This is a genomic window from Marinovum sp., assembly GCF_048263515.1.
In the GTDB taxonomy this organism is placed as follows: Bacteria; Pseudomonadota; Alphaproteobacteria; order Rhodobacterales; family Rhodobacteraceae; genus Marinovum.
Map to the genome: position 1 here is coordinate 1 of NZ_JBLXEC010000021.1, position 56,853 is coordinate 56,853.

Sequence of the window (56,853 nt, forward strand, 5' to 3'; positions counted from 1 at the left end):
GCCACATCATCGGCCCGGCGGCGGGCGACCTGATCCACGAGATCTGCGTCGGCATGGAGTTCGGCGCCTCGGCCGAGGACATCGCCCTGACCTGCCACGCCCACCCGACCTTCTCCGAAGCGGTGCGCGAGGCCGCACTCGCCTGCGGCGACGGCGCGATCCACATGTGAGCCACTTGCAAGGCTGACCCGAAACGCCCTCGCAGAGATGCGGGGGCGTTTCCGTTTGCGCTCGCACAAGCCGCGCCCTCACCGGGCCGCGGCACGGCGATCCCGACGTCAGTTCTGCTCGATTTTGTCCCCATCACCGGCGCGCTGGAAATGATTGACGCGCAAACGTCACCCGATCGCCGGGCCATGCGGGCGGCCCGGCGAGGGCGCGGCGGCCTGCGGCCTTGTTCCGCGCCCGGGGGGGGGCTCGTTGTCAGCGAATCTGCGGCGGGGTGGGACGTCGCATTGGGTGTGATTGACGTGTTCATACGAATCTATTTTTGGACAAATGTGCGCGTTACCCATCGGTGGTTCCGGAAGTTTTGCGTCACGATGGTTGGGGAAGTGCAGCTATATCGCTGTTTTTCTTGGGGGAAGCCAATCTCGTCAGGCGCAAATGCGCCACAATGGAACATATGTATTGACAGAATTACGAATGTTCTGACATAACGATCCCAACGCCGGGAGGTGCCAATGCAATTCGACTACTCATCTATGGGCTTCTACACCTTCGACTGCCTGGGCTGGCCGTTCACGCAGGTGCCGCCGGGCGGCGGCACGGTGTTGCTCGACGAGATCGCCCTGGCGGTCTCGGGCGCGGCCGGGGTCGCGGCCATTGTCGGCGCCAAGGTCGGGCTCAAGACCCGCGCGGTCGGCGGCATCGGCACCGACATGATGGGCGACTGGGTGCTGCAGCGCATCGGCCAGTTCGACGTCGATGTCGCTGACCTGCGCCGCTATCCCGGGGTGCCGACCTCGAGCTCCATCGTTCTGACCCGCGGCGACGGCTCGCGGCCCGCGCTGCACGTCAAGGGCGCGACCGGGGCCTTCACCGTCGAGGAAGACCGCTTCGACGCGGTGACCGACGCAACCGTGTTCCACATGGGCGGCGTCGGCCTGATGGATGCGATGGACGGCGCGCGCAACGCGGCGCTGATGAAACACGCCAGGGCGCGCGGCTGCATCACCACCGTCGACGTCTTTGCCGGATCGCCCGCCGATCTGCCCGACGTTCAGGCAGTGCTGCCTTGGACCGACTACTTCCTGCCCTCGATCGAAGAGGCCGAGGCGCTCTCGGGTCTCAAGGACAAGGCCGAGATCGCCGAGTTCTTCCTCGGTCTCGGCGCCACTTGCTGCGTCTTCACGCTGGGCGCCGACGGGGCTTATTACCACCACCGCGACGGCACGCGTTTCACCGTGCCGGCCTTCCGCATCAAGGTGAAATGCACCTGCGGCTGCGGCGATGCCTTCAACGCAGGCTTTGCCACCGGTCTGGTCCGCGGCATGAGCCCGCGCGACACGGTGCGCTTTGCCCAGGCCTGCTCGGCGCTGAATGCCACCGGGCTGGGCAGCCAGGCCGGGGTGCAGGACTTCGATCAGGTGCTGGACTTCATGACTACGACGCCGGTGCTGGCACCGGCCGAGGAGATGGCCGCCGGCTGAGGAGGCCGGCGCCGGACAACAGGGCGGCGCAGCCGTCCGACATGGCTCTAGGAGGAGACCCCACATGAACTTCAAACTGAAACACGCGGTGGCCGCCACCGCGCTGGCCACGCTCATGCCGCTCGCGGCGGCGGCGCAGGACCAGGCCGACCTGATCACCCCGGTCGACGACAAGCTGACCTTTGTCTTCGTGCCCAAGGTGATCCACCCGTGGTACGACGTGGTGGCCGAAGGTGGCAAATACGCCGTCGAAGAGCTGAAGCAGCGCGGCATCCAGGTCGAGGTGATTTGGGACCAGCCGCCGCAGGCCGACGTGGTCGACCAGAACCAGCGGATCGAGACCAACATCGGCCGCCGCCCCGACGGTCTGGCCGTGGCCTGTCTCGACAAGGCGACCAACGTGCAGCTGATGAACGAAGCCCGCGACGCCGGCCTCAATGTCATCAGCTTCAACTCGCCCTGCGACGACAGCTTTCCCTTCATCGGCCCGAAAAGCTCCAAGATGGACGGCTTCGACCTGGGCGAGCGGCTGGCCGCGAAGCTGGACGGCAAGGGCAAGGTGGCGATCCTCGCCGGCAGCCTGACCGCCTCGGACCACGTCGAGCGGATCGAAGGCTTCAAGGAAGCCATGTCGGCGCATCCGGGCATCGAGATCGTCTTTGAGCAGCCCGATGACGACATCCTCGAGAAAGCCGTCGAGCTGACCGAGAACGTGCTCTCGGCGCATCCCGACCTCGACGGCATCTTTGCCTCCAACGCCTCGAACCCGATCGGCGCGGCCCGCGCGGTGCAGAACGCCGGCAAGACCGGAGAAGTGCTGATCGTCGGCATGGACGACCTGCCGGAAGCGGTGGATTTCGTCTGCTCGGGCGTGATCGACGCGCTCAAGGCGCAGCGCCAGTGGGACATGGGTTACTGGGCGGTGCACTACCTCGTCGCCATGAACGAGAACCACACCTTCCCGATGTTCCACGACACCGGGTCGCGCTTCCTGACCAAGGACGACTGCAAGTCGTCGTGACCGGACCGGCCGCGTCGGCGACCCCGCCGGCGCCGGCCTCCGCCCCCCGGGCCGACCGCTCCCTCCGGCTCGGGGCCCTTTTCAGAAAGGTCTCCTGCGATGTGCCCTGCCGCCCCTGTCTTCGAAGCCCGCAATATCTCCAAGTCCTTCGGGCCGGTGACCGCGCTCAGCGATGTCACGGTGACGCTCTACCCGGGCGAGGTGCATTCGATCATCGGCGAGAATGGCGCCGGCAAGTCGACCCTGATGAACATCATCTGCGGCCGCCTGGCGCCCACCGAGGGCACGCTGCTGGTCGACGGCAAGGAGGTGCAGTTTCACCGGCCCAAGGATGCGCAGGCGCATGGCATCGCCATCGCGCCGCAGGAGATCAACCTCGTGCCGCATCTGACCGTGGCCGAGAACATCATGCTGGGCGCGCATTGCGGCCGCGCCGCCGCCATCGACTGGAAGAAGACCCACGCCGAGGCGACGCGCCACCTGCATGAGGTCGACAATTCGATCAATCCGCGCGCCAAGGTGTCCAGCCTGTCCAAGGCGCAGCAGCAGCTGGTGCAGATCGCCCGCGCTGCCGCCACCGAGGCGCGGATCATCATCTTCGACGAACCCACCGCGACGCTCACCTACCGCGAGGAAGAGGTGCTGCTGTCCTACATCGAAAACCTTGCGAAAGAGGGCCGCTCGGCCTTCTACATCTCGCACCGGCTGGAAGAGGTGCGGCGGCTGTCGCACCGCATCACCGCGCTGCGCGACGGGGTTCACGTGGGCGAGCTCACCCCGGACGAGGCCAGCCGCGACCGGATGGTCACCCTGATGGCCGGCCGCCCGCCGAAAACCGGCGCGCAGGTGCAGCGCGAGATCCGCAGCTCCGAGACGGTGCTCGAGGTCACGGGCCTGACCCGGGCGCATGAATTCAGCGATGTCTCCTTCAGCCTGCGCAAGGGCGAGATCCTCGGGGTCTCGGGGCTTGTGGGTTCCGGCCGGACGGAAATGGCCAAGTGCATCTTCGGCGCCACCCGCGCGCAATTGGGCAGCATCACGCTCAATGGCAAACCGGTCACCTTTCGCGATCCGCAGGACGCCATTCAGGCCGGGCTGATCTACCTGCCCGAAGAGCGCAAGCAGGAGGGCATCTTCCCGCTGCTGTCGATTGCCGAGAACACCGCGCTGCCGACGCTGGACCGCTTTGCCGGGCTGCTGCACGTGCGCAACCGCGAGATGATGGAAGAGGTCGAGAAGCTGGCCCGCCAGATGAAGGCCAAGTTCAACTCGCTCAAGGATCCAATCACCAGCCTGTCGGGCGGCAACCAGCAGAAGTTCATCATTGCCCGCTGGCTGATGCGGGATGCGCAGGTACTGATCATGGACGAGCCCACCCGCGGCATCGACGTGAACGCGAAATTCGAAATCCAGTCGGTGTTGCGCCGGCTGACCGAGCAGAACGGTCTGTCGATCGTCGTCATCTCGTCAGAGATGGAAGAGCTGCTCGACGTGGCGGACCGCATCCTCGTCATGCACGAGGGCCGGGTCAAAGGCATCGTGGACCGCCGGGACGCAACGCAGGAAGGCCTGCTGAAGCTGGCGATGAGCTGACATGGAAAGAAAGAACGGATCAATGGAAATCGTGACCCCCTCTGCAACGCCGGCGCCGGTGGCGCGCCGGCAGGCAACCCTCGTTTCGCGGTTCTGGGCCTGGGAGGGCAGCGGCGTGCTGGTCGCCCTGATCGTCCTGACCGGGGCGCTGGCACTCGCCGCCGACAACTTCCTGTCGGGCTACAACATGTCCGTGGTGATGCGGCAGGCGGCCTTCGTCGGGCTGGTGGCGCTGGGCCAGACGCTGGTGCTGCTGGTCGGTGGCATCGACCTGTCGGTCGGCGCCGCGGCCGGGCTGTCGTCGATCGTTGGTGCCATCGCGCTCAGCCAATGGGGCATCCACCCCTGGCTGATCATCCCCTTCACCATGGCCTTCGGCTTCGCGCTGGGCGCGATCAACGGGGTCTTCGTGGCCGGCCTGCGGCTCAACCCCTTCATCGTGACGCTGGCGACGTGGGAGATCTTTGCCGGCCTGACGCTGGTGATCACCAAGGGTTATCCGATCCGGCCACTGGGCGAGGCGTTTCAGGTCTTCGGAAAGGGCGAAATCTGGGGCGTGCCGCTGCCGGTGGTTATCTTTCTGGTCACCGCGCTGGTGCTGATCTGGATGCTCACCCAGACCCGTCTGGGCCGCAACATCTTTGCCGTCGGCGGCAACCGCGACGCGGCGATCCTCGCCGGTATCCGCGCCCGCTGGGTCGAGTTCTTTGCCTTCGGCATGGCCGGGATGCTCTCGGCGCTGGCCGGTATCCTGTTTGCCAGCCGGATGGACGCGGCGCAGCCCTCGGTGGGCGAGGGCTGGCTGATGGGCGCGATCACCGCGGCGATCCTCGGCGGCACATCGCTGAGGGGCGGGCAGGGCTCAATCATCGGCACGGTGCTGGGCGCGATCCTTCTGGCGGTGCTGGCCAATGGCACGGTGCTGATGAACGTCTCGGGCTTCTGGCAGCGGGTCATCGTCGGCTGCGTGGTGCTTGTCGCGGTGCTGGTCGACCTGCTGCGCCGGCGAGGCTGATCCCCGGGGCCCCTGTCAGCCGGCAGGGGCCCGGCCGATCTTGTGGACACAACCCCGCAGTGACCTGACTGCACACCAGGAGTTAGAAACGTGAAAGCCGCCATCCTGCAAGCTCCCAACCAACTCGCGGTGCAGGCCACCGACCTTCCCAAGGCCGGGCCCGGTGATCTGGTGATCCGGATGCGGGCCGCGACGGTCTGCGGCACCGACATCCGCATCTTTCGCGGCCGCAAGACCATGGGCGTGCGCTATCCCTCGATCCTCGGCCATGAGTTCGCCGGCGAGATTGTCGACACCGGTGGCCGGGCCGGCCTGTCGGTGGGCGACCGGGTCGGGCTTTGCCCGACGATCCCCTGCGGCCATTGCGACCGCTGCAAGCGCGGGCTCGAGAACATGTGCGCCGAGGGTCTGAATTTCGGCTACGAGCTGGACGGCGGTTTTGCCGATCTGATCCGCATCCCGGCGCAGGCGGTGGACGGCGGCAACCTGCGCCAGCTTCCGCCCGGGATGAGCTATGGCGAGGCGGCGCTGGTCGAACCGTTGTCCTGCGTGCTCAACGGTCAGGAAAAGGCCGGCGTGGGGTTTGCGGATGTGGTGGTGGTGATCGGTGCCGGGCCGATCGGGTTGTTGCACGTCCTGCTGGCCGGGCTGCGCGGCGCGGCGCGGATCATCGTCTCCGATCCCAACGCCGGCCGCCGCGAGGCTGCCCTGCGCTTTGGCGCCGACGCGGTGATCGACCCGATGGGCGAGGATGTCACCGCCCGCGTCAGGGCCGAGACCGACGGGCGCGGCGCAGACGTGGTGATCTGCGCCATCGGCGTCCCGGCGCTGGCACGGCAGGCCACCGACCTCGTGGCCCACGGCGGTCGGGTCAGTCTCTTTGCCGGGTTTTCCAAGGGCGAGACGGGCGAAATGGACATCAACGCCATCCACTACAACGAGATCAAGGTCACCGGCGCCTTCGGGTTGTCGCGGCGCAATTTCGACGATGCCTTCAACATGGTGGCCTCTGGCCGGCTCAAGGTGGCGCCACTGATCACCGACAGCTTCCCGCTGGACGAGACGCCGCGCGCCTTCGAGGTGGCCGAGAGCGGGGTGGCGATCAAGGTGGCGATCGTCAATGACTGAGCCTCTCGACATCGACGTGCTGATCATCGGCGGCGGCATCAACGGTTGCGGCACCTTCCGCGATCTCTCGGCGCAGGGGATCGACTGCCTGCTGATCGAGCGCGAGGATTTCTGCGCCGGCGCCTCGGCGGCCTCGTCTCGGCTGATGCATGGCGGGCTGAAATACCTGGAGACCGGCGAATTCGGGCTGGTGCGGGAATCGCTGACCGAGCGCAACCGCCTGCTGCAGAACGCCCCGCATTTCGTGACGCCCTTGCCGACGATCCTGCCGCTCCGGTCACGCTTTGCCGGCATCCTGCCGTCGGTCAGGCGGTTCTTCGGGCTGAAGGCGAAGCTGACCAACCGCGGATCGCTGATCACCCGCGCCGGGCTGATGCTCTATGACCTCTACGGGCGCCGTCACCGCTCGATGCCCCGGCACCGCCTCCTCGGGCGCAAGGCGCTCGAGGACCGGGTGGCCGGGATGGACCCGAAGATCGTGGCGGCGGGGCTTTATTACGAGGGTCAGCTCAGCCATGCGGAACGGCTGGGCCTTGAACTGGTGCAGGATGCCGAGCGGCTGAACCCGCGCTCGCGGGCCGTCAACCACGCGCGGATCGTCGCGGTCGAGGGCGCTTGCGTGACCTATGAGGCGGGCGGGCGGCGTCAGACCGTCAGGCCCCGCATCGTGGTCAATGCCGGCGGCGCCTGGATCGACGCGGTGAACCGCGATCTCGGGATCGAGAGCCGGTTGATGGGCGGCTCCAAGGGCTCGCATGTGATCGTCGATCACCCCGGGCTCTACCGTGCCCTCAACGGCCACATGATCTATTTCGGCACCGCCGACGGCCGGGTCAACCTGTGTTACCCTTTCATGGACCGCGTGCTGATCGGCTCGACCGACATTCCGGTCGAGGACCCCGACACCGCATTCTGCGAAGACACCGAGGTTGCCTACATGCTGGCCGCCGTCGGTGAGGTCTTTCCCGACATCGCTCTGACCGAGGAGCACGTGCGCTACCGCTTCTGTGGGGTGCGTCCCCTGCCGCGGGCGGACGGCGAGATCGGCCTCGTGACCCGCGATCATTCCATCGCCGAGGTGACGCTCGGGGCGGGCACCCCCGTGCTCTGCCTGATCGGCGGGAAATGGACCACCTTCCGCGCCTTCTCGGCCGAGGCCGCGCGGCGGGTGCTGGACCATCTGGGCCAGCCGCATCGGGTGGACACCGGCGACATGGCCATCGGCGGCGGGGCAGGGTTCCCGCGGACCCCGGCGGCGCGGGATGGCTGGGTCGACCGCGTCGCGCAGGCCTCCGGCCTGTCGGCGGAGCGGGTGGCGGGACTGCTGGACCGATACGGAACCACAGGCGAAAGGATCGCCGAGGCCTGTGCAGGCGAGACCATGCTGGCGGCCGTGCCGGACTATTCCGACAGGGAGTTGGCCTTCCTCTGCCGCAATGAGCGGGTCGAGACGCTGGCGGACCTGCTGTTGCGGCGGACCCTCATCGCCATGTCGGGCCGGCTGACGCCTCAGGCGATCGAAGAATGCGCGCGAGTTGCCGGGACGGCGCTCGGCTGGTCCGAGGACCGACGTCAGCGCGAGGTCTCGGCGCTGTGTTGCGATGATCTGACGCTTGTTCGTCGCAACATGGCCGCGGCCCCCGCCGCCTGAGCGGAGGGGCCCGCCGGTCTCTATTCACCTATCGGTGCTGGGCTCAGAGCTCATCCCCGGCGCGGTGTTCGCCCCAGCGCAGGTGCAGGTTGGCGCCGATCTGCGCGATCGGGGCGGGCGGCAGCCGGGTCGGCCGGGGCGCCGCCAGTGCGCGGTCGAGGGCGGGGGAGCCGACCCCCAAGGCAAGTTCTGCCGCTAGCCCGCCGGCCAGGGTGCCCTTGGCGGTGCCCAGACCGTTCTGGCAGCAGGCGGAATACAGCCGCTCGTCCAGCTCGCCGATCACCTGCACGTTGTTGCGGCTGAGGCAGAGCCGGCCGCCCCAGCGACAGGCCATCTCCACCCCAGCAAGCATCGGAAACCGCGCGGCAAAGGCGCGGTCGTGGGTAAGGGCGACCTGACGCAGGCGCGCGGGTGGGACCTCAATCGAGGGGTCGAAGGTGAAGCGGTTGCGGATGATGATCCGGTCACCCCCGGTGCCGGCGATGCGCCGGACGGTGGTGCCCAGCGGATCGGCCGGCGTCAGCCCCCAGGTTGGCTGGCCCCCGAGGCGCGTAACCTCGTCAGGGTGCAGGGCGCGGGTCATCGAGGCGTAGGTGAAGACATGCATCAAGCGGCGCGGCAGGAAGCCGAAGCTGTTGAGATGGCCGTTGACCGCGAGGATCACCCGCGGCGCGGTGACCTGCCCGGCAGGGGTGCTGGCGATCCAGTCGCCGCGGCGTACCAGCGCGGTAACCGGGCTCATTTCGTGCAGCGTCACGCCCGCGGCGCGCAGCCCTTCGGCCACGCCGCGTACGAAAAGCGCGGGCTGGATCATCGCGGTGCCGGGGGTGAAGAGACCGCTCTGGTAATAGGTGGTGCCGGTGATCTCCTGCATTTGGCCGGCATCGTAATGCTCGTGCGGCTCGCCCATGGCGGTCAGATGCCGGGCGAAGCTCTGGTTGTGGGCGCAGCCCTTCGGCGTCGCGGCGGCGTTGATCTTGCCCGATGGCGCGAAGGCCTCTGCGCTCAGCCCGTACTCCTCGGCCATGGCGCGGGCCTGGGCGATGCCGCGGCGGTTGTCCTCGGTCTGGGCCAGGTCGGCGTCTAGCGCGCCGCCGTAGTCGTCGGAGGTAAGGTCATGCGGCAGGTCGATCATGAAGCCGGAGTTCCGGCCCGCGGGCCCGTCGCCCACCCGCACGGCGTCGAGCACCACGATGCGGTCGCCGGGGGCCAATTTTGAGAGCCGGTGCGCGGCCGCCAGCCCGGCAAAGCCCGCGCCGATCACCAGCCAGTCGGCGGTGGTCCTGCCCTCCAGCGGCGTCGCCGGCGGCGGGTCCGGCAGCAGCCGGTTCCAGCCGGCGGGGCCGGGGTCGCGGGGCAGGCGGGTGACCTGCATCCTAGTGATCCTGGTTCAGCGCATCGGCCGCCGGGATCTCGCGCTCGCGCCGCGCGATGTAGTCGAGCAGCGCCTCGTTCACGCCGGCGTCGAGCTTCGGCTCCTCGTATTCGTTCAGCATGGCGCGGGCGCGGATCAGCGCGCGCTCGGTGATCTCGATGCCACCCTCGGCCTGCCATTGCTCGATCGAGTTGTTGTCGAACATCTCGGGCATGAAGAACGCCCGCTGGAAATGCTCCAGCGTATGCGGATGGCCGAGGTAATGCCCGCCCGGTCCGACATCGGGAACGGCGGCGAGGGCCTCTTCGAAGTCCTGCCACTGGATGCCCTCGGCCATGCGGTAGCCCATGGCGCAGACCTCGGCATCGACGATGAACTTGGCGGTCGAGCAATGCATCCCGGCCTCGTTCCAGCCCGCCGAATGCCAGAGGTAATTGGCCCCGGCCATCAGCACCGCGTTCATCGTCATCGCGCTCTCGTAGCCCGCCTGCGCGTCAAAGGTCTTGGCCCCGCCCAGCGTGTTCGAGCTGCGCCAGGGCACGCGGTAGAACCGCGCCATCTGGCCGATCATGAAGTTCATCAGGCTGATCTCGGGCGTACCGGCCATCGGCGCGCCGGACTTCATGCTGACGGTCGAGAGGTAGTGGCCGTAGATCGCCGGGCAGCCCTTGCGAATGACCTGCGTATAGGCCAGCGCGCTCAGCGCTTCGGCATTCAGCTGCGCCACGGTTGCCGGCACCGAGGCCGGCGTGTTGGCACCGCCCAGCACGAAGGGCGAGCAGAGCACCGGCTGATTGCAGCGGCAGAAGGCGCGCATCGCGCCCAGCATCGTCTCGTCCCAGACCAGCGGCGAGTTGCCGTTGCAATTGCCGGTGACGACGGGGTGGGTCTCCATGAACTCGGCGCCGAAGAGGATCGCGCACATCTCGATCACGTCCTCGGCGTTCTTCGGGCTGGTGGTCATGCCCATGAAGGTCTTGTCCGAATGCTTCATCGAGGAATAGGTGATCCGCAGGTGCCGCTGGCTGATCGGGTGATCATAGGGTTCGACGATGTGATGCGCGGTCGAATGGAGGCTGGGCAGCATGTGGCTGAGCTTGTGGAAATTCGCCAGATCGTCGAGCGTCGGGTTGCGGCGCTTGTCATCCAGATCGCGCAGGTAGGGCGCGCCGGTCATCGGAACCAAGATGCTGTGATCGCCGCCAAAGGGCAGGTTATTGGCCGGGTTGCGCGCGTGGTAGGTGAAGCTCTCGGGGATCGTCGCGATCAGTTCGCGCACCAGATGCCGGTCGAGGTAGACCATCTCGCCCTGCACCCTGGCCCCCGCGCGGGTCCAGTCGGCGAGGGCGATCGGATCGCGAAAGCGCACGCCCACGTTTTCGAGGATGTCCATCGAGGCCGCGTCGATCCGTTCGACCTGCTCCCGTGTCATCGGCTCTGTCAACGGCAGCCTGCGTTTCAGCGCCGGCAGCATGGTGATGTCGCGGGTCTGCCGTGCCGCCCGCCGCGCGCCGCGCCCACGGCGAACGGTGCCCACGGCGTCGACGCTCATGCGACGTTGTCCCCGTCGGCGGGATCGGTCAGGTCGATCCAGATGGTCTTGAGCTCGGTATACTGGTCGTGGGCGTGGACGCCGTTGTCGCGGCCGCCAAAGCCCGATTGCTTGTAGCCGCCGAAGGGCGTGGCGATATTGCCTTCGCCGTAGCAGTTGACGGTGACCGTGCCGGCGCGAATGTCGCGGGCAGCGCGGATGGCGCTGCGGCCGCCGGCGGAAAACACCGAGGCCGTGAGCCCGTAGGCGGTGTCATTGGCCAGTTGCACCGCCTCGTCGTTGCTGGCCACTTCGATCACACTCAGCACCGGGCCGAAGATTTCTTCCTTGGCACGCGGGTCGTCCGGGCGGACCTCAACGACGACCGGGGCGACGAAGGGGCCGTCGTCGGCGCTGTCGAGATAGCTGCGGACCTTGGCGCAGTGACCGGCGTCGATCAGCGCGCCGATGTGGGTGCCGGGGTCCAGCGGGTCGCTGACCTTCCAGTCGCGCAGGCGGGCCTCGATCTTCTCCATCAGCGCCGGTTTCACCGTACTGTGCACGATCAGCCGCGAGGTGGCCGAGCAGTTCTGCCCGGCGTTCCAGAAGGCGGCGTTGACCACGTGCTCGGCCACGTGGTCGAGGTTTTCGGCATCGTCGAAGACCAATGCCGGGTTCTTGCCGCCGCATTCCAGAACCACCTTCTTGAGGTTGCTGTCGGCGGCATAATGCAGAAAGCGCCGCCCGGTCTCGGTCGAGCCGGTAAAGCTCACCATGTCGACATCCATGTGCCGGCCCAGCGGTTCGCCGACCGACGGCCCGTCGCCGGGCAGAACCTGCAGCACGCCGCGCGGCACCCCGGCCTCATGCGCCAGTTCGGCGACGCGCAGGGCGGTCAGGCTGGTCTGCTCGGCCGGTTTCACGATCACCGAACAGCCCGCCGCCAGCGCCGGGCCGATTTTCCACGCCAGCATCATCAGCGGGAAGTTCCACGGCAGCACGGCGGCCACCACGCCGATCGGTTCACGCACAATCATCGCCAGGGCGCCGTCGCCGGTGGGGGCGGTCTGGTCGTAGATCTTGTCGATCGCCTCGGCGTGCCACTTCAGGCAATGGATGGTCTCGGGCACATCGATCAGCTCGCAATCGCGGATCGGCTTGCCGCTTTCGATGCTCTCCATCACCGCCAGGTCGCGGCGGCTGCGGGTGAGCAGCTTGCAGAGGCGGATCAGCACCTCCTTGCGGGCCTCGGGGTCCTGCTTCGCCCAATGGCCCTGGTCAAAGGCCTCGCGCGCCTTGGCAACGGCCAGATCGACGTCAGCACCATTGGCGGTGGAAATCTGGGTAATCTCTTCGCCGGTCGCCGGGTTGGTCGTCGCCATCATGGCGCCGCGCCCGGGCTGGAACCTTCCGTCGATGAAGGGGCTGCGCGGCAGGTCGAGCGTGGCGGCGATGGCGGTGTATTCGGCCTGGGTCAGCAGATCGGTCATAGCGGGGCCCCCGTGATGCTGGAAACGGCCGTGTTCATGGTGCGGATCACCTCGGCCAATTCGCGTTTGTCGTCCTTGTTGAGTGGTTGCAGCGGCATGCGCGGTGGCCCGGCGTCGATGCCGCGCAGGGTCAGCCCGTATTTGATGCATTGGACGAACTTGCCGCCCTGTTCGAGCACGCGCATCAGCGGCAGCATCGCCGACATGATGGCGCGGCCCTTGGTGAAATCGCCTTCGACCGCGCAGGCCTGGTAGAGCGCGATATGCGCCTCGGGGGCAAAGTTCGACCCGGCGCAGACCCAGCTGCGCGCGCCCCAGGCAAAGAACTCCAGCGCCTGATCGTCCATGCCGCAGCACAGCCCGATATGCGGATACTCCCGCGCCAGCATGTGCAGCCGGTTGATGTCGCCAGAGCTTTCCTTGATGCCGCAGAAATTCGGGCTGCGGCCCAGACGGTCGAGGCAGTCCTCGTCCATGTTGACCGACATCCGCCCGGGATAATTGTAGAGCATCACCGGCAGGTTCGCCGCGCGGTCGATGGCCAGCGCATGCAGCGCGATCTCGCGCCCGGTAGGATAGGCATAAGGCGGCGTCGCCACCAGAAGCGCATCTGCGCCGGCGGATTTGGCGGCCTTGGCGTACATCACGCTGTCCTCGGTGCGGATGGCGCCGGTGCCCACCACCATCGGAACCCGCCCGCCGATCAGCCCGGCGCAGCGCGACATCATCTCGATCCGTTCCTCCGGGGTCTGGGCGTAATATTCCCCGGTCGAGCCGGCGACGACGATGCCATGCACGCCGGCGGCGATCAGGTGCTCGACCGTCTGCGCCAAGGCCTCTTCGTTGAGCGAGAAGTCGGCGTGATAGGGGGTCACCAGCGGCGTGTAGATGCCTTCAAACTGCATTGCGACGGTCCTTGAGTGAAACGACATCCACCGGCAGCGGATCGGGGCGCACGAAGCGCTCCATCCGGTCGCGGCTGAGGTCCCAGTGTTGCAGGGTCAGGTCGATGGCCAGTGCGCCCTCTCGACCCTCGATGGCGGCGATCATGGCGTCGTGCTGCTCGATCGCGGTCAGCACCAGCAGCGTTTCGGCCGGGGCGGCGGGGCGATAGAAGGTCTGGCTCATCCGCGTGTGATCGATCTGCAGCCGCGCCAGCGAGGCCACGAGATAGGGGTTCTGCGCCATCTCGCCGATGGTGGCGTGAAAGCGGTGATTGGCCAGGGCGGCCTCGCCGGGCTGCGCGGATTTCGCGGCGCGGGTGAACTCCTGCTGCGCCGCCTTCAGCCGGTCGAGCTGCGCGCCGGTGCGGTTCTCGGCCGCGAGGCGCGCGATATTGGCATAGACCATGGGCGCGGTCTGAAAGAACGTGCGCAAGACGGCGATGTCCATCGAGGCCACCTTGGCGCCGCGGTTCTGCGTCATGTCGACATAGCCCTCGCCCTGCAGCCGTTGCAGCACTTCGCGCAGCGGGGTGCGGGACATGCCGTATTGCTCTGAGAGACCTGCTTCATCCAGGTCCTCGCCCGGCGCAAGCTCGGTCGAGAGGATCCGGCGGCGCAGATCGGCAAGGCAGTCTTCCTTCGAGAATCGCGGCATGGGGTCCTCCGGTTGCGTGTATACACAGATTATACAATTTAGCCAAAAGCAAGCGTTTTGTCGGTCCGGCGCGTTTTCAGCGCTTCTTCGTCCTGACCGCGACGGGCCATGCCGCCCGACGACCGCCCCTGTCGCGTGACGCGGTGACTTCGGGTCAGCCGCCCGACGAGGGCCACGGCGTCTGGCGCAGGCCGCGCAAAGGGTTCATTAGGGAGACACCGCCGCAGCCGAGGGACGCCATGACACCTGCCAGACAGACCCCGCCAGAGCCCCGTGACTGGGTGCTTTTGCTGTTCCTCAGCTTTGTCTGGGGTGGGGCCTTCATGTCGATGGCCGTGGCGCTCGAACAATACGGCCCCTTCACCGTCGCTGCCGGCCGCATCGGCATCGGCGCGCTGGCGCTGCTGGCCATTGTCGTGGTCACGCGGCCCAAGGACCTCGCGATCCGCGATCTCAAGTCCCTGGGCTTCATCCTGCTACTGGGCATCCTGAATTTTGCCCTGCCGTTCAGCCTGTTGGCCTGGGCGCTGCAACAGGTGCCCTCGGCCTTTGCCGGCATCGCCATGGGCTCTTCACCGATCTTCGTGCTGTTGCTGGCCTATCTCTTTGTCCCGGATGAGCAGATCGGCCCGCGCCGGATTGCCGGCGTGATCCTCGGCTTTGTCGGGCTGCTGGTGCTGATCCTGCCCGGCGCCACCGACGAGCTGGGCGCCGGCGGCACGATTGCCGCGCGGGTGGCCTGTGTCGGGGCAGCGCTGTGTTATTCGGTGGGCGCGATCCTGATCCGCCGCGCACCGCCGGTGCCGCCGATGGTCTTCACCGCCGGCATGCTGACCGCCGGCGCACTGGTGCTGGCGCCTCTGGCGCTGCTCGTGGAGGGCATGCCCGAGGTGACCGCCGAGCGGGCAACCTGGGCCATGCTCTATGCCGGGATCTTCCCGACCGGTCTGGCGTTCCTGTTGCGGGTGGTGCTGATCCGCTCGGCCGGGCCGGTCTTCATGAGCCTCGTGGCCTATGTCGTGCCGCTCTGGGCGGTCCTGCTGGGCGTGATCCTGCTGGGCGAGACCCTGGGCGCCAACACCTATCTCGCCGCGGCAATCATCCTCTCCGGCGTGGGGCTGACCCAGCTGCGGTTCCTGCGGCCGCGGTGACCTGACCCCGCGGCCTTGTCTTGCGCCCGGCGCGGGGATAGACGCCGCAGGCAGAACGCTGACCCGGGGCAGGGGGCTCGTCGCCCTGTCCCCCGCATCCCCGGCTGGAGCCTGTCATGACCATCACCCATCTCGTCACCCATTCCGGCGGCTTTCATGCCGACGAGCTGCTGTCTTCGGTCATCCTGACCCGGCTCTTTCCCGAGGCAGAGCTGGTCCGCTCGCGCGATACCGCATGGACGACGCAGGGCGAGGGCAAGATCATCTATGACGTCGGCCGCACCTTTGATGCCGAGGCGCGAATCTTCGACCATCACCAGCGCCCGGCACCGCTGCGCGAAGATGGCCAGCCCTACAGCTCTTTCGGGCTGATCTGGGCGCAATATGGCCGGGACTACCTGCGCGCGCTGGGCGTGCCCGAGGCGCATATCGACAGCATCCACGAGAGCTTTGACACAGGTTTCGTCCTGCCGGTCGACTTGATGGACAATGGCGCGCTCGAGCCTTCGGTGGCCGGGCCTTTGGCCGGGCTGACCCTGCCGGTGCTGCTCGAAACCCTGAAGCCTGCCTTCGACGACCGCGACGCCGAGGCCGACGACCGCGCCTTCCTCGACGCGCTGCCGGTGGCGCGCGCCTTTGTCGAGGCGGCGATCCGGGGCCGGGCGGCGAAACGCCGGGCCGAGGCCATGGTGATGCAGGCCATCGCCGACGCCGGCGCCTCGCCGGTGCTGGAACTGCCGATGGGCATGCCCTTCCGCGCGGCGGTCGAAAAGGCCGGGGCCGATCACATGCTCTTCGTCGTCCACCCGCGCGGCGAGGATTGGGCGCTGACCACCATCCGCAAGAGCGGCGACAGCTTTGACAGCCGCGCCGACCTGCCGGCGGCCTGGGCCGGTCTGACCGACGAAGCGCTTGAAACGGCCAGCGGCGTGCCCGGCGCGAAATTCTGCCATAACGCGCGGTTCATCGCCGTGGCGAGCTCTCGCGACGCGATCCTGAAGATGGCGGACCTGGCGGTCACCGAGGCGCAGTCGCAGCAGGCCGCCGGAGCCGATGAAACCGTTTGAAGACGGGACCGCGGCGTCCTAGGCTCGGACACATGCGACCCCCCTTCAGGAGTGCCTCGTGAGCCTCGCCTCTCCCCTCGACGTCTTTCCCGCCACGGTAGACGACCCCGACGTTGCCGCGCTTTTGATGCGCCACCACGCGATGATGCGCGCCCAGAGCCCGGCCGAAAGCTGCCACGTGCAGACCCTCGACGAACTGGAGCGCGACGGCGCCCGGGTCTTTGCCTGCCGCCGCGGCGGGGCTTTGCTGGGCGTCGGCGCGCTCAAGCCGCTGGGCAATGGCGAGGCCGAGCTGAAATCCATGCATGTTGCCACCGAGGCCCGCGGCCAGGGCGCCGGCCGCGCCCTGCTGCTGGCGATCCTTTCTGCCGCCCGGGCCTCCGGCCACAACCGGATCAGCCTCGAAACCGGCACCGCACCGCCCTTCGCCGCCGCCCGCGCGCTTTATGCCGCGCAGGGCTTTGTCGACTGCCCGCCGTTCGGCTGCTACAGCCGCGACCCACTGAGCGTCTTCATGACCCGCGCGCTCTGACTCTCGCCCCTTGCCCCGCCGCCGAACTTGCGGCAGATACGGGGACAGCGGTCCCTTAGCTCAACTGGATAGAGCAGCTGACTTCTAATCAGCAGGTTGAGGGTTCGAGTCCTTCAGGGATCGCCAAAATACTTCGTGCCCGAAAAAGCCGCGAGACCCGCCCGCGGGAGCAAACTCTCCGGCCCCAAACCACCCCTCAGTCAGCCCCCCACAAACGCCGCAACCGCCGCTTCCGCCACCTCCAGGTCCTGATCCGGCGAGCCGCCGCTGACGCCGATGCCGCCGATCACCGCGCCGCCGGAGGCGACCGGGAGGCCGCCGGCGATCACCACCATCCGACCGCCGATGGTCGAAGACACGCCCCAGGCGGGCTTGCCGGGCTGGCTGGCCTCGCCAAGGCCCTTGGTCGGGTTGCGGGTGCCGGCGGCGGTGAAGGCCTTGTCGATGGCGATGGTGATGCTGGGGACCTTGGCGCCGTCCATCCGCTCGAAGGCGATCAGATTGCAGCTTTCGTCCATCACGGCGATGCACATCGGTACACCGATCTCTTCGGCCTTGGCCTTGGCGGCGGTGATCAGGGTGCGGGCCTCGGTGAGGTCGAGCCGGGTCAATGTCAGCATGGGGCGGTCCAGTTCAGCTGAGAGGGGCAGGGGGCCGAAACAGGCCCCCCGAGGTCAGGCGCGGGCGGCAGACTGGCGGCGCAGCCGCGCCATCAGCATGCCGATCAGCGGGATCGTCCAGATCAGGATCGTCACCACCCCTAGCGTGCCGCCGACCGGTCGGTCGAAGAACCCGAGGATGCCGCCGTCGGACTTGATCACCGTGGCCATGAAGTTGTCTTCGAGCATCGGGCCGATCACGATGCCGAGGATCGTCGGCGCGATGGGAAAGCCGTTCTCCTCCATCAGGAAGCCGAGGATGCCAAGCACCACCATGATGGCGATGCCGAAGACGCTGTTGGTGATGGCGAAGGAACCGACGATGCAGAACAGCAGGATCACCGGCATCAACAACCGGGCCGGCGTCTGCACCACGTAGCGCGAGCCGCGGATGGCGAAATAGCCGAGGAAGAGCAGCAGAAAGTTCGCCACGAAGAAGGTCATGAAGATCGCGTAGGTCAGGCTGGCCTGGGTGACAAAGACCATCGGCCCCGGGGTGATGCCCTTCATGAAGAGCACGCCGATGGCGATGGCGGTGACGGAATCGCCGGGAATGCCGAAGACCAGCGCCGGGATCCAGACCCCGCCAAGCGCGGCGTTGTTGGAGGCACCGGCGGCGGCCAGGCCCTCGGGGTGGCCGGTGCCGAACTTGTCGGGTGTGCGAGAGAATTTCTTGGCGACCGCATAGGCCACCCAGGCGGCGATGTCCGATCCCGCGCCGGGCAGGATGCCCACGACGGTGCCGATCAGGCTGCCGCGCACCAGGTTGCCCTTGTTGTCGCGCATCATCCGACCTTGGCCGCCGAAGACCGAGGAATTGGACTTCGGAATGGCAGACTTGTCGTGGCGCTTGGCCATCGAAAACCGCAGGATCTCGGTCATCGCGAACATGCCGATCATCGCCGGGATGAAGCTGACACCGGCCATCAGCTCAACCGAGCCATAGGTGAAGCGGGGGAAGCCACCGGTCACGTCGATGCCGATGGTGGCGATGAACAGCCCGATCAGCAGCGACACCGTGCCCTTGACCGCGGTGCCGCGCGAGATGATCACCGAGCAGCTGAGCCCGAGGCAGGCCAGCCAGAAATACTCGACGGTGCTGAACTGAAAGGCGAATTCCGCCAGAAACGGCGCGCCGGTGGCGAGGATGATCGCCCCCACCATGCCGCCGAAGACCGAACAGACCAGGCCGATGCCCAACGCCTTTTCCGCCTCGCCGCGCAGGGTGTATTGATAGGCGTCATCGACATAGGCCGCCGAGGCCGGCGTGCCGGGAATGCGCAGCATGGCGCCGGGAATGTCACCGGCAAAGATCGCCATGGTCACCGCGCTGACGATGGCGGCGATGGCCGGTAGCGGGTCCATGAAGAAGGTCAGCGGCACCAGCAGAGCCGTGGCCATGGTGGCCGAGAGCCCAGGGATCGCCCCGACGAACAGCCCGAAGATCGAAGAGGCCAGGATGACGCCCAGTACCGAGGGGTCCATGACCATGAGGAATGCATCAGCGAAAGTGCCCATGGGGATCTCCTTGTCAGCCTACCAGGCGACGGATTGCAGGACGCCCCATGGCAGGGGCACGAGGAAGACCTTGCTGAACAGCGTGTGGATCGCCAGCGAGGCAATGACCGAGACCAGCAGCGCGGTCACCAGAGAGACCCGCAGCGACAGCAGAAAGGCCAGCAGCACCGTGATGCTGAGCAGCGGAAAGCCGATCACGAAGAGCAGGGGAATGAAGCTCGCCGTGCCGATCAGCACGATGGCCACGCGGAAGATCCGCAGCCGGTCGGTGATCCAGTCGCCGGGGGTGATCAGGCGCGGGCGCTCGGCGTTCAGAAAATCCTTGGCGATCAGCACGATGGCACAGGCGCCAAGGCCCAGCGCCACGATGGTGGGCAACAGGCCCGAGCCGATGGATTGCCCCGGGATTACCGGGAAGGTTCTGGCCTGAAACAGCACGGCGGCTGCAAACAGAAGCAGAAAGCACCCGATCAGGCGGTCACTGACTTTCATGGTGTCTCCTATCGATATCCGGGATCGGGCCGCGCGGGGCGCAGGCGGGGCAGGGCGTGCCCTGGCGCCGAAGTTCATCTTCGGACCGGATGAAACGGGAAAAGGGGGCGCACCGGCAGGACCGGTGCGCCGAAGGGGTTACTTGGTCAGGCCGGCGGCTTCCATCACCTTGCCGTTGGCGGCATCCGCCTCGGCCATGAAGGCACCATAGGCCGGGCCGTCCATCCAGACCTTGCCAAAGCCGCGGTCTGCCATGAAGGCGGTGAACTCCTCGGAATTCCACGCGGTCTCCAGCGCGGCCGAGAGCTTGTTCACGGCTTCGACCGGCAGACCGGCGGGGCCTGCAACGCCGCGCCAGGTGGCGACCTTCAGGTCGATGCCGGTTTCCGATTTCACCGTCGGCAGGTCCTCGAGGCCGGGAAGCGGCTCGTCCGCCATCACTGCCAGCGCCTTGACCTTGCCGGCCGAGATCAGCGAGGCCGCTTCGGGATAGGAGCAGGAGACGATGTCGACACCGCCGGAGACCAAGTCCTGCAGACCAGCGGCCGAGCCCTTGGAGGGCACCCACGGCACCGCATTGGCGTCAAGACCGGCTTCGACGACGAGACCCGCCATGGCGAGGTGCCAGATGCCGCCCTGGCCGGTGCCCGAGGATTTCATCTCGCCCGGCGCCGCCTTGGCGGCCTCGAGGAATTCCGAGATCGTGTTGTATTCGGAATCCGCGCTGACGTGGAACGCTGCCGGATCGGCATTGAACAGGCCGATCGGGGTATAGGCGGTGTGGTCCAACTCAGTCAGGCCGGCGTGGTGCATCATCGCGATTTCGACCGTCGCGGTGCCGATGGTGTAGCCGTCGGGCGCGGCATTGGCGATGGCCGAATGGCCGACAACACCAGAGCCGCCGTCACGGTTGACCACCGAGACCGGCACGCCCAGTTCCTTTTCCATCAGCCCGGCGAGCATGCGGCTGGTGGCATCGGTGCCGCCGCCTGCGCCCCACGGCACGATCCAGGTGATCGGACGCTCGGGGTATTCCGCCTGGGCGGTCCCGGCAAAGGTCATGGCGCCCATGGCAAAGGCCGCGGTGCCGAGGGCAGCCGTCACAAGATTACGAAGCATGAATTTCTCCCAGATGTGTAATGATTTTCGGGCGCATCGGCATTCCTCCTGGCCGGTTGTGCCCAATTCAAATGCCGAAACACATGGAAACGCTATTCCATCGTCGGGCATCCGTCTACGTCGCTGTTTCGCCCTTGGCGTGGTTTCGCATTTGCCAGGGACGGGGATTTGGCATTGATCGGTCCATCAATTCCCAAACCGCCTGTTTTTTACGCTTTTGCCTTCTGCGCTCCTCCTTCTTCGCGGCCGACGACGCGACCGATACATCAAAGTGGGATACTAGTCAGCAATTTTCTTGACGCAAGAGCCAAGCGCGGTCTATCAGTGGCTCGACTGCTGAGGAGTCTGCCGCCCGGTCTGTCACCGCGGCGCAAGATCATAGTCTGGGAGGACACCAACATGACCATTCGTACCTTCACCAAAAAGGCTGCGCGCCTGACACTTGGCGTGGCCCTTGCCACCGGGCTGAGCGCGGTCTCGATGACCGCCGCCGTCGCACAGGAAGTGACCCTGCGCGGTGCCAGCATGTTCGACGAGAACCACGCCTTCACCAAGACGATGCGCAAGTTCGCCGAGCTGGTCGAGGCGAATTATGACGGCGAGGTCGAGTTCGACCTGCGGCTCAACGGCGAGCTGGGCGTCGAAAGCGACTATGTGAACTTCCTGCAGCAGGGCGTCGCCATCGACTATACGATCATGGCCCCCTCCAACATGGCCAAGTTCGCGCCGGCGATCCCGCTGATGGACATGCCCTTCCTGTTCCGCGATCTCGATCACTGGAACGCCGTGCTGTCGAGCGATGCCTTCGGCCCGCTGGAAGCCGAGCTGGAGAAAAACGCCGACATCAAGATCATCGGCTACACCGGCGGCGGCGTGCGCAACCTGGTGTCAAGCGAACCGATCGGCAATCTCGACGATCTGGCCGGCCACAAGATGCGCGTGATGGGCGCCCCGATCCAGGCCAAGACCTTCTCGGCGCTGACCGCGGCCCCCTCGGCCATCGCCTATAACGAGGTCTACAACGCCATCCAGTCCGGCGTGATCGCCGGCTTCGAGAACGAGGCCGCCAGCATCCAGAACCTCAAGTTCTACGAGGTCGCGCCCCACGTCACGCTGACCAAGCACACCATCACCGTGCGCCCCATCGTGATGAGCGGCAAGACCTTTCGCAAGCTGCCCGAAGCGCTGCAGGCCGCAGTTCTGAAGGCCGGTAAGGAAGCCGGGGCCTATGGCCGCGAGCTGGAATCGCGTGAGGACGGTCAGAAGCTCCAGGAGATGATCGACGCCGGCCAGATCCAGGTGCAGGAATTCGAAGGCCGCGAAAAGCTGCTCGAGATGGTGGTGCCGGTTCAGGACGAATTCGCCGAGGAAATCCAGGCGACCGACCTGCTGAAAAACGTGCGCGGCATGTAACCTGCCGTCGGGGCGCGCCGTCACCGGGGCGCCCCTTTTGCATTCCGGAGCCACACGCTCCGACGGAAAGGCCAAATCACCATGATCGGGCGAGCCCTTGAAACCTTCTGCGCGGGTCTGCGCATCCTGCTCGGCTGCCTGATGGCGGCGCTGGCCGTGCCGGTGGCGATGCAGGTCATCGCCCGCTACACCGGGCTGATCCCCACCTACCTCTGGACCGAGGAACTGGCGACCTTCATCTTCGTCTGGGTGGTGATGATCGGCGCGATGCTGGCGGTCTGGGACGGCACCCACTTCGACGTGGTGATCACCCCCGACGCCACCAGCCCGCTAGGCGTGCTGATCCAGAAGAGCGTGGTGCATCTGGCGATCATGGTCTTCGCGCTGCTCTTTGCCTGGTACGGCATCGAATACGCCAAGGTCGGCTCGATCCAGAGCTCGGTGATGATGCGCATCAACCTGCTGTGGATCTACATCGCCGTGCCGCTGGCCGGCGCGATCTGGGCCGTCTTTACTGCCTACCGGCTCTACGAGGCCTTTGACGCCTACACCCAATCCAGGAAAGCCAAATCATGATCGTTTCAACGGGTCTGGCCTGCACCATTCTGGTCGGCGGCTTTCTGGCATTGATTCTGATCCGGGTTCCGGTGGCTTTCGCGCTCGGCATTGCCACCATTCCGATCGTGATCCTGGATCTGCGGCTGACGCCATTCATCATCCTTGACCGGATGTTCCAATCCTACAATTCCTTCATCCTGCTCGCGGTGCCATTCTTTCTTTTGGCCGCGAACCTGATGAATTCCGGCAAGATCACCACCAAGCTGATCGATTTCGCCCGGGTTCTGACCGGCTGGATGCCGGGCGGACTGGGCCATGTGAACGTCGCGGTGTCGATGCTCTTTGCCGGCATCTCCGGCTCGTCCACCGCCGATGCGGCCGGCTGCGGCAAGATCCTGATCCCGGCGATGGTGAAAGAGGGCTACGACACCCGTTTTGCCATCGCGATCACCGCCTGTTCCTCGGTGATGGGGGTCATCATCCCGCCGAGCATCCTGATGGTTGTCTGGGGCGGGGTGATGCAGATCTCGGTCGGCGCGCTCTTTCTCGCCGGTGCGATCCCGGGCCTGCTGATCGGCTTTGCGCTGATGGCCACGGTCTACGGCTATGCCCGCGCCTACGACTATCCCATCGCACTCAAGCCCACCTTCGCCGAGTTCTGGAGCGCCTTCAAAGGCGCGGCGCTGGCGCTGCTGACCCCGATCCTGGTGATCGGCGGCATTGTCGGCGGCATCGTCACCCCGACCGAAAGCGCCATCATCGCGGCGGGTTATGCGCTGATCCTCGGGTTCTTTGTCTACCGGACCGTGTCGATCAAGGATCTCGGGCATATCTTCTACGACACCGGCCGCTTTGCCTCGATCTCGCTCTTTGCCATCGGCACCGCCTCGGCCTTTGGCTGGATGCTGGCCTTCTACAACGTGCCCCGGCTGATCGTCGAAACGCTGACCGCGAACGAATTCGGCATGATCGGCACCGCGCTGATCATCGCGGCGCTGTTCCTGTTCTTCGGGCTGTTCATCGATGCGATCCCGACGATCATCATCCTCGGCACCGTGCTTCTGCCGGTGGCCCAGGCGGCCGACATTCACCCGATCGCCTTTGCCATCATCGGGATCATCTCGCTGGCCTTTGGGCTGGTGACGCCACCCTATGGGCTCTGTCTGCTGATATCGGCGGCCATCGGCGGGATGAACGTGGTCAGCGTGATGCGCGATGTCTGCATCATCCTGGCGCCGATGCTGCTGATCCTGCTGCTGATCATCCTCTTCCCCGAGATCGCGCTCTGGCTGCCGCGGACGCTGATGCCGGCGACCTTCAACTGAGGCTTGGCCCGGGTCTGTCCCGGGCCTGTCCGCCTTTAGGTCAGTGCCGTGCAAGCCTGACGGTCGACAAAGGCCGCGCCGAGGCTGTACTTGGGTCAGCACACCCGGCGCACCATGACCCAAGGCAGCATCATGTCCATCCTCCTGATCCACACCGGCGGCACCATCGGCATGGTGCAGACCGCCCAGGGCTTTGCCCCCCGAACCGGGATCGTCGAAGAGGCGGTGGCGGATCTGCTGGCCAAAGGCGAGGTGACCGGCCCGATAGAGATCCTGCGGCTCGATCCGCTGATCGATTCCGCCCAGGCCACGCCAGAGGACTGGCGGCGCGTGGCGCAGAGCATCCACGACGCATCGGGCAAGCATGAGGCGTTCGTGGTGACCCATGGCACCGACACGCTGGCCTATACCGCCGCCGCGCTCTGCCTCGCTCTGCCGGGGTTGGAAAAGCCGGTGATCGTGACCGGTGCCATGCTGCCGCTGACCGTGGCGGGCACTGACGGGCGCGACAACCTGATCGCGGCGCTGAACGTCGCGCGGACGGCCGGGCCCGGCGTCCGGGTGCAGTTCGGCGGGCAGCTCCTGCACGGTGCGCGGGTGCGCAAGTCGCACTCGCAGGCCTTCGATGCCTTCGAGGCCGCCACCAGCGACCAGCCGCCGCTGATGCCGGCCGAAAGCTTTGGCTTGAACGCGGTACAGCGCCACAAGGTCGGCATCCTCTCGGTCGCGCCCGGCTGCTGCATGGCGCTCTTTGCCGCGGCGGCCGAGGTCTGCGACGGGCTGGTGCTGCGCTGCTTCGGCTCCGGGACGGCGCCCGACACGCCCGAGATGCGCGCGGCGCTGCAGGCGGCGTGCGCGCGCGAGGTGCCGGTGCTGGCGGTCAGCCAATGCCCCGAAGGCGGCATGCGGCTCGGTACCTATGCGGCGGGGCAGGTCCTGCAGGACACCGGCGTGGTCGACGGCCGCGACATGAGCCCCGAGATGGCCTTTGCCAAGATGCAGTTCGCCCTGAGCCTGACGCCGGATTTCGAGGCCCGCCGGGATTTTCTGGCCACCCCTCAGTGCGGCGAGATGCTCGCCCCCTGAGGCGGGGTCTGCGCCCACATTTCGGAGGTGCCGGACGAACCGCCACGCGCCACCCCGCAAAATGGCGCAGAGGCTCAGCCGGCCTATCCAAAGGCGACCGGGCCTATCCCGACGCACAGGGCACTCCCCGGGGCGATCCGTGTCATACCTCTGCGCATGTTACCGTATTCGAGTGGTCAGAGGCTTTCCATGCCCGGTTTGTTGCGCCTGTTTGCCGCCTGGAGTGTGGCCCTGTTTCTGCTGGGCCTGTCGGCCACCGGTGCGTTTGCGCTGACCGCCGGTGATGTCTCCTTCACCTTCACCACCGGCAATGTCGCGTCAGGCAACCAGAAGCTGATCGTCGACAGCAACAACTGCGATGTCGGCGAAGGTCCGCGGGCGGCCTATGTCGGCGGCATCGTGACCAACACCTCCCTGACCACGCTCTCCGACCTCAAGGCCGAGCTGACCGGGCTCGACACGCTGGCCGGTTTCGGCTTTGCCGGCGGGCAGGTGCCGCAGCAGACCATTGGCAGCCTGGCGCCGGGTGCCTCGGTGGCGGTCTACTGGTACATCACCTATCCCTGTACCACCGATCTGACCGATGCGATCAGCTTCGAATTCACCGACATCGGCCTCGGCGCCGTCACCTCTGCCGCCAATGTCACCACGATTTCGTCGATCTCGGCCAGTGCCGGCGGGCTGGTGATCGTCACCACGATCTCGGCCGGCAACGTCATCGGTAGCTCGGTGTTCTTCGACGTGCAGTACGAGTTCGGAAATGCCGCCCCGGATGACGAATACTTCCTTCAGCTCGCCGGCAACCAGAGCTTCGACGCTGCCTGTTTCCGCCTGAAATCGGTCGAGATCCTCACCTCTGACGTCAGCGCCATCCCGGTGGGCTCGATCGACCAGTTCTATTTCCAGGCCACCGGCCGGCAGGGCGGCAGCGGCCACGTGGTCGATGCGCGCTACGAACTGGTCTACATGTGCGCCGGCGCCTCGACCACGGCGCAGCCCTATTCGGCGCAGACCAGCGGCTCGACCAACCTGAAGTACACCGGCAATTTCGACAGCCAGCCGCCGGTGACCTTTGTTCCGGGGGTGAACCCACTGACCGTCGAAAAGACCTCGTCGGCGCTGATCCTGCCGCCCGAAGGCGGGCTGACGACCTTTACCGTGACCTTCACCAATTCCTCGACCAGCGAAACGCTGCTGCGCCGGATCGAGGATACGCTGCCCGAGGGCATGGTCTTTGGCACCACCGATTTCACCAGCCAGGTGACCGAGAGCAATTCCTCGGCAGTGCCGGCCACCGGCTCGACCGGCACGGTGATCTGGGAGAGCCAGCCCGATGTCACCTGGGTGGTGCCGGCCAACGGCACCCTGAGCCTGCGCTACAACGTGGCTCTCGATGCCGGTGACAAGGTCTACAGCAACAGCGTCGTCGGCGTCGTCGGCAACGAGACCGTGGGCCCGGCGACGGCCTCGGTGGTGGTCGGCACGCCGACCGGCGCAACCGGCACCATCGTGTCGGACGCCACTGTCACCGCTGGGGATGCGATCACCGTGAGCGTCGAGGATGCCGACCTCGACGTCGACCCGCTGCTGGCCGATACGATCACCGTGCAGGCGGTCAATGACCGGACGGGCGAGTTCGAGACCGTGATCCTGACCGAGACCGGCCCCAGCACCGGCGTCTTCACCGGCACCCTGCCGACGCTCGATCAGGCTGCGGCGGACCTGTCGGACAACGGCGTCATGGCGGCCCAGGGCAGCGACACGGTGACCTTCACCTATCAGGACGTGCTCGACGGCAGCGGCGGCGCCGCCGCGCCCACCGCCACGACGACGATCACCGCCCCCGCGCCGCTGACCGGTGTGACCGGCACGATCACCCAGGACGCAACGATTGCCGCAGGCGCGCCCCTGACCATCACCGTGACCGACGCCGACCTCGACGCCGATCCGGCCGTGGCCGAGACCGTCGTCGTCACCACGCTGAACGAGGCCACCGGCGAGGTCGAGGCGGTGACCCTGACCGAGACCGGCGTGAATACCGGCGTCTTCACCGCCAGCCTGACGACGCTCGAGGGCACGGGGCCAGGGACCGACAGCGATGGCACCATGGTCGTGACAGGCGGCGAACGCCTGACCACCACCTATCAGGATGCGCTGACCGACACCGGCGCCACCGCCGCGCCAACCGCCAGCACCAATGTCACGACCGACGCGAGCACCATTACCGGCTCCATCAGCGCCTCCGCCGCCATCGCGCCCGGTACAGGGGTCGAAGTGACGGTGAGCGACGCCGACCTCGACACCGACCCGGCGCTGGCCGAGACACTGACCGTCACCGTCGAGAACACGCGCACCGGCGAGTTGGAGACCCTGACCCTGACCGAGACCGGGCCCGCGACCGGTGTCTTCTCGGCCAAGCTGCCGACGCTGGATGCCACCACCACCGGCCCGGATGACAACGGCACGCTCAATGTGCAGGCGGGTGACAGCCTCGTCTCGACCTACCTCGATGCCGCCGACGCCGGTGGCGCGCCGGCCACCGTCACCGCCACCACCAGCGTCAGCGCCGGCGGAGAGATCATCCTGCAGGGCCGGGTGATCCTCGACAACGGCGCCGGCGGAGGCACCGCCCATGACGGGCTCTACAATGGTGGCGAGCCGAGGCTGGGCGGGCGCCGCGTCGATCTGCGCGCGGCGGACGGCAGCCTGATCGCCAGCACCGACACGCTGCTCGACGGCTCTTATGCCTTCACTCTCGACAATAGCCTGGCCGGGACCGCGCTGACCCTGAGCCTGGTCGAGACCCTGGCGGACGAGCGGCATGTCTCGTCCAACCCCGGCCCGTTCAGCGATGCCGACCGGCAGGACGGTGCCCTGACCTTCACCCCCGAGGCCAGCACGAACTACGCCCTGCTGAACTTCGGGATGGTACAGGTGCCGGTGCTGACCGCCGACCGGCAGGTCGCGGTGCAGAGCGGCGGTCGCATCGATATCGGCCACCGCTTCATCGCCACCTCCGACATGAGCGTGGCCTTTGCGCTCGCCAACCTGGTCGAGAGCACGCCCGGCATCGCCCAGGTGACGCTCTGGCGCGATCTGGGCTGCGATTTCACCCTGTCGCCCGAGGACAGCGCGCTCGATGCGCCGGTGGCTGCGCAGGCGGGAGAGGTGATTTGCGTTCTCGCCGCGGTGCAGACCTCGACCTCCACGCCGGCGGGCTCTTCGGTCAGCTTCGATCTGACGGCCCTGGCCACGTTCACCGGCACCCCGGTGACGTCAGAGCTTGCCAATACCGACGACGTGACGATCGACGGCGCCAATGCGCTGGAGCTCGACAAGCAGGTCTGCAACCTCACCCAGGGGCCCTGCGACCTCTCTGTCGGTACCGGGTTCTCGACGCAGAACACCGGCGGGGCGGGGGATGTACTGATCTACCGGATCGGCTTTCGGAACTCCGGCTCGGCGCCGATCTCGGCGATTTCGGTGGGCGACACCACGCCGGCCTACACCAGCCTCACGGCCACGGCGCCCGGGGTCGTGACCTCGCCCGGCGCCTTTCCCTGCACCTTCGCCACGAGCCCGGCGCCGGGCGGCTATCAGGGCGGGTTGGAGTGGCGCTGCAGCGGGACGCTTTTGCCAGAGGAGACAGGGGCGGTGAGGCCCGTTCAGAGCTCGAGCCGGCGCAGCCGCAGGGCGTTGGCGATCACCGAGACTGACGACAGCGACATCGCCGCAGCGGCGATCATCGGCGAGAGCAGCACGCCGAAGACCGGGTAGAGCACGCCCGCCGCCACCGGCACGCCGGCGGCATTGTAGACGAAGGCGAAGAACAGGTTCTGCTTGATGTTGCGCAGTGTTGCCTTGGCCAGCTTGCGGGCGCGGACGATGCCGGTGAGGTCGCCACCCAGAAGCGTCAGCCCGGCGCTTTCCACCGCCACATCGGCGCCGGTGCCCATGGCGATGCCCACATCCGCCGCCGCCAGCGCCGGTGCGTCGTTGACCCCGTCGCCGGCCATGGCGATGGAATGGCCCTGCGCGCGCAGCTCGTCAATCAGCGCCTTCTTGTCGGCCGGCAGCACCCCGGCGCGGACCTCGTCAATGCCGAGCCGCTTGGCCACCGCTTCCGCCGTCCGCTGGTTGTCTCCGGTGGCCATGATCACCCGCAGACCCTGGTCATGCAGCGCGCGGATCGCGGCGGCGGTGGTGGCCTTGATCGGGTCGGCCACGGCGACCAGCCCGGCCAGCGCGCCATCGACCGCGATGAACATGGCCGTCTTGCCGTCGCCGCGCAGGGCGTCGGCCTTGGCCTCTGCCGCAGTGGTCTCGACCCCGACCTCGGCCATCATCGCCGCATTGCCGAGCGCGACGTGGCGGCCGTTGACCCGGCCCTGAACGCCCTTGCCGGTGACCGCTTCGAAGTCCTGTGCCTTGTCCAACGTCACCCCGCGCGCCGTGGCGCCCGCGACGATGGCCTCGGCCAGCGGGTGTTCCGAGCCACTTTCGAGGGCAGCGGCCAAGGCCAGAACTTCGTCTTCTGAGCCGCTGAAGGCCACCACGTCGGTCAGCTTCGGCTTGCCTTCGGTCAGCGTGCCGGTCTTGTCGACCACCAGCGTATCGACGCGGGCCATGCGTTCCAGCGCCTCGGCGTCCTTGATCAAGACGCCCGCCTGCGCGCCGCGCCCCGCCGCCGTGGTGATCGAGATCGGCGTAGCGAGGCCAAGCGCACAGGGACAGGCGATGATCAGCACCGAGACAGCCGAGGCCACGGCAAAGACCAGCGCCGGATCAGGCGCGAGGAAGAGCCACGACAGGAAGGCCGCGATCGCGATGAGCACCACGGTTGGCACGAAGATCGACGACACCTTGTCGGCCAGGCCTTGAATGGGCGCCCGAGACCGCCGCGCCCCCGCCACCATGTCGACGATCTGCGACAGCACGGTGTCGGCGCCGACCTGAGTTGCGCGGATTGCCAGCGTGCCGTTCTTGTTCAGCGTACCGCCGGTCACCCGGTCGCCTTCGGTCTTTTCGACCGGAACCGGTTCGCCCGTCAGCATCGACTCGTCCACCGAGGAACGGCCCTCGACCACCTCGCCATCCACCGGCACCGCGTCGCCCGGACGGACGCGCAGCAAGTCGCCGGTGACGATGTTCTCCAGCGGTGCGTCATATTCCGTGCCATCCGGCAGAATGCGCCGCGCGGTCTTGGGCGCGAGGTCCATCAGCGCGCGGATCGCATCCCCCGTCCGTTCACGGGCGCGCAATTCCAGCACCTGGCCCAGGAAGATCAGGGTCACGATCACCACCGCCGCCTCGTAATAGGTGCCGACGGTGCCATGCGCCATGCGGTAGGCTTCGGGGAAGACGCCGGGCAGGAAGGTCGCGACCAGCGAATAGAGATAGGCCGCGCCGACACCGAGTGAGATCAGCGTCCACATGTTGGGCGAGCGGTTGACGACGCTCTCCCAGCCGCGCTTGAAGAAGGGCTGCGCCGCCCAGAGCACGATCGGCGTGGCCAACAGGAACTCGAGGTAGATGGCGGTCTGATGCCCGACCCAGTCGCGCACCGGCAAGGCCACCATCTCGCCCATGGTGAGGATCACCAACGGCACGGCGGCCACGGCGCTGACCCAGAGACGGCGGGTGAAATCGGCCAGCTCTTCGCTGGGTTCATCCGTCGGTACCATCGGCTCCAGCGCCATGCCGCAGATCGGGCAGGCGCCGGGTTCGTCACGCACGATCTCGGGGTGCATCGGGCAGGTCCATTCGGTGCCCGCCGCGGTGCGCTGGCCGGCCTTGTCAGAGGCGCCAGAGACGTAGAAATGCGGATCGGCCCTGAACTTTTCCTGACAGTTGTCGGAGCAGAAGTAGAAGGTCTCGCCGCCATGCTCCTCGATCCGCGTGGCGTCGGAGATCCGGACGGACATGCCGCAGACCGGATCGGTCGCCATGCCGGGCATGTTGGTGGCACCATTGGCGGGGCCATGGGCATGGGCCGCATGGGCGTGATGGTGTTGGTGATGATGTGTATGGTCGGACATTGCAGCCTCCTGCGCAAAAGTCCTCTTCAATCTGGACCTTCCCAGCGTGGGAGGGTCAAGGGGGTTGTTCGGTGCCTTTTCGCGACGGCCTTCAACATCTCGTGCGGGCCTCACGAGACGCTTGACCAGCGCCTTGCGCAGGCGCGTAGTGATCTCATGCGGGGCGCTTTCGAGGAGGCGGTCATGAACATCGGCGAGGCAGCAAAACGAACAGGCATCTCGATCAAGATGCTGCGCTATTACGAAGAGATCGGCCTGCTGCGGCCCGCATTGCGCACCTCGTCGGGCTACCGCGTCTATCAGGAGCACGACGTCGCGACCCTGCGCTTTGTCCGCCGCGCGCGTGATCTGGGCTTTCAGGTCCGGGAGATTGCGACGCTGCTGGGGCTCTGGCACGATCAGGCGCGGTCCAGCGCCGAGGTCAAGGCGGTGGCGCTGGCCCATGTGGCCGAGCTGGAAGAGCGCCGCCGGACCCTTGACGAGATGATCGAGACGCTGCGCCACCTGGCCGAGACCTGCAACGGCGACACCCGGCCTGACTGCCCCATCCTCGGGGCGCTGGAAACCGGCGCGGGGACAGCGCCGGTGCCGCAGTCCCCGCCCCGGCCGGGATTTGCCGCCGCGCTCTGACGGCGGGTCCCTCGCGCGGTCAGACCTTGTCGACCACCTCGGCCAGCATGTCGCGCACCTGGCCCGCTACATCCTGCAAATTGCCGTTATCGATCGCCGCCATCGAGGCCTGCGGATCGATCGCCGAGACCTCGATCCCGCCATCGACCTCGCGCAGGATCACGTTGCAGGGCAGCATCGCGCCGACCCGCGGCTCCATCTCCAGCGCCTCCCAGGCCATGCCGGGATTGCAGGCGCCGAGGATCCTGTAGCCGCCCATCTCCTTGTCGAGTTTCTTCTTCATCGTCGCCTTGACGTCGATCTCGGTCAGCACGCCGAACCCGGCATCGGACAGTGCCTTGCGGGTGCGGGCATCGACCTCGTCGAGGCTGGCGTTCTCGATCATGCGGTTGATCGTGTAGCTCATGTCAGGCGTCCTTTCAGTTTCGCAAGTATTTCAGCAGGGCCACAATCGCGAGGACCACGAGGACCAAAATCAGGATCATCCAGACCCCGCCCAATCCCATGCCAAATCCATCCATCATGTCCTGGTCTCCTTTCAGCCCAACGGGGCGGACCCGGTTTCGTTCCGCGCCCTGCCACAGGGATAGCCGGGTTTCGGCCGGCCGGTCATGATCGAGATCAATCGGCTGCCATGCGGCGCATCGCTTTCCTCGGTCCACCCGGGCCGGTATGACGGGGGCAGGGGCGCAATGCCCGATACAGGAGACCTGACATGAGCCGTTTCGACGAAGACCTGTTTCTCAAGGGGCTGGAGCAACGCAAGGCGACGCTGGGCGCGGCCTATGTCGAGAAGAACCTCGGCGCGGCCGACGAGTTCACCCGGCCGTTTCAGGAGGCGATGACCGCCTGGTGCTGGGGCTTCGGCTGGGGCGACGACGTGATCGACCCCAAGACCCGCTCGATGATGAACCTGTCGATGATCGGCGCGCTGGGCAAGATGTCCGAATGGGAAATCCACTGCCGCGGCGCGCTCAACAACGGCGTCAGCCCCGAGGAGATCCGCGCCATCATCCATGTGGTGGGCATCTACTGCGGCGTGCCGCAGGCGCTGGAATGCTTCCGGGTGGCGCGCCGGGTGCTGGAAGAGAATGACCTGCTCTGAGGTGGTGCCCTCGGGTGGGACATGCGCTGCACTGAAAACAGTAGCCCGGCCTGATGTCAGACCTCGCGCGGGGCCGGGTTTCGCGGCGCGCAGGACGCGCGACCTGTGTCCAGCGCGTCACAAAGCGCTTTGAAATTGCGGTGAGATAACGCTGGCGCCTGACGCGCCGACGTTTCACGTCAGGCCGGTCGAAATGGCGGAAATGCTCGAAATTGCTTGCGAATTTCATTTCGCGCACCGCGAGCTGCATATTCATCCACAGCAACTCTGACGCGGAAGTCCTTGGATTCCTGCGGGGATTCTAAAAGGTCTATCTAAAAAAGTCTTTTTAGGGGCAGGGCGATGGGGTAGCACTTGCTGCAATGAAATGACGTGACCCGAAAAATGAGGTCGCGCGCAGTAGAGCGGTGTTATAAATGAATTCGATAGATTATGTCGTCCGCACGCGTGCGGGCGCAATCCAGCGTGATGTTGTCGACGGACAGGCAGAGCAATCCATCCTCCAGGCAGGCGCGGGCGACGAGATTTCGCTCAACCTCGCCCAGACAGACATGCGCGGTTACACGCGGGTTGACGAGAACCTCTACATCGAGCTTGCCGACGGGCGCATCATCATCCTCGAAGGCTATTTCTCGCCCACGGCGGCGGAGGAGCCCAGGCTCTTTGTCAGTACCGACGGCGTGCTGCACGAGGTGTTCTTTGCCGAGGGCGACAACGGTGTGCTCTTTGCCGAATACGGCCGCAGCGCGGAGTGGGGCAAATGGACCCCTGACGACGCGCTGATCCACTACGAGCGGCCAGAGGTCGCCTCGGTCGAGACCTATGCCGACGACAACGACGTCTCGATGCTGGGTGCCGGGCTTCTGGGCGGCTCGTCGCTGTTCGGCCTCGCTGGTGCCGCCGGCGCGGCAGTTCTGGGCGCATCGCTGATCGGCGGTGACGGAGAGGGCGACGGGTCTGGCGGCGGTGATACCGTGGCGGGCGAGGATACCACTGGCGGCGAGGACACCACTGGCGGCGAAGAGACCACTGGCGGCGAGGACACCACCGGCGGCGAGGACACCGCCGGCGGCGAGGATACCACCGGCGGTGAGGACACGACCGGCGGCGAGGACACCACCCGCGGCGAGGACACGACCGGCGGCGAAGACACCATCGGCGGCGAGGACACGACCGGCGGCGAAGACACCACCGGCGGCGAAGACACCACTGGCGGCGAAGACACCACCGGCGGCGAGGACACCACCGGCGGCGAGGACACGACCGGCGGCGAGGACACCACCGCTGGCGAAGACACAACCGCCGGCGAGGACACCACCGCTGGCGAAGACACCACCGATCCGGTCTGGATCGACCCGACCGTCGATGGCACTCCCGTCGTGGTCGCCGGCGATGGCGCGGCGGAAAGCGTCACCATCAGCGGCACCGGCATGCCGGGCTGTGATGTCACCGTCGGCATCGGCGGCACCGAGGTGACCACCGAGATCAACGAAGATGGCACCTGGTCGACAACCTTCGAGAATGCGACCTTTCCCGATGACGGCACCTACACCGCCGATGTCTCGGTCACCGACGGCGTCACCACCGGCACGCTGACCGGCCCCGAGGTCATCATCGACCTCACCGGCCCGGCCATCGACGTCACCGACGGCACCGCCGAGACCGGCGATCTGGTCAACCTGGCGAGCCATGCCAATGGCGTGACGGTCACCGGCACCGGCGAGGCTGGGGCGGCGCTCACCGTCGCCATCGGCACGGTCAGCCATGGCACCACCGTCGCGGCGGATGGCAGCTGGAGCGTCGATTTCACCTCTGACGAGATCGCCACCGGCGAATATTCCGCCGATGTCACCATCACCTCGACCGACAGCTACGGCAACAGCTCGAGCCTGACGCAGACGCTCGACGTCGATACCGTGCCCAATGCGATCACCATCAACACCGCCGCCGTCGGCGGCGATGGCGTGGTCAATGGCGACGAGGCGGCCGGCGACGTGGTGATCAGCGGCACCGCCACACCGGGCGCTGCGCTCGAAGTCACCGTGGCGGGCGTGATCCAGGCCGTGACCGCGGACAGCGCCGGCGACTGGAGCTTCACCCTGCCGGCCGGTAGCTTTGCCGAGGGCGTCTACGAGGCGCCGATCGCCGCGGTTTCGACCGATGCGGCGGGCAATGGCAGCAGCACAACGGGCACGATCTCGGTCGATACCGAGAACGCGGTTTCGGTCAATGATGCCACCGTGGCCACCGATGGCGTGATCAATGCCGTCGAACATGCCGGCGGCGTCGAGGTCACCGGCACCGCCGAAGCCGGCTCGAGCGTCGATGTCGAGGTTGACGGCACTACCCACAGCACCACCGCCGCGACCGACGGCACCTGGACGGTGATCTTCGACCCCTCCGAAGTGCCGACAGGCGAGGTCACCGTGCCGGTGCATGTGGAGGCCACCGATGCCAACGGCAACAGCGCCACTGCCGACGGTACCCTGCAGGTCGACACTGTCACCAGCGTGACCGTCGATGATGCGGCGATTGGCGGCGATGGCGTGGTCAACGCTACCGAACATGCCGCCGGCGTCGAGTTGACCGGCACCGCCGAGCCCGGCGCCAGCGTCGATGTGCTGGTCAACGGCGTGACCGAAAGCGCGGTCACCGATGCCGCCGGCAGCTGGTCGGTGGTCTTCGACCCGGCGGATGTGCCCACAGGCGAGGTCACCGTGCCGGTGAGCGTCACCGCCACCGATGCCGCCGGCAACAGCGCCACCACCACCGGAAGCTTTGCGGTCGATACCGTCAACGGCGTGACCATCGATCCCGGCGTCGAAGGCGACGGCGTGATCAATGCCGCCGAACAGGCGGACGGGGTCACCCTGACCGGCACCGCCGAACCCGGCGCCTCGGTCGCCGTCGAACTGGCCGGCGTCAGCCAGACCGTCACCGCCGACGCCACCGGCGCTTGGTCGGCCGATTTCGCCGCTGCCGATGTGCCGACGGGGGAACAGACGGTCACGGTCTCCGCCACTTCAACCGACGGTGCGGGCAACATCGCCACGGCCAGTGACACGCTGGTGATCGACACCCAGACCGGCGTCACCCTGAACGACGATACCGTCGAGACCGACGGCGTGATCAACGCCACCGAGCGCGCCGATGGCGTGACCCTGACCGGCACTGCAGAGCCGGGCGCCACGGTCGATGTCGCCATGGCCAGCGTCAGCCATACCGCGACGGTGGATGCGGCGGGCAACTGGGCGGTGGACTTCACCGCGGCCGAAGTGCCCGAGGGCGAACAGAGCCTGCCGATCACCGTCACCGCCACCGATGCCGCCGGCAATACCGCCAGCACCACCGGCTCGGTCGAGGTAGATACCCTGGCCACCGCCACGGTGAACACCGCTACCGTCGAGACGGATGGCGTGATCAACGCGGCTGAGCGCGCCGATGATGTCACGGTTACGGGCACGGCGCAGCCGGGCTCTTCGGTCGATGTCACCATGGCGGGGACCACGCTCACCACCACGGCCGATGCCACCGGCGGCTGGAGCGTCAGCTTCGACGCCACCCAAGTGCCCGAGGGCGAGCTCAACGTGCCGGTGCATGTCACCGCCACCGATGCCGCCGGCAACAGCGCCTCGACCAGCGGTGCGGTGCAGGTCGACACCGAGGTCGACGCGCTCTCGCTCGACGCAGCGCCGGGGGGGGCCGACGCGGTGATCAACGCCGCCGAGGCTGCCCAGGGCATCGCGCTATCGGGTGTGGTCGAGCCGGGCAGCACGCTGATCGTGACGCTGGGTACGGCAAGCCAGGTCGCCACCGTCGATGCGCTGGGCAACTGGACGGCGGATTTCACCGCCGCCGCACTGCCTTCGGGCGAGGTCACGGTGCCGCTGTCGCTGACGGCCACCGATGCGGCCGGCAACACCCGGACCGAGACCCAGGACGTGCAGGTCGACACCGTCGCCGGTACGCTCACCCTCTCGGCCCTGCCGATCGAAGGCGATGACGTGGTCAACGCCGCCGAAGCCTCTGACGGTGTGGTGATCAACGGCACCTCCGATCCGGGCGCCAGCGTCACCGTCACCTTGGCCGGTGTCAGCCATACCGCGCTGACCGACGTCAACGGCAACTGGACGACCACCTTCACCGGCGCCGAGGTCGCCCCCGGCACCTATGACGCCGAGATCACCGCGCGGATCACCGATCCGGCGGGCAACATGCTCGAGGTCAGCGACAGGGTGCAGATCGACACCGAGGTCGAGAACTTTGCCAACCTCACCGTCTCGGCCGGGGTCGACGATCTGATCAATGCCGAAGAGGCGGCACAGGGCGTGACCATCACCGGCACCACCGAGCCCGGTGCCACGGTCGAGGTCACCATCGACGGCGAAACCCGCAGCGCCACGGTGGATGCGGCCGGCAACTGGACGGCGGATTTCGAGGCCGGTTCGATCGCCGGCGGCGAATACACCACCAACGTGCGCGTCGACAGCACCGATGCGGCGGGCAATGCCGCTACGCTGAGCGAACCGGTGCGCGTCGACACGCTGGTCAACAGCCTGGCCGTCACCGGAAACACCGCCGGCGCCGACGGGGTGCTCAGCCATTCCGAGCTGACCGGCAATGGCGGGCTCTCGCTCAATGGCGTGGTCGAGCCGGGATCGAGCGTCGTGGTCCGCTTCAACGGGGCCGACTATACCGCGACCGTGGGCGCCGCCGGCGCCTGGTCGGTGGCCATTCCGGCTGCCGCCGTGCCGCCCGGCGAATATGACGCCGGTGTGGTGGTCACCGCAACGGACGCCGCCGGCAACGGCCGCGAGACCAGCCAGACCATCTCTGTCGACACGCTCGCCCCCGCCGATCCGGTGGTAGAGAGCATCACCCAGGACATCACCGGCATCCGCGGCATCTCGACCGGGCTGACCGCCGAGGGGCAGGAGATCCTGGCGGTGGCCGAGGATGGCACGATCTCGGATGTCACCGCGATCTCGGTCGATGTGGCGCCGATCGGCGAGACCAACGTCTTCTTCTCGCAGAACGTGCCGGATGGGTCGGACCTGATCATCAGCACCGCCGACAGTGCCGGCAACACCGCCTCGACCTACCTCGTCCTCGATGACGAGGCGACGGGCACCGGTGTCACCCTCGACACGCCGGGGCTGGGGGCGCACAACATCGAGACGGTCGACCTGGAGTTCGCCGAAGAGGCGCATCTGACCCTGACCGAAGCCGACGTGCTGGCGCTGTCCTCGGCCAGCGACACGCTGGCGGTGCATGGCGATGCCGACGACCAGGTGACGCTGACCGGGGCGACCCGCGGGGGCACCGTGACCAACGCCAATGGCGACAGCTTCAACGAGTACCTGCTGGGCGAGGCCACCGTGCTGATCGACGACGACATCACCCAGGTGGTGATCTGATCCAGAACCGACGGACGCCGCTGGCCGAAATTGCCGGCGGCGTTCGTCCAGCAAGACCAACAGGCGCGAAAGGCAGTGCGCGAATGCGGCGGACCGACAACAGGGCAGGACAGGCAGGCGTTCTATTTCCGGTGATCCTGATGCTGGCCGGTTGTGCTGGTGGCGGCGCGGGCGATGGCGATGGCGGCATGGTCAGCCGGTTCCTGAGCGCCGACAGGCTCCCCGGCGTCGAGACAGCCCCGAGCAAGGCCGAGGACACCGGACAGGCGGCGATGGCCCAGGGCGAGGCCTCTGAGATCATCGCCACGCTGCAGGCCCGCCGCTCGATCCTGAAACCCGGCTCGCCCTTTGGCGACGTGGCGCAGGCGGTCATGGCCTGGAAACCCTCTCTCAGCCCCTCGAACCGATGTCCCTTGACCTCGCCGCCTGAGGAGCCGAACCTTCACAAGCCCAGAACGCTGCCAGGCAATTTCCACAGCTTTCGCGACACGACCATGGCGGTGCCGGCCTGTCGATCGGCCAGCGCCAGTCGATCGGCTGGGCGCGGCTCTGGCTGCAGGACCCCAAGGTCTGCCTGCTGGACGAACCCACCGCGGCGCTGGATCAGACGCTGGAGAAGACCCTGATCTCGCGCCTTGACGGCTGGCTCGAGGGGCGCACGGCGGTGATCGCCACCCACCGGGTGCCGATCCTGTCGCTGGCGACGCGCACCATGGTCCTGCAGAACGGCCGGCTGGCGGTGGACGGGCCGCGTGACAAGGTGCTCGAACACCTGGCAACGGCGCGGGAGGGGCGGGGATGAGCCTGCAGGCGACACAGCTTTCGGGGCAGATGAACGCGCGGCTGCGCGGGCCCTCGTGGACGATCTGGCTGACGGCGATCACCCTCTGGGCCTTCATCCTCTGGTCGGCCTTTGCCTGGCTTGACGAGATCGTCAAGGCCGACGGCGCCTTCATCTCGTCGTCGCGGCCGCAGATCATCCAGAACCTCGAAGGCGGCATCCTGGCCGAGCTGATGGTCAAGGAGGGCGATGTGGTGATGCAGGGCGACATGCTGGCGCGGCTGCACACCACGCAGTTCCAGACCTCGGTCGACGACCTGCAGGACCAGATCGCGGCGCTGGAGATCCGCCGCACGCGGCTCGAGGCGGAACTGGCCGGGGCCGACGATTTCAATGTGCCGCTGGCGCTCTCGGCGCGGCTGCCCGAGATGGTGGCCTCGGAGCGGGCGCTGCTGGTGGCGCGGCAGAGCGACTATCAGAGCCGCAAGCAGGGCGCGGGCCAGGTGATGGACCAGGCCGCCAGCGAGCTGCGGCTGATGGAGAACATGCTGGCCAAGGAGGTGGTGGCGCTGATCGAGGTGACCCGCGCCCGCAAGGCCCATGCCGACGCCAAGAACCGCTATGACGAGGTGGTGACCCAGACCGAACTGGAACGCGCCGAGGCCTATTCCGAGACGCTGAAGGAGCTGGCGACGCTGAAGCAGAACCTGAAGTCCGCGCTCGACCAGCTGAACCGCACGATACTGCGCTCGCCAATGCATGGCGTGGTCAACAACCTCAACGTGACGACAATCGGCGGGGTGGTGCGCCCCGGCGAGGAGATCCTGCAGATCATCCCGATGGACGAGGAGCTGTTCGTCGAGGCGCAGGTGCGCCCCGAGGACATCGCCAACATCCGCCGCGGCCAGGAGGCGACGATCAAGCTCTCGGCCTATGACTACACCATCTACGGCACCTTGAAGGGGCGGGTGGATTTCATCTCGGCCGACACTTTCAAGGATGACCGGGTGCGCGAGGCGGAGCAGGACCCGCATTACAAGGTGACCCTGCGGGTCGACATGGGGGCGCTGACCGACCGCCAGGCGCAGATCGAGATCCGGCCGGGCATGCAGGCCCAGGTCGAGCTGCACACCGGGCAGCGCACGGTGCTGCAATACCTGATGAAGCCGCTCTACAAGAGTCGCGAGGCGCTGCGGGAAGGGTGAGGGTTCCGGATTGAGCGCCCTGCGGGCGCGCTGGTTCTTGGGACCTTGGGCGGGCGTGAGCCCGGTCTGTCGACGGTGGTCTGTTTGGCGGGTGGCGTGTGGCGTATTTGGGAAAGAGAAGAACGGGGGAAGGGGCGCTTTGGAGCGGCGGGCCGGTATTTGTCGCAGAGTGCGGGGTCAGGCCTCGGTGTCGAGCCAGATGGTGACGGGGCCGTCGTTGGTCAGGCTGACCTGCATGTTGGCGCCGAAGCGGCCGGTTTTTGTCTTGATGCCCTGGCTGCGCAGCGCCGTGGCGAAGGCCTCGTAGAGCGCCTCGCCGGTTTCGGGGGCGGCGGCAGGGGAGAAGCCGGGGCGGTTGCCGCGGCGGGTGTCGGCGGCCAGGGTGAACTGGCTGACCACCAAGGCCTGGCCGCCGATGTCGGTGACGGCACGGTTCATCTTGCCGGCGTCGTCGGTGAAGATGCGCAGGCGGGCGGTCCTGGCGGCGAGTTTTTCCGCTTCGGCCGCTGTGTCGCCCTGCATGGCGCAGACCAGGATCATCAGACCGGGGCCGCATTGGCCGATGACCTCGCCATCGACCGCGACGCTTGCCTCGGTCACCCGTTGCAGCAGTGCCCTCACGCCAGTTCGTGGGCCCAGGGCGGGTTGGCACCGGCGCGGCTGACGGTGACGGCGGCGGCGCGCATGCCGAGCTCGATCGCCGGGCGGAGATCCTCCAGCGAGGCCTGTTTGAAGGCCGCCTTGTCGATCAGGCCGGCGCGGTGCAGACCGGCGAGCATGCCGGCGTTGAAGGTGTCGCCGGCGCCGACGGTATCGACCACTTCGACCTTGGTGGTGGGCAGGTCGAGCCTGCCTTCGGCGCTTTGTGCCAGAACGCCTTCGCCGCCGCGGGTCATCAGCACCACACGCACGCCCTTGTCGATCAGCGCCTGCGGATCGGTGCCGCCGGTCAGCCAGTCGAGATCCTCGTCGGAGACCTTGACCACATCGGCCACCGCCAGCATCCGGTCGAGCCGGGCACGGTAGCTGGCCTCGTCGCGGATGAAGCTGGGGCGGATGTTGGGATCGATCATGATCAGGCGATCGGCGGCCTCGCGGGTGGCCAGCGCCGCATAGGTGTCGCCGCAGGGCTCGACCGGCAGGCTGATGCCGCCGAAGAACAGCGCCTTGACTGCGGCCGGCACCTCGGGGAGATCGCTTTGCGCCAGCATGCGGCCGGCGGTGTTCTCGTCGTAGAAGGCATAGGTGGCATGACCGTCCTTGAGCGTGACGAAGGCCAGGGTGGTCGGCCGGTCGCTGCGCGGGGCCAGCGAGGTGTCGACGCGCGACGCCACCAGATCGGCCTCGAGCAGCTGGCCGAACATGTCGGAGCTGAGCCCACCGAAATAGCCCGCCGGCGCCTCGAGACGGCCAAGCGCGATCGCCGTGTTGTAGACCGCACCCCCGGTATGGGGGGCGAAGGCCGGCTCATCCAGGGTGGATGTGCGCGGCAGCATGTCGATCAGCGATTCTCCGCAGCAGAGGATCATGGGGCTCTTCCTGTCTCAAGGGGATGTCATGTTGGCGCTAACTGTGACGTATTCGGGCTCTTTCCGCAAGTCTTGGGCGATCTCGGAGTTTGGGACGTGATGCCGCAACCCGAGGGCCGCGGGGTGGTGCCCGCCTATTGTTGCGTGACCGCCCAGAGATAGCCAAGCCCCCCGGCGACGATCAGCCCGAGAATGACGGCAATCGCGATCTTGATCGCCGACCAGGGGCGTTCGCCCTGCACCCGTCCTGTGCGGCCGTTGACCACGAAGCGGTAGCTCTTGCCGCGGTACTTGTAGGCGGCGAGCCAGACCGGCAGCAGGATGTGCTTGAAGGTGATGTCGTCGACCTGGGTCGCGATGTCGGTGATGCGCTGGCGGTCGCCGCCGATGTCGAACTTGACGTCGCGCTGGATCATCCGGTCCATCTGCGCGCGGGCCTCGACAAAGCCTTCGGCCAGCTCGACGGTGTAGCCCTCGGCGCGGAACCCGGCGAGGAACTCCGGCCGGTAGGGTTCCAGCGCGGCAAGGTCCCAGGGCTCCAGCCCGTCGGTATAGCGCTTGGGCAGCGAGCGCGAGGCCAGCACCAGAACATCGTCGAAGAACCGCGCCACCCGCCCCGAGACCGAGCGCCAGCGCACCTTCTGCACCCGCTGGGTCACACGCTTGCCGTTGCGGGTGACGGTGCGGTTTTCGTAGTAGACGGTGCCACGCTGGCCGCGATAGCTCGATTTCGTGTCGGCGTCGAAGGTCCAGTAGGGGACATAGATGCCGTCCATCTTGCGGCCTTTGCGGGCATAGTCCTGCAGACCGTTGGGCGCGAACCAGAGCTTGCCCAGCCAGTCGGTCATCGCCTTGTGGGCATCGCGTTCCTGCAGGGCAAAGGGCAGGAGGCCGCGGGGCTTGATATGGCGGTGAGTTCCAGTGTCGATCACCACGGGGGTGGCGCAGAACGGGCATTCGCGGGAATGCACCTCGGCGTCGAACTCGACCTGGGCACCGCAATTGGGGCATTTCGAGACGCGGGTCTCTTCGATCTCTTCCTGCGGCAGTTGCTGCGCCAGGGCTGCCTCGAAGTCCAGTTCCTTGAGCGCCGCGCCGGCCCAGGGACCGGTGGCGATCTCGGCGGTATTGCCGCAGAAATCGCACTTCAGATCGCCGGTTCCCGGGTCAAAGCGCATGTCGGCGCCGCATTCATCGCAGGGAAAGCGGTGTTCGTTCTCTGGCGCGGGGGCCGGTGGCGGTGAGAGCGTGTCGGTCATGGGGCGCCTTTTGAGGGCTTTGGGGTGGGGGGCTCTGCCCCCCGGACTGCGTCCTCCCCCCGCGGTATTTTCGAACAGAAGAAGGACCGGGGAGGACGGCTACATGCCGGGCGGTGGCGGTGGCAGGATGGTGAAGAGCTGCGCGAGTTCCTGCACGTCCTCGGCGCGTTTCCAGCCGTCCTGACCGGCGGTCCAGACATAAGTCTCGCGGGTGATCTCGCCGTCCTGCGCCATGCGTCCGAGGCGCGCCTTGGAGAACGGGCCCTTGGTCTCGCCGCCCTCGGCGATGTGCCAGACGTGTTCCACCGGCGGCGGCGGGGGCGGGGCGGTGCGAGAGGCGGCAGGTTGCTGGCCCCAGGAGCCCTGGCTGCCGGCCATCTGCTGCGCCATGGCCATGCCCATTCCCATGCCGAGACCGGCGCCCATGCCGCCACCGCCATTGGGGTTGGCGGCCGCGCGGGTCATCGCCTCGGCGGCGGAATACTGGGTGAACTTGCCCAGATCACCGGCCAGCCCCATCGAGGTGCGCTTGTCCAGCGCCTCTTCAACGGCGGGGGGCAGCGAGATGTTCTCGATATAGAACTCGGGGATTTCAAGGCCGTAGCCGGCGACGATCTGGCTGATCTCGGCGGCGATCATCCGGCCGAGGTCGGCGGTGTTGGCCGCCATGTCGAGCACCGGAATGCCGGAGCCGGCGATCACCCGGGCGACCTCTTGCACGATGATGTTGCGGATCTGGTAGGAGATCTCGTCCATGGTGAATTCGCCGTCGGTGCCGACGATTTCGGTCATGAAGAGCGCCGGGTCCTTCACCCGCACGGTATAGGTGCCATAGGCCCGGATGCGCGTCGGCCCGAACTCGGGGTCGCGCAGCATGATCGGGTTCTTGGTGCCCCACTTCAGATCGGTGAAGCGGGTGGTGTTGACGAAGTAGATCTCGGACTTGAACGGCGACTTGAAACCGTGGTCCCAGCGCTGCAGCGTCGTCATGATCGGCATGTTGTTGGTCTCGAGCATGTAGAGACCGGGGGTGAAGACATCCGCCAGCTGCCCCTCGTGCACGAAGACCGCCGCCTGGCCTTCGCGGACCGTCAGCTTGGCGCCGTACTTGATGGCGTGGCCGTGACGCTCGAAACGCCAGACCATGGTGTCACGGGTGTCGTCGGTCCAGTGAATGACATCGATGAATTCACCGGTCAGGAAATCGAAAATGCCCATCGGGTGGTCTCCCTTGGTTCGGCGCGGCGTTGCGCGGTCAGCTCGGTCCGCCGAGCAGGTCGTCGGCGATGGTTTCGACGATCGGCGCGGCTTCGTCCCAGGACATGCCGGCCCGCAGGCGACGGTCATAGAGCATCTTGAGCAGAAGCTCGTCATGGCCGGTCAGCAGCGCAAATTCGTCGTCGTCGTTGAAGATCGAGGGCCGGGCGCGGGGACTGTCATTGGCCAGCCCCAGGCCCTGGGCCAGCTCCTCGTGCACGCAGCTCTTGCGCAGCAGCGAGGGGTGTTCGGCGCGGATCAGGGCGATCGACTTGGCGTATTCGTGGCCGCCGGGTTCCGAGGAAAAGGCGATCACAAGGCAGTGGATCGAGCGCGGCAGGCTGCGGAAGATGTTGAGCGCGTTCTCGTTGATGTTCGGAACGATCTGCTTGATCCGGGCAGGCAGCGCCTGGCCGTCGTCCTCGGACATGTAGAGCACGTAGTAGTTCGGATCAGTGTCGGTCATGGTGATCGGATGACCGGTCACCCGCGACAGGCGGGCGGCGTAGCGTGCCACCTCGGCCCGGTCGGCGGCCTTTTGCGACTGCGGCACGGTGCTGCCGAATTCCACCGACATGCGGATGGGCTGGCCCCAGCGCTTGAGTCGGCTGGCGCCGCCGCGGCCGGACTGCAGACCGGCGCCGCGGACGTATTCATCGAAGAACGCAATGCGCTCGAAGTTCTCGATCAGCATGCGGCGGCTGAACTCGGTGTCAGGCCCGCCGCCATCGGTGCGCAAGAGGCCCTGCGCCACCAGCTGCTGTTCGACGCGCTCGTAGTAGGCCGCGAGCTTGAGGCTGTCTTCCGAGGGCGCGACGGTCTTCTGTCGGGTGGGCGGCTTGGGCGAGGCCGGCGCTTCGGGGCGATCCGGCGGCACGGGCACCGGGTCGACCGGCATGGCGCAGCCCGCCAGCGCCAGGGCGCCGGCAAGGACCACGGGAAAGAGACGGCGCCCGGCCATCGCGTCAGGCCGCCGGGACGGCGGTGCTGGCGGTGTCGCCCAGCCCGGTCTTTTTCGCCTTGGCCGAGGCCAGGGTGTCGCGCAGTTCCTTTTCCATCCGCTTGAGCTCCTCTTCGGCGGCAGCGCGACGGGCCTTGCCCTCGTCGGCGATCTGCAGGCTTTCCTGGATGGTGCCGATCAGATCGGCATTGGCCTGCTTGACGGCTTCGATGTCGAACACGCCCCGCTCCATCTCTTCGCGGATCATCTTGTTGCTCTCGCGCAGGTTCTTGGCATTGGCGGTCAGCAGCTCGTTGGTCAGGTCATTGGCCTCGCGCACCGCAGCGGCGGCCTCGGCCGAGCGCTGGATGGTCACGGCCTGGGCCAGCTGGGTTTCCCAGAGCGGCACGGTGTTGACCAGCGTCGAGTTGATCTTGGTGACCAGCGACTTGTCGTTCTCCTGCACCAGTCGGATCGAGGGCAGGGACTGCATCGTCACCTGACGGGTCAGCTTGAGGTCATGCACCCGGCGTTCAAGGTCGTCGCGCGCCGCACGCAGATCGCGCAGTTCCTGCGCCTGCATGACCTGCTCATTCTCGGCCGCGGCCTTGACCACGGCTTCCTTGGCCGGAATGTCCTGGGTGTCCAGCTGTTTCAGCTTTTCCTCGCCCGCGGCAATATAGAGCGCCAGCTCGTCATAGAAATTCAATGTCTTTTCATAGAGCATGTCGAGGCTCTTGATATCTTTCAAGAGCTTATGTTCATGCTCCAGCAGATTGTCGGTCACCCGGTCGATCTGGCCCTGCACTTCCTCGAAGCGCGCGGTGAACTTGGCAAAGGGTGCGGCGCGGCCCAGCAGTTTCTCCCACCAGCTGCGCTCGCGGCGCACGTCGAGCTCGGAGACCGAGAAGCCGCGGATGGTGGTGACGATGGCGCGCAGCGAGTCGCCGGCAGGACCCACGTCCTTGTTGCGCACGTCCTGCAGCATTGCCTGGCTGATTTCCTGCAGCTCGGCCTGGGCGGCCGAGCCGAACGACACGATGGAGTTGGTATCCTCCATGTCGATCTCATCCATGCGCTGGCGGATCTCGCTGCTGACCACCGGATCGGCCTGCTCGAGCGAGACCACGTCCTGGGCCCCTTTCGGCTCGGGCAGGACCACGGCGCTGACTTCTTCCACCAGGGCCAAGTCACGCTTGGCCTGTTCTCTCACATTGTCCGACATGGGTTAGTCCTTCCCCGTTTAACTGTCTCGGGCTCAGTCGAGCCGCACCCCTTCGCGCTGCAACCGGTCGCGCAGCACATCGATTTCGATCGCCAGATCGGCGTTGCTGTCGTCGAGAAGCTTGCGCGTCTTGGCGACGTAATTCTCTTCCAGATCGGTCAGCAGCATCAGGTAATCCGATTTCGCCGCCGCATCGCGGTCGCGGGCGTAGATGTCGGCGAACTTGATCGTCGCGTCACGCGCGCCCATCAGGTAGACGCCGAGATACTTGCGAGAGGCGGTGAGATCGCGCGGGTCTTCCTCGACCGTGCGCAGCATCTCGCGGACCGATTGCTGAAACCGTTCGACCCGCGCCTCAAGCCGCGGATCCTGTGCCCGGCGGATCGCGCCCTTCATGGCGGTCAGATGCGCCTCGGCCTCGTCGATCACCCGCGCCACGCGGTCCTGCTGGAACTCGTCAACGCCCTGCAGAGACTTGTTCTTCAGCGGGTCGAGGCCGAAGGCGGTGATGTGCAGCGCCGCCGCGATCACGCCGTACAGCCCGCTGGCCGCAAAGCCCAGATCATGGCTGAGACCGGCCAGAGCGGTGCCGACGCCAATCAGCCCCATGCCGAGGATCTTGCGCGGCAGGGCAGGGCGGCGGGCCACCTTGCGGGCGTTGTACTCGGCCTCGGCCCTGAGCCCTTCGCGCGTGAGCCAGGCCGCCAGCGTCCAGACACCGGCACCGGCAAGGCCCAGCGCCAGCGCCTCGGGGCCGTCGCCGAAGGAGGTGAAGGCAAGCAATGCGCCCGGCACGAACAGCAGGTTCGAGCGCGCGCCTGTGGGGCTGACCGTGGCCTTCAGCGGCCGGGTCTCGACGCCAGCGCCGCTCTTGCTCTCGCTTGTGCCCTTGGGGCTGTAGGATCCGCCGTATCTCTGTGCCATCACTCGGCCCCCAGCCAGCCGACCGCGACGCCGGACATCAGGAAGAACAGGCAGGCATAGGCCACCTTCTGTACGCCATTGAGCCTGCCGCCCCGGTCACCAGAGGACCAGACCGCCACCGCCATGGCGCCGACCGCAATGATCACCGCGGCCAGAACCAGCAGCGTGATAAACCGGATCATCGGAAATCCCCCTCAAACACGTTCACAAGATAGGTGATGACTGCCCTCACCGCTAGTGCCGTGCTGCGGTGCGCCGCTCGGCGTTGAGCTTGCGGCTGTAGCCCGATTGCAGGATTTCCACCGCGAAGAGCACCACCACGGCAAAGTAGAAGGTGGTCTTGGACATCGGAATGACCTCGTAGCCAAAGACCTTGAGCGCCAGCGTATCGTCATGCATCGCATGGGCCGCGGCCTGGCCGGCCTCGCCCAGAAGCACCACGCCGACGATCAGCAGGATGAAGAGACCCAGCACCTCGTACATGCGGTTTTTCTCGAGAAACCGCGTCACACCGTCAGCCAGCAGCAGCATTGCCAGGCCCGACAGCAGGATCGCGGTGGCGAGGATCGGAAAGACATCGGTGATCGCGATGGCCGAGAGCACGCTGTCGAAGGAGAAGATCAGGTTCATCGTCACGATCAGCATGATGACCTGGCCGGCGGATTTGCCCGCCTTGCCCTCGACATCGGTCTTCAGATGCTCGATCGACAGCATGTGGCCGATTTCCTTGACCGCGGTATAGATGATGAAGATGCCGCCGATGATGAACACCAGCGTGGCAAAGTTCACGCCGCCGGTCAGGACGCCCTCCCAGTTCATCACGAAGAACGGTTCCGCCAGGCTGTCGATCAGTCGGATCATCACGAAGAGCAGCACCACCCGCAGCACCACGGCGATGATGATCCCCCAGAAGCGCACCGCCTTCTGGTGCGCCACCGGGGCGCGCTGGCTTTCGATCGAGATGTAAAGCAGATTGTCGAACCCGAGCACCGCCTGCAGGAAGCAGAGCATCACCAGATTGCCCAGGTTTTCGATCGTAAGAAGGTCCGCCATGGTCCTGAATTTCCCCTGAAAATCGCCGTCATACCTGCTTAGCGCAGCTTTTCATGAAAGCACAACGACAGGCAGGGGGAAAAAGGTCCGTGGAAAGTCAGCGGATGCGTTTTCTTCGGGTGCGCTCGGGTTTTGGGCGGTCGGGCTTGGCGCCGTCGAGACCAAGCTGGTCGCGCACGATCTTGGACCGCACCTCCTCGACTGCGCCGGGCTTGAGCTGGCCCAGCTGGAAGGGGCCGTAGGACACCCGGATCAGCCGGTTCACGCTGAGACCGATGCTCTCCATGGCGCGGCGGATTTCGCGGTTCTTGCCCTCGCGCAGGCCGACGGTCAGCCAGGCATTGGCGCCCTGCTGCCGGTCGATCGAGACAATCATCGGCAGATAGTCGGTGCCCTCGACGCGGGTGCCCTTGCGCAGGGGTTCGAGCATCTCGTCGGTGGGCCGGCCCTTGATGCGCACGCGGTAGCGCCGCAGCCAGCCGGTCGAGGGCAGCTCCAGCTTGCGCTTGACGCCGCCATCGTTGGTCAGGAGCAGCAGCCCCTCGGAATTCAGGTCGAGCCGCCCCACGGACATCACCCGGGGCAAATCCTCGGGCAGCTCGTCAAAGATCGTCGGGCGGCCCTGTTCGTCCTTGTGAGAGGTCACCAGCCCGGCCGGCTTGTGATAGAGCCAGAGCCGTTCGGGCTCTGGCGCGTTCAGCGGCTTGCCGTCGACCTCGATCTTGTCCTTGTCGGTCACGTTGAGCGCGGCGCGGGCGATGATCTCGCCGTTGACGCGCACGCGGCCGGCTTCGATCATGCGTTCCGCCTCGCGCCGCGAGGCGACGCCAGCGCGGGCAAGAACCTTTGCGATCCGGTCGCCTTCGGGGGTTTTCTGAGCCATGCGGCAGCCTTAGTGAGTTGCGCCCCTTCGCGCAAGCGGGCAAGACAGGCCATGACCTTCCGTTCCCACATGGCAGCGGCCCTTGAAGAGGCGAAATCCGCCGCCCTGCGCGGCGAAGTGCCGGTGGGCGCCGTGGTGGTCTCGCCCGCGGGCGAGATCGTGGCCCGCGCCGGCAACCGCACCCGCGAGCTGTCCGATCCCACGGCCCATGCCGAGGTTCTGGCGATCCGCGCCGCCTGTGCCGCGCTGGGGTCGGAGCGACTGGTGGGGCATGATCTCTATGTCACGCTCGAGCCGTGCGCGATCTGCGCCGGCACCATTGCCGCCGCCCGCATCGCCAGGCTCTATTACGGTGCCGCCGATCCGAAATCCGGCGGCGTGGCCTATGGCGCCAGGGTGTTCTCGCATCCCCAGGCGCATCACGTGCCCGAGGTCTACGACGGCATCCGCGCCAGCGAGGCCGAAACCCTGCTCAAATCCTTCTTTGCGATGCGCCGATGACCCGATTGATCCTGTTTCACAAACCCTTTGGCGTGCTGTCGCAGTTCACCGACAAGGGGACCGAAGGCTCCAGCCGCCCGACGCTGTCGGATTACATCGACGTGCCCAAGGTCTATCCCGCCGGCCGGCTGGATCGCGACAGCGAGGGGCTCTTGCTGCTGACCGACGATGGCAAGCTGCAGCACCGCATCGCCCATCCCAAGGCCAAGCAGCCCAAGACCTATTGGGTGCAGGTCGAGGGGCTGCCGGAGCCCGAGGCGCTCGATGCGCTGCGCCGCGGTGTCGAGTTGAAGGACGGCCGGACCCGCCCGGCCAAGGCACGCCGGATCGAGGCGCCAAGCCCGCTCTTCGACCGCGACCCGCCGGTGCGGTTCCGCAAGTCGGTGCCGGATTGCTGGCTGGAGCTGACGATCACCGAGGGCAAGAACCGTCAGGTGCGCCGGATGACCGCTCATGTCGGCCATCCCACCTTGCGCCTGATCCGTGCCCAGATCGGGCCCTGGCACCTCGGTGGCCTCCGCCCCGGCGAATGGCGCGACGCGTAGGGTGGGTTTTCAACCCACCGGGGGTGGGGAATGGCGGAGGGGCGGTGGGTTGCAAACCCACCCTACGCCAGACCCGTAGGGTGGGTTTTCAACCCACCACACCTGATCTCACACCCATTTCGCCAAGGGCGGCAGGGACATCAGCACCGCGTCCGGATCATGCCCGGTGGTCAGCCCGAACTTGGTTCCCCGGTCATAGACCAGATTGTACTCGGCATAGAGCCCGCGGTGGATGAGCTGCGCGTCCTTCTCGGCCTCGCCGAACGCCATCACCCGCCGCTTTTCGACCAGCGGCAGATAGGCCGGCAAAAACGCCCGGCCGATGTCCCGCGTCAGGGCGAAATCCGCCGCCCAGTCGCCGGTGTTGCGATCGTCCATGAAGATGCCGCCGACGCCGCGCGCGCGCTTGCGGTGGGGGATGTAGAAATACTCGTTGGCCCACTCCTTGAGCCGGGGGTATTCCGCCTCGCCATGGGGATCGAGATGCGCCTTCTGGACGGCGTGAAAATGCGCGGTGTCCTCGGCGTATTCGATGCAGGGGTTGAGGTCCGAGCCGCCGCCGAACCACCAGGTGTGCGGCGTCCAGAACATCCGGGTGTTCATGTGCACTGCCGGGACATGAGGATTGCGCATATGCGCCACCAGCGAGATCCCCGAGGCCCAGAACCGCGGATCCTCTTTCATCCCCGGCAGGCCCTTGCGGGCCGCCATGGCGTTCTGCGCCGCCTCGCCCAGGGTGCCATAGACGGTCGAGACATTGACGCCGACCTTCTCGAACACCCGACCGCCGCGCATCACGCTCATCAGCCCGCCGCCGGCGTCGCTGCCATCGTCAGAGGCGCGCGAGGTTTCCTTGACCTCGAACTGCCCAGGCGGCAGATCGGCGAAGGGGCCGGTGTCATGGCTCTCTTCCAGCGCCTCGAAGGCGGCGACGATGCCGTCGCGCAGGTCGCGAAACCAGGTGGCCGCCTGCTGTTTCTCGGCTGCAAATTCTTCGCTCATAGGCTCTCCCACCGGTCCCGGCCCGGTTTCTTCTCTGGTCCGCATATCTCTTTTGGGGGCAGAGGCCGCAGGCCCGGACGACAGGTCCCGGTGCCGCGCGGGCGCTCGCCGCCGCGTCAGATCAATGCGCCGGCGCGGTCACCGGGTCAACCAGGGTGCGCCCGCCGTCGACCGTCATGATCTGCCCGGTGACAAACCCCGCACCCTCGGAGGCCAGGAATTGCGTGGCCTCGGCCAATTCGCCGGGCGAGGCGATGCGACCCAGGGGCGTGTTGTCCTCGATCTCGCTGCGGAACTCGCGGTTTTCCTTCAGCGCGCCCTTGAGGCTGGCCGACATGACCGAGCCGAAAGCCACGCCGTTCACCCGGATGCGATGCGGCGCCAGCGCCACCGCCAGCGAACGGGTCATCTGGTCGAGCGCCGCGGTCGAGACCGAATAGGCCAGAAGCTCGGGGTGGGTGCGCCGCGCCGCGATCGACGAGACATTGACGATCGAGCCCAGCTGGCCTTCGTCCTGCTCCTCGCCCTGCTTGATCATCCGCTTGGCCACCAGCTGCGACAGCCGCAGCGAGGTCAGCAGGTTCTGCTGCAGCAGTTGCTCGACGGTATCGTCGTCCATGTCGAGCGGGTCGGACGGCAGGATCTGCCGGCTGCCGTTGACCAGGATGTCGACGCGGTCAAAGGCGTCGAGCGTGGCCGAGAGCAGGTTGGCCAGCGTCAGACGCTCGCGCAGGTCGCCGGCGAAATAGCGCGCCGGGCCGTCGTCGGGGGTCTCGCCGATCTCGTCGGCGAGCTTGGCCTCGTCCATGTCGGCAAAGACCACATTGGCGCCCTTGTCGATGAAATGCCGCCCGATGGCGAGCCCGATGCCGTTGGCCGCCCCGGTCACGATGGCGGTCTTGCCTTCGATCGAGAAACCCATGTGTCGCTCCTGATTCCCTCGCGCCAGCCTAGTCCGTCTCAGCGTGGGCCGCGAGCGGGGCGTGACGCCTGCAATATCTTGAATTTTCCGTCGCCGGCGACTTCCTCGACCTTGCCGAAGGCCGCATCCAGCGTCGCCTCGTAAGGCAGGTGGCGATTGGCCACCAGCAAGAGCCGCCCCCCGGGCCGCAAGATGCGGCGCGCGGTGGCGATGAAGCTCTGGCCCAGTTCCGGCACGCCCTTGCGGCCCTGGTGGAAGGGCGGGTTGGTCAGCACGGTGTCGAACAGCACCGGCGGCTCCCAGCGCCGCACATCGGCCCAGTGAAACCGCGCCCGCCCGTCGGTGACGTTGTGGCGCGCGCAATCCAGCGCCGCCGCATCGCTCTCTACCAGGTGCAGCTCTTCGATGCCGGAGTTCTCCAGCGCGCGTGCCGCCAGAAAACCCCAGCCGGCGCCCAGATCGGCGACATGGCGGCCGAGCTTGTCTGGCAGGTTGGCGGCCAGCAGCGCCGAGGCCGGGTCGATGCCATCAGCCGAAAAGACACCGGGCAGGGTGCGAAAGCCGTCGGCCGTGCCGGCCTCGGCCTGCCAGTCGTCGTAGACCGGCGCGGCAGTGAACCAGAAGGCGCGACCATGCGCCTTGGTCATCTGGCCGATGATCTCGGCCCGTGCGCGGCAGGCCTTGAACAGGCTGTCGACGCCGTCGGTCTTTTGCCCGTCCACCAGGATCAGACCCTCGGGACAGGTCCGCACCGCCTCGGCCAAGAGTGCCTTGGCCTCGGCCTTGGCGCGCGGCACGATCACGACGGCAGCGGCGTAAGGCCCCTGAGCCCCGGTCACGCAGTCGAAGCGCGCCAGCGCGTCATGCACCTGCGCCTCGCGGCTGATCACCTGCACCCGCTCGCGGGGCAGGGCAGAGAGGTCGGTCTCGGCGTCGGGCGCAAAGACGGCGATGCGGCCATCGGCGGGCATCGCGGCCTCGGCCAGCGCCAGGGATAAACGGGAGGCAGCCATGTCAGCGGCGCGCACGAAGCGCGGCTATTCCTTTTCCATGGTGCATTGCAGCGGATGCTGGTGGCGGCGGGCGAAATCCATCACCTGCGCGACCTTGGTCTCGGCGATCTCGTGGCTGAAGACCCCGACCACGGCAATGCCCTTCTTGTGCACGGTCAGCATGATCTCGAAGGCCTGGGCGTGGTTCATGCCAAAGAACCGCTCGAGCACATGCACGACAAATTCCATCGGCGTGTAATCGTCGTTGAGCAGAAGCACCTTGTAGAGCGGCGGCCGCTTGGTCTTGGGACGGGTCTGGACAGCGATGCCGCTGTCGGCATCGTCATCCTTGTCCTGAGACACGATCGGGCGCGCCATCGAGATCGGGGATATGAGCATGTCTGTCGGTTGCGTCCAGCTTGGTGCAGATCAGGTCGATCCCTCTATATAACGCGCCGCGCGTTTTAGAAAAGAGGGGCAGGGCGCTTTGACCGAGATTCCCGCGAGGTCACGGGCGGGCCGAGTGCCGCGCCCCGGGGCAAAAGGGATTCGCCACATTCCTGACACAATGGCCGGTTTAGCTACGTGACGTCGGAAAGCCCCAAGATGTGCCTGACTCATAAGGAGAATTTCTGAAAACCCGTTGCGAATAAAGGGTTTAAAGAAAGAACTTCATATGATAAGCTATAATTAACAATAAGCCGACCAGAATACTGGCGGCACGAGGCAAAAGGCAGTAATATCGTGAAGGACCGGAATATTTCTTCCGCCCGTCTGGGCGTGGTATGCATCGCTTTGCTGTGGTTGTGCGTGATCATGCCGCTGAGCGTGGCCGCTGCACCCTATGCCGCAATGGTCATGGACGCCCGATCCGGCAAGGTCCTGCATTCCGAAAATGCCAACACCCGGCTGCATCCCGCATCGCTCACCAAGATGATGACGCTCTACGTCGCCTTCGAGGCGGTGCAGAACGGCGAGATCTCGATGGACACCATGGTGACCATCTCGAAGAAAGCCGCGTCGGAACCGCCGTCGAAACTGGGGCTTCGGTCCGGCCAGAAGATCAAGCTGCGCTACCTTGTGCGCGCCGCGGCGGTGAAATCGGCCAACGACGCCGCCACCGCCATTGCCGAGGCGATCTCGGGCTCGGAAGCGGCCTTTGCCCTGCGGATGAACCGCACCGCGAAATCCATGGGCATGACCCGCACCACCTTCAAGAACGCGCATGGCCTGACCGAAGAGGGGCACTTGAGCACAGCGCGGGACATGACCATTCTGGGGCGACACGTAATCTATGATTTCCCGATGTATTACAACCTCTTCAGCCGCAAGACCGCCGATGCCGGCGTGCGCAGCGTCAGCCATACCAACGCCCGTCTGCTGAGCAGCTACAAGGGCGCTGATGGCATCAAGACCGGGTATACCCGCGCGGCCGGCTTCAACCTCACGGCTTCGGCCGAACGCGGCAACGAGCGGGTGATCGCCACGGTCTTCGGCGGCCGTTCGACCACCACCCGCAATGCCCGCGTTGCCGAGCTTCTGGACCTCGGGTTCAACCGGGCGCCGACGCATGTGGCGCTGAACCTGCCGAGGAAGCCCGCCTATCGCGGCAACCAGGGTCTGGTGACCGGCGGCAGCGACGCCGCCATCGCCTCTCTGGCGCCGGTCGGGCAGGGCGACGACGAACGTCCCGCCGCCGGCAAGACCATCGCCGTCAAGCTTGACGTGACCCGCAGTCTGCGGCCGCGCGTCCGCCCGGGTGCGGCGATCCAGATGCCCGAGGCCGCCATCGTCGCCGCCGTCAAGGAAGGCGTGGCCGATGCGGTGGCAGAAGCCACGGCAGCCAAGGTCGCCAAGGCCTCGCTGTCGGACGTGGCCAAGCTTCCCGCCGTGCGCCCCGAGCCGCGCCCGCAGGATATCGTCCTGGCCAGCGCCGGCGCGGTGCAGGCCCCGGCGCCCGATCCGGTGGTGCGCGAGCAGGTGCAGGAGATCATCACCCGCGTCTCGACCTCGGGCGGCCGTCACTGGGGCATCAACATCGGCCGCTACAACTCTCATTTCGCGGCAGAAAAGGTGCTGCTGAAGACCGCGCTGACCGAGATGTCGACGCTGGATGGCGCGCTGCGCAAGGTGGTGCGGCGCTCGTCGGGCTTTGACGCCAACTTCATGGGCCTGTCGCGCGAGACCGCCGATCTGGCCTGTCGCAGGCTTCAGGCGCGCAACATTTCCTGCTTCATGATCGGGCCGTCCTGAGCGGCCTGTGCAGACGCCGGAAAGTCACAGGTTTTCAAACCCTTGAAAAGCCCCGCTCAGGCGGGGCTTTGGCTTTTGGGGATAGGGCGATGGTGGGCAGGTCTGCCTGAGGAACGCCTGCTAAAATCAGACATTTCCTCGGGCGTTTTCCACAGGATCTGCCGTCTGGCTTGTCCTGAGGCAACCTAGCGGTGCCCTTTCCACAGAGCTCAGAGCCAGGTCTCGGTATCCGTACCGACGGCCTCGGCCACATTGGCGAACCCGTCCCTGGCAAGCAGGTGATCCAGACCGGTGACGATCTCCTTGACCAGAGTCAGCCCGCCAAAGACCAGCGCGGTATAGAGCTGCACGGCGCTGGCCCCGGCCTTGATCTTGGCATAGGCCTGCTCTGCCGTGGCCACGCCGCCGACGCCGATCAGGGGGATCTCTCCGCCGGTCAGATCGGCCAGCCGCGCCAGCACCCGGGTCGACCGCGCAAAGAGCGGCGCGCCGGAGAGCCCGCCGGCCTCGCCGTGATGCGGCGAGCGTAATCCGGTACGGTCGAGCGTGGTGTTGGTGGCGATGATGCCGCTGATGCGGGCGGCGCCGGCGACCTCGGCAATTTCGGCGAGAGCCGCATCGTCGAGGTCTGGCGCGATCTTGAGGAAGACCGGGATCGGCCGCGCCAGATCGGCCCGCACCTCCATCACCCCGCCCAGGAGCGCCATCAGCGCCTCGCGGCCCTGCAGGTCGCGCAGGCGCTCGGTGTTGGGCGAGCTGACGTTGACAGTGGCGAAATCCACATGCGGGCCGCAGCGCGCCAGCACCCTGGCGAAATCGGCGGCGCGATCCTCTGAGGTCTTGTTGGCGCCGAGGTTGAGGCCGATCACCGCGCCCTTGGGGCGCTTGGCCAGCCTTGTGGCGATCGCCTCCACGCCGTCGTTGTTGAAGCCGAAGCGATTGATCGCCGCGCCATCCTCGGTCAGGCGAAACAGCCTCGGCTTGGGATTGCCGGGCTGGGGCAGGGGCGTCGCGGCGCCGACCTCCACAAAGCCGAAGCCGGCGCGGGCCAGTCCCGCCAGAGCGGTGGCGTTCTTGTCGAACCCGGCGGCCAGTCCCAGCGGGTTGGGCAGCGAGAGACCGGCGAGCGTGGTGGCCAGCCGCGGCGAGGTGAGCGGGCCGGGGGCAGGCGTCACGCCCATCTGCAGCGCACGTATGGCCAGGCCATGGGCGGTCTCGGGATCGAGCCGGTAGAGCGCCTTGAGGCCCAGGGTCTCGATCAGGCTCACGCGAGGTCCTCCGGGAAGACATGGCCGTCGTCGCCCAGCGGCAGTTCGCGGTGCCAGAGCACGTCGGAGCGGTGCAGCTTGCGATAGAGATGCGGGAAAAGCGCGCCACCGCGCGACGGCTCCCAGGTGATGTCGGCGGCCATCGCCTC

48 protein-coding genes, 1 tRNA gene and 2 pseudogenes (1 of these 51 only partly in view) are annotated in these 56,853 nt (G+C 66.8%); 24 read left to right on the forward strand and 27 right to left on the reverse strand.

What is annotated here, in order from left to right:
- From ACN0SE_RS16515 to ACN0SE_RS16545, 7 genes and pseudogenes are all read left to right on the forward strand, one after another.
- Window positions 1-170: pseudogene (locus ACN0SE_RS16515) on the forward strand (dihydrolipoyl dehydrogenase); the annotation flags it as partial.
- 513 nt (window positions 171-683) lie between these two features.
- Complete coding sequence (locus tag ACN0SE_RS16520) at window positions 684-1,652, forward strand: carbohydrate kinase family protein (RefSeq protein WP_417525634.1); 969 nt, start codon at window positions 684-686, stop codon at window positions 1,650-1,652.
- Window positions 1,653-1,716: 64 nt separating this feature from the next.
- Window positions 1,717-2,673, forward strand: a complete 957-nt coding sequence (locus ACN0SE_RS16525) for a substrate-binding domain-containing protein (RefSeq protein ID WP_417525635.1) — start codon at window positions 1,717-1,719, stop codon at window positions 2,671-2,673.
- 99 nt (window positions 2,674-2,772) lie between these two features.
- On the forward strand, window positions 2,773-4,266 hold the full coding sequence (locus ACN0SE_RS16530; protein ID WP_417525636.1) for a sugar ABC transporter ATP-binding protein: 1,494 nt from the start codon (window positions 2,773-2,775) through the stop codon (window positions 4,264-4,266).
- A 22-nt stretch (window positions 4,267-4,288) separates the two neighbouring features.
- On the forward strand, window positions 4,289-5,281 hold the full coding sequence (locus ACN0SE_RS16535; protein WP_417525637.1) for an ABC transporter permease: 993 nt from the start codon (window positions 4,289-4,291) through the stop codon (window positions 5,279-5,281).
- 90 nt (window positions 5,282-5,371) lie between these two features.
- A complete protein-coding gene (locus ACN0SE_RS16540) occupies window positions 5,372-6,409 on the forward strand; it encodes a zinc-dependent dehydrogenase (protein ID WP_417525638.1) in 1,038 nt (345 codons plus the stop codon).
- Window positions 6,402-8,060, forward strand: coding sequence for a glycerol-3-phosphate dehydrogenase/oxidase (locus ACN0SE_RS16545; RefSeq protein ID WP_417525639.1), 1,659 nt, complete (start codon window positions 6,402-6,404; stop codon window positions 8,058-8,060). The genes ACN0SE_RS16540 and ACN0SE_RS16545 overlap by 8 nt, the downstream gene beginning before the upstream one ends.
- Before the next feature lie 43 nt (window positions 8,061-8,103).
- On the opposite strand, the gene ACN0SE_RS16550 is transcribed toward ACN0SE_RS16545, so the two are convergent.
- Genes ACN0SE_RS16550 through ACN0SE_RS16570 form a run of 5 tightly spaced genes read right to left on the reverse strand, consistent with a single transcriptional unit; the run spans window position 8,104 to window position 14,055 of the window.
- Window positions 8,104-9,435 carry an NAD(P)/FAD-dependent oxidoreductase gene (locus ACN0SE_RS16550; RefSeq protein ID WP_417525640.1) on the reverse strand — a complete coding sequence of 444 codons (1,332 nt, stop codon included), beginning with the start codon at window positions 9,433-9,435 and terminating at the stop codon, window positions 8,104-8,106.
- Between the two features lies 1 nt (window position 9,436).
- A complete protein-coding gene (locus ACN0SE_RS16555) occupies window positions 9,437-10,987 on the reverse strand; it encodes a trimethylamine methyltransferase family protein (protein WP_417525641.1) in 1,551 nt (516 codons plus the stop codon).
- Window positions 10,984-12,456: an aldehyde dehydrogenase gene (locus tag ACN0SE_RS16560; RefSeq protein WP_417525642.1), complete on the reverse strand. Its 1,473-nt coding sequence runs from the start codon at window positions 12,454-12,456 to the stop codon at window positions 10,984-10,986. The genes ACN0SE_RS16555 and ACN0SE_RS16560 overlap by 4 nt, the downstream gene beginning before the upstream one ends.
- Entirely contained in the window at window positions 12,453-13,361 is a 909-nt protein-coding gene (locus ACN0SE_RS16565) for a dihydrodipicolinate synthase family protein (protein WP_417525643.1), read from the reverse strand. The genes ACN0SE_RS16560 and ACN0SE_RS16565 overlap by 4 nt, the downstream gene beginning before the upstream one ends.
- Window positions 13,351-14,055, reverse strand: a complete 705-nt coding sequence (locus ACN0SE_RS16570; protein ID WP_417525644.1) for a GntR family transcriptional regulator — start codon at window positions 14,053-14,055, stop codon at window positions 13,351-13,353. Before ACN0SE_RS16570 ends, ACN0SE_RS16565 begins: the two co-directional genes overlap by 11 nt.
- A 239-nt stretch (window positions 14,056-14,294) precedes the next feature.
- Here ACN0SE_RS16570 and ACN0SE_RS16575 point away from each other — a divergent pair, with 239 nt between their 5' ends.
- The 4 genes from ACN0SE_RS16575 to ACN0SE_RS16590 all read left to right on the forward strand — a co-directional run bounded on the left by ACN0SE_RS16575 (window position 14,295) and on the right by ACN0SE_RS16590 (window position 16,931).
- Window positions 14,295-15,206: a DMT family transporter gene (locus ACN0SE_RS16575; RefSeq protein ID WP_417525645.1), complete on the forward strand. Its 912-nt coding sequence runs from the start codon at window positions 14,295-14,297 to the stop codon at window positions 15,204-15,206.
- Between the two features lie 116 nt (window positions 15,207-15,322).
- On the forward strand, window positions 15,323-16,273 hold the full coding sequence (locus ACN0SE_RS16580; RefSeq protein WP_417525646.1) for an MYG1 family protein: 951 nt from the start codon (window positions 15,323-15,325) through the stop codon (window positions 16,271-16,273).
- Window positions 16,274-16,331: 58 nt separating this feature from the next.
- Window positions 16,332-16,805 (forward strand): GNAT family N-acetyltransferase, encoded by a 474-nt coding sequence (locus ACN0SE_RS16585; protein WP_417525647.1) that lies wholly within the window; start codon window positions 16,332-16,334, stop codon window positions 16,803-16,805.
- A 49-nt stretch (window positions 16,806-16,854) separates the two neighbouring features.
- Window positions 16,855-16,931 (forward strand) — tRNA-Arg (locus tag ACN0SE_RS16590).
- A 74-nt stretch (window positions 16,932-17,005) separates the two neighbouring features.
- Here the strand turns inward: ACN0SE_RS16590 and ACN0SE_RS16595 are convergent.
- The 4 genes from ACN0SE_RS16595 to ACN0SE_RS16610 form a co-directional block, all read right to left on the reverse strand.
- Window positions 17,006-17,425: a GlcG/HbpS family heme-binding protein gene (locus tag ACN0SE_RS16595; RefSeq protein WP_417525648.1), complete on the reverse strand. Its 420-nt coding sequence runs from the start codon at window positions 17,423-17,425 to the stop codon at window positions 17,006-17,008.
- A gap of 54 nt (window positions 17,426-17,479) precedes the next feature.
- Window positions 17,480-18,982: a tripartite tricarboxylate transporter permease gene (locus ACN0SE_RS16600; protein ID WP_417525649.1), complete on the reverse strand. Its 1,503-nt coding sequence runs from the start codon at window positions 18,980-18,982 to the stop codon at window positions 17,480-17,482.
- An 18-nt stretch (window positions 18,983-19,000) separates the two neighbouring features.
- Window positions 19,001-19,474: a tripartite tricarboxylate transporter TctB family protein gene (locus ACN0SE_RS16605; protein WP_417525650.1), complete on the reverse strand. Its 474-nt coding sequence runs from the start codon at window positions 19,472-19,474 to the stop codon at window positions 19,001-19,003.
- Window positions 19,475-19,612: 138 nt separating this feature from the next.
- Window positions 19,613-20,593, reverse strand: coding sequence for a Bug family tripartite tricarboxylate transporter substrate binding protein (locus ACN0SE_RS16610; RefSeq protein ID WP_417525651.1), 981 nt, complete (start codon window positions 20,591-20,593; stop codon window positions 19,613-19,615).
- Between the two features lie 399 nt (window positions 20,594-20,992).
- On the opposite strand from ACN0SE_RS16610, the gene ACN0SE_RS16615 reads away from it, so the two are divergent.
- The 5 genes from ACN0SE_RS16615 (at window position 20,993) to ACN0SE_RS16635 (ending at window position 28,752) form a co-directional block, all read left to right on the forward strand.
- The gene (locus ACN0SE_RS16615; protein ID WP_417525652.1) at window positions 20,993-22,006 is read left to right on the forward strand and encodes a TRAP transporter substrate-binding protein; all 1,014 of its coding nucleotides are present in this window, start codon (window positions 20,993-20,995) and stop codon (window positions 22,004-22,006) included.
- A gap of 81 nt (window positions 22,007-22,087) precedes the next feature.
- Entirely contained in the window at window positions 22,088-22,582 is a 495-nt protein-coding gene (locus ACN0SE_RS16620; protein WP_417525653.1) for a TRAP transporter small permease, read from the forward strand.
- Window positions 22,579-23,889, forward strand: a complete 1,311-nt coding sequence (locus ACN0SE_RS16625; RefSeq protein WP_417525654.1) for a TRAP transporter large permease — start codon at window positions 22,579-22,581, stop codon at window positions 23,887-23,889. The genes ACN0SE_RS16620 and ACN0SE_RS16625 overlap by 4 nt, the downstream gene beginning before the upstream one ends.
- Window positions 23,890-24,021: 132 nt before the next feature.
- Window positions 24,022-24,975, forward strand: a complete 954-nt coding sequence (locus tag ACN0SE_RS16630; RefSeq protein ID WP_417525655.1) for an asparaginase — start codon at window positions 24,022-24,024, stop codon at window positions 24,973-24,975.
- 189 nt (window positions 24,976-25,164) lie between these two features.
- Complete coding sequence (locus tag ACN0SE_RS16635) at window positions 25,165-28,752, forward strand: beta strand repeat-containing protein (RefSeq protein ID WP_417525656.1); 3,588 nt, start codon at window positions 25,165-25,167, stop codon at window positions 28,750-28,752.
- On the opposite strand, the gene ACN0SE_RS16640 is transcribed toward ACN0SE_RS16635, so the two are convergent.
- Entirely contained in the window at window positions 28,641-31,013 is a 2,373-nt protein-coding gene (locus ACN0SE_RS16640; RefSeq protein WP_417525657.1) for a heavy metal translocating P-type ATPase, read from the reverse strand. The genes ACN0SE_RS16635 and ACN0SE_RS16640 overlap by 112 nt on opposite strands.
- Before the next feature lie 183 nt (window positions 31,014-31,196).
- Between ACN0SE_RS16640 and cueR the strand changes: the two genes are divergently transcribed.
- The gene (cueR, locus tag ACN0SE_RS16645) at window positions 31,197-31,643 is read left to right on the forward strand and encodes a Cu(I)-responsive transcriptional regulator (protein ID WP_417525658.1); all 447 of its coding nucleotides are present in this window, start codon (window positions 31,197-31,199) and stop codon (window positions 31,641-31,643) included.
- Between the two features lie 19 nt (window positions 31,644-31,662).
- Here the strand turns inward: cueR and ACN0SE_RS16650 are convergent, their stop codons facing one another.
- Window positions 31,663-32,049 carry a DUF302 domain-containing protein gene (locus ACN0SE_RS16650; RefSeq protein WP_417525659.1) on the reverse strand — a complete coding sequence of 129 codons (387 nt, stop codon included), beginning with the start codon at window positions 32,047-32,049 and terminating at the stop codon, window positions 31,663-31,665.
- Window positions 32,050-32,358: 309 nt separating this feature from the next.
- On the opposite strand from ACN0SE_RS16650, the gene ACN0SE_RS16655 reads away from it, so the two are divergent.
- The 4 genes and pseudogenes from ACN0SE_RS16655 to ACN0SE_RS16670 all read left to right on the forward strand — a co-directional run bounded on the left by ACN0SE_RS16655 (window position 32,359) and on the right by ACN0SE_RS16670 (window position 40,151).
- Window positions 32,359-32,748 carry a carboxymuconolactone decarboxylase family protein gene (locus ACN0SE_RS16655; RefSeq protein WP_417525660.1) on the forward strand — a complete coding sequence of 130 codons (390 nt, stop codon included), beginning with the start codon at window positions 32,359-32,361 and terminating at the stop codon, window positions 32,746-32,748.
- A 416-nt stretch (window positions 32,749-33,164) separates the two neighbouring features.
- On the forward strand, window positions 33,165-38,165 hold the full coding sequence (locus ACN0SE_RS16660; RefSeq protein WP_417525661.1) for a beta strand repeat-containing protein: 5,001 nt from the start codon (window positions 33,165-33,167) through the stop codon (window positions 38,163-38,165).
- Between the two features lie 496 nt (window positions 38,166-38,661).
- Window positions 38,662-38,967, forward strand: a pseudogene (locus ACN0SE_RS16665) (ATP-binding cassette domain-containing protein); the annotation flags it as partial.
- Window positions 38,964-40,151, forward strand: coding sequence for an HlyD family type I secretion periplasmic adaptor subunit (locus ACN0SE_RS16670; RefSeq protein ID WP_417525662.1), 1,188 nt, complete (start codon window positions 38,964-38,966; stop codon window positions 40,149-40,151). The pseudogene ACN0SE_RS16665 and the gene ACN0SE_RS16670, both read left to right, overlap by 4 nt.
- A gap of 177 nt (window positions 40,152-40,328) precedes the next feature.
- On the opposite strand, the gene dtd is transcribed toward ACN0SE_RS16670, so the two are convergent.
- The 10 genes from dtd to ACN0SE_RS16720 form a co-directional block, all read right to left on the reverse strand.
- On the reverse strand, window positions 40,329-40,772 hold the full coding sequence (dtd, locus tag ACN0SE_RS16675; protein ID WP_417525663.1) for a D-aminoacyl-tRNA deacylase: 444 nt from the start codon (window positions 40,770-40,772) through the stop codon (window positions 40,329-40,331).
- Window positions 40,769-41,680 (reverse strand): carbohydrate kinase family protein, encoded by a 912-nt coding sequence (locus tag ACN0SE_RS16680; protein ID WP_417525664.1) that lies wholly within the window; start codon window positions 41,678-41,680, stop codon window positions 40,769-40,771. The genes dtd and ACN0SE_RS16680 overlap by 4 nt, the downstream gene beginning before the upstream one ends.
- 134 nt (window positions 41,681-41,814) lie before the next feature.
- Window positions 41,815-42,939 (reverse strand): primosomal protein N' (replication factor Y) - superfamily II helicase, encoded by a 1,125-nt coding sequence (locus tag ACN0SE_RS16685; RefSeq protein WP_417525665.1) that lies wholly within the window; start codon window positions 42,937-42,939, stop codon window positions 41,815-41,817.
- A 99-nt stretch (window positions 42,940-43,038) separates the two neighbouring features.
- Entirely contained in the window at window positions 43,039-44,157 is a 1,119-nt protein-coding gene (locus tag ACN0SE_RS16690; protein ID WP_417525666.1) for an SPFH domain-containing protein, read from the reverse strand.
- Window positions 44,158-44,194: 37 nt separating this feature from the next.
- On the reverse strand, window positions 44,195-45,157 hold the full coding sequence (locus ACN0SE_RS16695) for a DUF2927 domain-containing protein (RefSeq protein WP_417525667.1): 963 nt from the start codon (window positions 45,155-45,157) through the stop codon (window positions 44,195-44,197).
- A gap of 4 nt (window positions 45,158-45,161) precedes the next feature.
- Window positions 45,162-46,361: a toxic anion resistance protein gene (locus ACN0SE_RS16700; RefSeq protein ID WP_417525668.1), complete on the reverse strand. Its 1,200-nt coding sequence runs from the start codon at window positions 46,359-46,361 to the stop codon at window positions 45,162-45,164.
- Window positions 46,362-46,394: 33 nt separating this feature from the next.
- Entirely contained in the window at window positions 46,395-47,285 is an 891-nt protein-coding gene (locus tag ACN0SE_RS16705) for a 5-bromo-4-chloroindolyl phosphate hydrolysis family protein (RefSeq protein ID WP_417525669.1), read from the reverse strand.
- Window positions 47,285-47,467, reverse strand: coding sequence for a hypothetical protein (locus ACN0SE_RS16710; protein ID WP_417525670.1), 183 nt, complete (start codon window positions 47,465-47,467; stop codon window positions 47,285-47,287). Before ACN0SE_RS16710 ends, ACN0SE_RS16705 begins: the two co-directional genes overlap by 1 nt.
- Window positions 47,468-47,519: 52 nt before the next feature.
- Window positions 47,520-48,338: a TerC family protein gene (locus ACN0SE_RS16715; RefSeq protein ID WP_417525671.1), complete on the reverse strand. Its 819-nt coding sequence runs from the start codon at window positions 48,336-48,338 to the stop codon at window positions 47,520-47,522.
- A 97-nt stretch (window positions 48,339-48,435) separates the two neighbouring features.
- Window positions 48,436-49,221 (reverse strand): pseudouridine synthase, encoded by a 786-nt coding sequence (locus ACN0SE_RS16720; protein WP_417525672.1) that lies wholly within the window; start codon window positions 49,219-49,221, stop codon window positions 48,436-48,438.
- A 51-nt stretch (window positions 49,222-49,272) separates the two neighbouring features.
- Here ACN0SE_RS16720 and ACN0SE_RS16725 point away from each other — a divergent pair, with 51 nt between their 5' ends.
- Both ACN0SE_RS16725 and ACN0SE_RS16730 read left to right on the forward strand, forming a co-directional pair.
- Window positions 49,273-49,722, forward strand: a complete 450-nt coding sequence (locus ACN0SE_RS16725; RefSeq protein ID WP_417525673.1) for a nucleoside deaminase — start codon at window positions 49,273-49,275, stop codon at window positions 49,720-49,722.
- Window positions 49,719-50,267: a pseudouridine synthase gene (locus ACN0SE_RS16730; protein WP_417525674.1), complete on the forward strand. Its 549-nt coding sequence runs from the start codon at window positions 49,719-49,721 to the stop codon at window positions 50,265-50,267. Before ACN0SE_RS16725 ends, ACN0SE_RS16730 begins: the two co-directional genes overlap by 4 nt.
- Before the next feature lie 108 nt (window positions 50,268-50,375).
- Here ACN0SE_RS16730 and hemF read toward each other — a convergent pair whose 3' ends face one another.
- From hemF to clpS, 4 genes are all read right to left on the reverse strand, one after another.
- Window positions 50,376-51,269, reverse strand: a complete 894-nt coding sequence (hemF, locus tag ACN0SE_RS16735; RefSeq protein WP_417525675.1) for an oxygen-dependent coproporphyrinogen oxidase — start codon at window positions 51,267-51,269, stop codon at window positions 50,376-50,378.
- 121 nt (window positions 51,270-51,390) lie between these two features.
- Window positions 51,391-52,191 carry an SDR family NAD(P)-dependent oxidoreductase gene (locus ACN0SE_RS16740; RefSeq protein ID WP_417525676.1) on the reverse strand — a complete coding sequence of 267 codons (801 nt, stop codon included), beginning with the start codon at window positions 52,189-52,191 and terminating at the stop codon, window positions 51,391-51,393.
- Between the two features lie 38 nt (window positions 52,192-52,229).
- On the reverse strand, window positions 52,230-53,204 hold the full coding sequence (locus tag ACN0SE_RS16745; protein ID WP_417525677.1) for a class I SAM-dependent methyltransferase: 975 nt from the start codon (window positions 53,202-53,204) through the stop codon (window positions 52,230-52,232).
- Between the two features lie 24 nt (window positions 53,205-53,228).
- Window positions 53,229-53,561: an ATP-dependent Clp protease adapter ClpS gene (gene clpS, locus ACN0SE_RS16750; RefSeq protein ID WP_417525703.1), complete on the reverse strand. Its 333-nt coding sequence runs from the start codon at window positions 53,559-53,561 to the stop codon at window positions 53,229-53,231.
- 366 nt (window positions 53,562-53,927) lie between these two features.
- Between clpS and ACN0SE_RS16755 the strand changes: the two genes are divergently transcribed.
- The gene (locus ACN0SE_RS16755; protein WP_417525678.1) at window positions 53,928-55,436 is read left to right on the forward strand and encodes a D-alanyl-D-alanine carboxypeptidase family protein; all 1,509 of its coding nucleotides are present in this window, start codon (window positions 53,928-53,930) and stop codon (window positions 55,434-55,436) included.
- Between the two features lie 209 nt (window positions 55,437-55,645).
- Here ACN0SE_RS16755 and ACN0SE_RS16760 read toward each other — a convergent pair whose 3' ends face one another.
- Window positions 55,646-56,704, reverse strand: coding sequence for a quinone-dependent dihydroorotate dehydrogenase (locus ACN0SE_RS16760; RefSeq protein WP_417525679.1), 1,059 nt, complete (start codon window positions 56,702-56,704; stop codon window positions 55,646-55,648).
- Window positions 56,701-56,853: the 3' end of a DUF952 domain-containing protein gene (locus ACN0SE_RS16765; RefSeq protein WP_417525680.1), read on the reverse strand. The gene runs 186 nt beyond the window's last position; 153 of the gene's 339 nt are visible here — the last part of the coding sequence; its start codon lies off the right edge, out of view; it ends in the stop codon at window positions 56,701-56,703. Before ACN0SE_RS16765 ends, ACN0SE_RS16760 begins: the two co-directional genes overlap by 4 nt.

Excerpts from the sequence above, each read along its gene's own strand:
- hemF (WP_417525675.1), bottom strand. The coding sequence starts at position 51,269 with ATGAGCGAAGAATTTGCAGCCGAGAAACAGCAGGCGGCCACCTGGTTT.
- ACN0SE_RS16600 (WP_417525649.1), bottom strand. The coding sequence starts at position 18,982 with ATGGGCACTTTCGCTGATGCATTCCTCATGGTCATGGACCCCTCGGTA.
- clpS (WP_417525703.1), bottom strand. The coding sequence starts at position 53,561 with ATGGCGCGCCCGATCGTGTCTCAGGACAAGGATGACGATGCCGACAGC.
- ACN0SE_RS16695 (WP_417525667.1), bottom strand. The coding sequence starts at position 45,157 with ATGGCCGGGCGCCGTCTCTTTCCCGTGGTCCTTGCCGGCGCCCTGGCG.
- ACN0SE_RS16700 (WP_417525668.1), bottom strand. The coding sequence starts at position 46,361 with ATGTCGGACAATGTGAGAGAACAGGCCAAGCGTGACTTGGCCCTGGTG.
- ACN0SE_RS16615 (WP_417525652.1), top strand. The coding sequence starts at position 20,993 with ATGACCATTCGTACCTTCACCAAAAAGGCTGCGCGCCTGACACTTGGC.
- ACN0SE_RS16670 (WP_417525662.1), top strand. The coding sequence starts at position 38,964 with ATGAGCCTGCAGGCGACACAGCTTTCGGGGCAGATGAACGCGCGGCTG.
- ACN0SE_RS16560 (WP_417525642.1), bottom strand. The coding sequence starts at position 12,456 with ATGACCGATCTGCTGACCCAGGCCGAATACACCGCCATCGCCGCCACG.
- ACN0SE_RS16550 (WP_417525640.1), bottom strand. The coding sequence starts at position 9,435 with ATGCAGGTCACCCGCCTGCCCCGCGACCCCGGCCCCGCCGGCTGGAAC.
- ACN0SE_RS16525 (WP_417525635.1), top strand. The coding sequence starts at position 1,717 with ATGAACTTCAAACTGAAACACGCGGTGGCCGCCACCGCGCTGGCCACG.
- ACN0SE_RS16610 (WP_417525651.1), bottom strand. The coding sequence starts at position 20,593 with ATGCTTCGTAATCTTGTGACGGCTGCCCTCGGCACCGCGGCCTTTGCC.
- ACN0SE_RS16740 (WP_417525676.1), bottom strand. The coding sequence starts at position 52,191 with ATGGGTTTCTCGATCGAAGGCAAGACCGCCATCGTGACCGGGGCGGCC.
- ACN0SE_RS16655 (WP_417525660.1), top strand. The coding sequence starts at position 32,359 with ATGAGCCGTTTCGACGAAGACCTGTTTCTCAAGGGGCTGGAGCAACGC.
- ACN0SE_RS16705 (WP_417525669.1), bottom strand. The coding sequence starts at position 47,285 with ATGGCACAGAGATACGGCGGATCCTACAGCCCCAAGGGCACAAGCGAG.
- ACN0SE_RS16620 (WP_417525653.1), top strand. The coding sequence starts at position 22,088 with ATGATCGGGCGAGCCCTTGAAACCTTCTGCGCGGGTCTGCGCATCCTG.
- ACN0SE_RS16730 (WP_417525674.1), top strand. The coding sequence starts at position 49,719 with ATGACCCGATTGATCCTGTTTCACAAACCCTTTGGCGTGCTGTCGCAG.
- ACN0SE_RS16640 (WP_417525657.1), bottom strand. The coding sequence starts at position 31,013 with ATGTCCGACCATACACATCATCACCAACACCATCACGCCCATGCGGCC.
- ACN0SE_RS16625 (WP_417525654.1), top strand. The coding sequence starts at position 22,579 with ATGATCGTTTCAACGGGTCTGGCCTGCACCATTCTGGTCGGCGGCTTT.
- ACN0SE_RS16715 (WP_417525671.1), bottom strand. The coding sequence starts at position 48,338 with ATGGCGGACCTTCTTACGATCGAAAACCTGGGCAATCTGGTGATGCTC.
- ACN0SE_RS16570 (WP_417525644.1), bottom strand. The coding sequence starts at position 14,055 with ATGCCGCGATTCTCGAAGGAAGACTGCCTTGCCGATCTGCGCCGCCGG.
- cueR (WP_417525658.1), top strand. The coding sequence starts at position 31,197 with ATGAACATCGGCGAGGCAGCAAAACGAACAGGCATCTCGATCAAGATG.
- ACN0SE_RS16605 (WP_417525650.1), bottom strand. The coding sequence starts at position 19,474 with ATGAAAGTCAGTGACCGCCTGATCGGGTGCTTTCTGCTTCTGTTTGCA.
- ACN0SE_RS16535 (WP_417525637.1), top strand. The coding sequence starts at position 4,289 with ATGGAAATCGTGACCCCCTCTGCAACGCCGGCGCCGGTGGCGCGCCGG.
- ACN0SE_RS16595 (WP_417525648.1), bottom strand. The coding sequence starts at position 17,425 with ATGCTGACATTGACCCGGCTCGACCTCACCGAGGCCCGCACCCTGATC.
- ACN0SE_RS16575 (WP_417525645.1), top strand. The coding sequence starts at position 14,295 with ATGACACCTGCCAGACAGACCCCGCCAGAGCCCCGTGACTGGGTGCTT.
- ACN0SE_RS16650 (WP_417525659.1), bottom strand. The coding sequence starts at position 32,049 with ATGAGCTACACGATCAACCGCATGATCGAGAACGCCAGCCTCGACGAG.
- ACN0SE_RS16745 (WP_417525677.1), bottom strand. The coding sequence starts at position 53,204 with ATGGCTGCCTCCCGTTTATCCCTGGCGCTGGCCGAGGCCGCGATGCCC.
- ACN0SE_RS16685 (WP_417525665.1), bottom strand. The coding sequence starts at position 42,939 with ATGACCGACACGCTCTCACCGCCACCGGCCCCCGCGCCAGAGAACGAA.
- ACN0SE_RS16725 (WP_417525673.1), top strand. The coding sequence starts at position 49,273 with ATGACCTTCCGTTCCCACATGGCAGCGGCCCTTGAAGAGGCGAAATCC.
- ACN0SE_RS16680 (WP_417525664.1), bottom strand. The coding sequence starts at position 41,680 with ATGATCCTCTGCTGCGGAGAATCGCTGATCGACATGCTGCCGCGCACA.
- ACN0SE_RS16580 (WP_417525646.1), top strand. The coding sequence starts at position 15,323 with ATGACCATCACCCATCTCGTCACCCATTCCGGCGGCTTTCATGCCGAC.
- ACN0SE_RS16555 (WP_417525641.1), bottom strand. The coding sequence starts at position 10,987 with ATGAGCGTCGACGCCGTGGGCACCGTTCGCCGTGGGCGCGGCGCGCGG.
- ACN0SE_RS16690 (WP_417525666.1), bottom strand. The coding sequence starts at position 44,157 with ATGGGCATTTTCGATTTCCTGACCGGTGAATTCATCGATGTCATTCAC.
- ACN0SE_RS16720 (WP_417525672.1), bottom strand. The coding sequence starts at position 49,221 with ATGGCTCAGAAAACCCCCGAAGGCGACCGGATCGCAAAGGTTCTTGCC.
- ACN0SE_RS16530 (WP_417525636.1), top strand. The coding sequence starts at position 2,773 with ATGTGCCCTGCCGCCCCTGTCTTCGAAGCCCGCAATATCTCCAAGTCC.
- ACN0SE_RS16660 (WP_417525661.1), top strand. The coding sequence starts at position 33,165 with ATGAATTCGATAGATTATGTCGTCCGCACGCGTGCGGGCGCAATCCAG.
- ACN0SE_RS16635 (WP_417525656.1), top strand. The coding sequence starts at position 25,165 with ATGCCCGGTTTGTTGCGCCTGTTTGCCGCCTGGAGTGTGGCCCTGTTT.
- ACN0SE_RS16520 (WP_417525634.1), top strand. The coding sequence starts at position 684 with ATGCAATTCGACTACTCATCTATGGGCTTCTACACCTTCGACTGCCTG.
- ACN0SE_RS16630 (WP_417525655.1), top strand. The coding sequence starts at position 24,022 with ATGTCCATCCTCCTGATCCACACCGGCGGCACCATCGGCATGGTGCAG.
- ACN0SE_RS16545 (WP_417525639.1), top strand. The coding sequence starts at position 6,402 with ATGACTGAGCCTCTCGACATCGACGTGCTGATCATCGGCGGCGGCATC.
- ACN0SE_RS16565 (WP_417525643.1), bottom strand. The coding sequence starts at position 13,361 with ATGCAGTTTGAAGGCATCTACACGCCGCTGGTGACCCCCTATCACGCC.
- ACN0SE_RS16710 (WP_417525670.1), bottom strand. The coding sequence starts at position 47,467 with ATGATCCGGTTTATCACGCTGCTGGTTCTGGCCGCGGTGATCATTGCG.